The following is a 57,671-nucleotide window of genomic DNA, read 5'->3' as shown; positions in this document are numbered from 1 at the left end:
CTTGATGGGAAGCTCACAGCAAACCCATCAAGTGACATAAAAACCGCTTGTCGAAAGCGCTACTCACAAAGCTTTGTCATTTTGCCCTTGAGTTATGTTTTTGTCGTGTACCGCATGTAGAGCGCTTTCTCTATTCACAGGCCCAGTGTGGTAGCCAGTGTGATTAGGCTTATCGCCGCAATAGCAAATAGAATGAATAGGTTTATGCCAAAGCTATCGCTTTGACGACGGTTTCTTCTGGCACGCATAATTATGCTAACCAAACTCACTATCAAACATACCTGCAGCATGATAGTCATGGCCGATAAATGACTTTCAGACCAACTGGTATCGCCTTTTATTCCCCAGTACTGCTGCACGCCACTGATAAAGTCAGGGCGCGCATAGTGAAACAGTATGAGTACGACAACCATGCCAACCCAGCCAACGATGTTTAACCCAAGCATCACCTTATAAAAAGGCGTTTTAGAACGGGGCGTTGAACGTCGCTCTGCAAGTTGCTCGTAAGTCATAGAACTTCTCTCATTTTCGGCATCGCTAGAACGGTCAGCGTCACTTTGCGTAGCACTCGGTTCTTGTGCTTGCTGAGACACTGGCGTGTTCGAATCATTTTTATTTCCCATTTGTCACTCTGTTCTCTGGCATCCCGCTTTATGTTGGGTATACTAGCGTGCTATTGGATTGTATTTCATTGGTTATTTTTACATCACCAAGTCATGTTTCGATCTGTATTTTGCTTATACTTGGCACCAAGCGAATTGCGAAATGCCTTTTTGAAAAGCGAAAAGCTATTACAGATGCTAGTTAGTTATCGGCATGACAATCCAAAAACATTGACCATAAAGCAAATTTTAGTGCATTTTTTCATTCACAGTTTAATGCACTGTGTTGTTGAAAATGACTCAATAGTAAGCAACAACATAAAATTAGTAAGACGGAGAAATTAACATGACGCATGCGCCCGTAGTTGACGTACTTAAAGGTAAGTACGCCGTTGGCGAATCGGTAACCGTAAAGGGTTGGGTAAGAACACGCCGCGACTCTAAAGCGGGGTTATCATTTATTGCACTACACGACGGTAGTTGCTTCGATCCTGTACAAGTTATTGCGCTAAATTCTCTGTCAAATTATGCCGATATCCAGCGCTTAACAGCAGGCTGCTCATTATCGGTTACCGGTACAGTGAAAGAGTCTCAGGGCCAAGGCCAAGCCGTTGAAATTGACGCGACTGACGTTGAAGTTTTGGGTTGGGTAGAAAACCCTGATACCTACCCAATGGCCGCTAAACGCCACAGCATTGAGTATCTTCGCGAATATGCACACCTTCGCCCACGCACTAACGTTATCGGCGCGGTAACCCGTGTTCGCAACTGTTTGTCGCAGGCGATTCACCGCTTTTTCCATGAGAAAGGTTACTTCTGGATCTCTACGCCTATTCTAACGGCAAGCGATACAGAAGGTGCAGGTGAAATGTTCCGCGTATCAACCCTTGATATGATGAACCTTCCACGCGACGACAAAGGCAATGTTGACTACTCAGAAGATTTCTTCGGAAAAGAAACCTACCTTACGGTATCAGGACAGCTTAACGTTGAAACTTACTGTACAGCTATGTCTAAGGTGTACACCTTCGGCCCTACGTTCCGTGCAGAGAACTCAAACACATCTCGCCACCTCGCCGAGTTTTGGATGATTGAACCTGAAGTGGCGTTTGCTGAATTGAAAGATGTAGCACAGCTTGCTGAAGACATGTTGAAGTATGTATGTAAGGCCGTGCTTGAAGAACTGCCTGACGACATGGCGTTCTTTGCTCAGCGTATTAAGAAAGATGCCATTGAGCGTTTAGAAAAGTTAGTAAGCTCTGACTTTGTTCGCATGGACTACACTGACGCTATCGAAATACTGCAAAACTGCGGCAAAGAATTCGAATTCCCTGTTGAATGGGGTATCGATTTATCTTCTGAACACGAGCGCTATCTTGCAGAAGAGCACGTTGGTGCGCCAATTATCATGCAGAACTACCCGAAAGATATTAAAGCGTTCTACATGCGCATTAATGACGACGGTAAGACAGTTGCAGCAATGGATGTACTTGCGCCAGGTATCGGTGAAATCATCGGTGGTTCACAGCGTGAAGAACGCCTAGACGTTTTCGATGCACGCCTTGACGAAATGGGCCTATCGAAAGAAGACTACGCGTGGTACCGGGACCTTCGCCGCTACGGCACCGTACCTCACTCAGGTTTCGGTCTTGGTTTCGAGCGCCTTGTAGCATACGTAACTGGCATGCAAAACGTACGTGACGTGATCCCATTCCCACGTACACCGGGCAACGCTAGCTTCTAAGCAGTTGTTCGCTAGATTTAAAAGCCCGCATATAGATTGCTACATGCGGGCTTTTTTACTTCTTGAACCGTTATTATCTCAGCGCTAGTTTACGGACTCACTGAAATTCCAATTGCAGCAGAGCGACAAGGTTCAACCGTGTAAACAAATCCCTCTTCCACTTCATCTGTCTTTTCAATCTGCAAAATTTCGTAGTCGTTAAGCTCTATGACGCGGGTTCCCTCAGGATGAGCACAGCGTGAGAGTGAGTCAGCTTCAAACTCATAAATGAAATAGGCTAAGGCACGTCGTTGTGACTTTTTGTAATCAACACTCTTTTGTTTTGCGTTAGTCAGTAGCGTGGTTAAGTCCTTTTCTAACTCAGAAATATCTTCCGCTTGTTCCTTAGTAAGTTGCGCTTCACCGTTTTCAAGCTCATTTTCCGTTACGTTTTCTATGCTTATTAAAGGGTTAGCACTTTCACTACTGAATTCAGAGAGTAGCCCAACTTGCCCAGCTAAAACTCCCAGCTGCAGCGCCACGCCCAGTGTCCATGCTAGTCTTGCCAATGTGGTAGAGGTAGCAAACCGATAGTGTTTTGGATGCCAAAACCGCGCAACGCCAAACGGCTTCAATAGCAGTAAGAAAAACAGATAGAAAATAATAAGAAGCATACCACCCACGAGCCCTAACATGGTGGTAACAAAGAACCAGCTTGGCACCATAAGAATAAGCGCAAAATTGTGACTGTAGGGCAAGGCGTTTGCTGATACGCCAGTTATGCTATTCACTAACCCACTTGCAGAGGCGAGTGCAAAGTTTGCGATGATTGCATATATAAACAGAATCACAGCTTTACCTGGTAAGCTGTTCCAAAGTGTCATGAACCTGGGCCATGTCTCGCTAACAATGCCCGTAAGAGCAAAACCAAACATTATTGCTTCAAACAGTCTACTTTCTATGTTCAGAAATATTTGCAACAAAAGCATGCTGGTTGCTAAAAAATAACATCGCTGAGCGAAGGTAATACTCATCCAAAAACGCAAAAAACCAACACGCCTTTTTAGGAATAAACGACTTACCTGCTTCTTAATTTTTCCATATACACTATGAATTTCGTTTGCTATTTCCATCACTTAATCGTCAATTATTGTTGTTATACTGTTAAATACGACTGGCTATACTTCCCGACATGCCTGCAATAAGCTATGCTGTTGATACTAAAAATCAACTAGTTATACCTCTAGGCTGCTATCTATCATACAACGAGCATACAAAAAGTGGCGTGCAAAAGCATATGGCTGAATCAAATACGTTATCTATAGTTTGTGAGCAATGCCATACTCAGGTACACATTCCCGCGCTAGCACACAGGCAACGGGCCGTGTGTCCAGTATGTAACCACACACTAATATCTCATCGCGATGGCGCAAGCGAAAAGTTGCTCGCTTATACCTTCAGTGCCCTGATATTTTTATTACTTTCGTTACCTTTTAACTTTCTGACATTTAAAGCAAGCGGTCAAAAGCACAGTATTGACTTGCCCACCGGTATTACCGTACTCATCGAAAACGATTATTTATCACTAGCGATAGTAACCAGCTTAGCAACATTATTGCTGCCCGGAATGGTACTAGGCGGCCTGCTATTGTTATCGTTAGCTCAAATACAAAACCGACGCCCCTTTTACTTGCCGCGGCTTTACAAACTTGTGAAAGCCCTCTTACCGTGGAGCATGGCAGAAATTTTTCTTGTTGGTACCTTGGTTAGCCTTATCAAAATTACCGAATTGGCCGACGTTTCCATAGGCCTATCATTTTACGCATTCGTTGGCTTTTCAGCGTTCACGGCTCTTTGTATATCTCAATTTGATCCCACACGCTACGCCATGTGGATGTCTCAAGGACAACCACCACAACCTAAACCACTGTGTGAAGCACAAGCGCAAGAGAGTATTCAGCGTACGTGGGCGTTGTTGATCACCGCTTGTATCTTATATATTCCTGCTAATGTACTGCCAATTATGTATACTGAATTTTTTGGCCAAGAGACGCCCAATACCATTATTGGTGGTGTCATATCGTTGTGGGAATCGGGTTCATACCCAGTGGCGATAATTATTTTAGTTGCCAGCGTGGTAGTGCCAGTGGCAAAAATTATCATTCTTGCTTGGCTCAATTTTTCCGTACAGCGAGAGAAAACCACTTCAAAACAATTACGTATACGTTACTACCGCATCACTGAGGCGATAGGCCGCTGGTCGATGATAGACGTTTTTGTTGTAGCAGTGCTGGTATCCCTTATTCAGATGGGGAACACCATGTCTATTTATCCGGGCCAAGCGGCACTCGCCTTTTGTGCCGTTGTATTTGTAACGATGATAGCCGCGATGACGTTTGATTCGAGGCTAATTTGGCAGCAGTGGAAGCAATTACCATGACCACAAACGATCCGAACATTAATGAAGCTAAGGTCAAACCGACCTCGTCCATTTCTCGCATTTGGATTATCCCAATTCTTGTTATCGTTATTGGTGGCTGGATGGTGTACTACCAATGGAAGAATCAGGGCCCTCTCATTACGATAGAGCTGCATTCGGCAACAGGTATTGAGGTAAACAAAACACCAATAAAAGTGCGGGACCTAGATATTGGACAGGTAAAAAAGATAACGCTAAAGCCTGACTTAAACGGCGTACTTGTCACGGCCAGAATTGATGCTAGCGCGGCCCATCTACTCAATGAAAATGCAAAGTTTTGGGTTGTCGCCCCCCGTATAAGTTTTTCAGAGGTTTCAGGGCTTAACACCCTCTTGTCTGGCAGCTATATTGCCATGTCAGCCCGTGATAAAGGCAAAGAGCAACTCCATTTTACGGCACTTGAGCGCCCACCGGTTACGCCTCCTGGCACTCCAGGGCTTCATGTTATGTTAAAAAGTGACGACGAATTTGCCTACAAACCTGGCGATCCCGTTATTTATAAAGGGTTTAAAGTTGGCGAGTTTGAAGACGCTACCTTTAATATTGAAGAACGTGTGGTGTATTACGACGCATTTATTGAAGCGCCTTACCATAAACTCATAACCAACACGACACGTTTCTGGGATGTCAGCGGTGTTAAATTGTTGCTTGAATCGAACGGTGTAAGCATTGAAACAGGCAGCTTGGAAACCTTATTAGCAAACGGTATTACCTTTGGGATCCCTGACGGCGTGCCAAAAGGTGAACAAGTGCTAGATAACGCCTTTTTCACAATTTATGGGGATAGCACATCCGCCTCAGATGCACGTTATAAAGTCGCCGCTGAATACTTGCTACTTATCGATGAAAGTGTGCGAGGTCTAACCGTTGGCGCTCCGGTTGAATACCGTGGTATTGAAATTGGCAACGTGACTGCTATCAACTCCTTCCCTGCTTTGGATGGCAACATTTTGGAGCGAGATTATCCCATCCCCGTGCTTATTAATATTTACCCTGGCAAAGCAAGGCAGCCTGATACCAAAGAAGGCCTTAGTGCAATAAAGCAAACCATTCGAAACTGGCTAGAAAGAGATCTTCGCGCATCGCTACGCATGGGTAATGTATTAACAAGTGGTTTGTATGTAGATTTACAGCATGTACCTGATGCCGACACTAACAGCGGCATTGAAGTGATTAACGGCTACGAAGTAATTCCTACTGTTAGTAACGAGTTCACGCAATTGACGCAAAAGGCCGACGCAATTTTAGACAAAATCAATCAGCTTCCGCTTAAGGAAATGGTGGAAAATGTGCAGTTAGCCGTTGAAGACATGCGTTTAGCTGCTGAGTCTGTGGAAACGGCGAGCAGCGACTTTGATGTACTTATCGCTGATATTGATGCGAAAGCATTAAATAGTAATCTTAATCAGGTTCTTGTTAGCCTTGATGGCCTGCTTAAAAATTACAGCGAGGGTGGTTTTAACCAGTCTGAGATAAAAGAGACCGTTGATGCGCTGCAAGAAACCATGCGCAACATTCAGCCTTTATTGTTAAAGCTAAACCAGTCTCCGAATAGTTTAATATTTTCAAAGGATGATGAAGCGGACATTCAACCTAAAGCGAAGAATTAGCGCAGTAGAGTCAAACAAATACGCGGTTAATTTTCGAGCAACAATGGCGTAAAAAATGAATGCTCTTTATCCTTGATAATTAGCCGATATTAAGAAAGTAATACGCTACAGTGAATGTCAATTGACAGTATTGCCATAGCGAAACATCCAAAAACAAGGATGGAAGGAATAAATAGAATGATACAGCAGTTTAAGGTTTTCCCATCTCAACCTACAGGTAAAGCACTGTTTATCGGTGTATTTGCGCTTTTCACCTGCGTATTATCGGCGTGTAGTAGCGCGCCTCGTTCGCTGACATACTACTTACTTCACACCACGGGTGACAGTGCATATACCGTAAACAAAGCATCAACGGCTGTTGTAATAGATAAGATAACCCTACCGGAATATCTCAAACACCGTGGGCTTGTGTACCAAACCAGTGACACCAACTTGCATATCTCAACCAGTCACTTATGGGCCGAACCTGTAGACGAAGGGCTTACTAAGGCGCTAACCAGCGCGTTAGCATCAAAGCAAGTGTCATTGCTTCGCCCCGATCACTACGCAAGTGAAGAAGCCATTCATATGGCGTTGCACCTCAATGATTTTGTCAGCACCTATGAAGGGGAAGTTATTCTATCTGGCCAATATGTGATTACTCACGTGGAAGGCCAAACGCAAAGCTATCCATTTTTATTCAAAACGCCCCTTGAAGATGATGGATTTTCTCCAAGTATCAAAGCAATGAGAAATACTATCCAACAACTCGCAGAAGATATTAGAAAAACTGTGACAAAATCTGTTTAATCATGTTCGGCGCTCTCAAGCAATACGTATTTAGTGGCGTAAGCCGTCACTACAAGGATGAAACCAACAGACGCATTATGGTGGTGAACCTTTTTGCGGCAGTGGGTATGTCTATCACGTTCTTGCTTGGCTCTAGGGCTTTTATTGACGGTGAATATTCTCTTTCAACTACGCTCTATACTGCCAGTGTAGTATTTGCTATTTCACAGCGCTTACAAGTTCGGTTTGCGTCAGCCAAAGCTCGTACATGGTCTATAACACTTCTCATTATCTGTTTAATGGTACTGACTCTCCTGCTGCTGATTACCGGTGGAAAAGACAATACCGGTCCCCTTTGGATTTACTTGGTGCCGCCAGTCACTATGTTTTTTGCAGGCTTTGTCAGAGGCCTCATCGCACTTATTGCCTATACGCTAGTTAGCGCCATCGTGCTGTTCGCCTTCAATGACGCTTCATTTGTAGCAAACTACACCTACGCGTTTAAAACTCGTTTACTGTATTCTTTTTTAACCGTTTCATTTCTGTCGGCGTTTTATGAGTACAGTAGACAAAAGAGTTACGACACAGCACTTTATTTAAGTGAGCAGTTTGAGCGCCAGGCCAAGCATGACCACTTAACTCAGTTATTAAACCGGCGAGGTGCGCAGCAGTGTCTAGAGCGCGAGTACGCAAGAATGCTGAGAAGCAAACGTAGATTTTCAGTCGCCATTGCAGATATTGACCGCTTTAAAAGTATTAATGACACCTTAGGCCATGAACAAGGTGACGAGGTCCTTCGTCAGATTTCAAAAGTGTTTAGTTCTCGTCTGCGAGGACAAGATATTCTCGCACGGTGGGGTGGCGAAGAATTCATGTTCATCTTTACCGATACTGATGAAGCGGGTGCTGTAAATGCCTTGGAAAATATTCGAGATATTTTGAACAACGCACCGCTTAATATTAACGGTAGCGAGATCCATGTAACGAGTAGTTTCGGGGTGAGCGAAGTAAATCCCGATATAGATATTTCCTGCGCCGTTCGTCGAGCAGACCAAGCACTTTACTATGCCAAAGATAATGGTCGAGATTTCGTGTGTGAATTTTCGTCGTTGAGCTCCCCCTCTTTTTCGGAAAACTAAACCAATTTCCCTGTTTAAATCAGTACGGATAACTGACTTTACACAAAATTGACTCATGTTTAGTTACATTTGCGCTGTATTCCTGAAACACTTTAGCGCTACACTATGTAAAGTATTCGCTATAAAAGTAGATTTAGCCATGAAATGGATGAAAGTTGCACTGCCTATTGGTGTTTTATTAGTAGGCTACTTAGGTATGAAAGGAATCGAAGCCTCTGCCTCTGATAATACTATTACAGAAGAAGTTGATACCCGCCCAACGGTGACTATTGAAGCTTTATCGCCAGAAGACGTGCGCGTTCAACTTACCTCGTATGGCGAAATAACGCCCCTTGAAACCACAAACCTTGCAGCTCAGGTATCGGGAGAAGTTGAGCGCTGGAACCCTAAGTTTGTGAGCGGCGGTCTGGTTCGACGTGGCGAAACCTTATTTGAAATAGAAGCTGACGCATATGAAGCGGCATTGTTGCTGGCTGAAGCTAACCTCGCTAGCGCGCAAGCACAGCTTATCCAAGAGCAAGCCCAAGCTGATGTCGCTGCCAAAGAAGCGAAAACGATGCCTAACGCACGGGTTACTGACCTTTACCTTCGCAAACCTCAAGTGATGAGTGCGCAAGCTGGCGTAAAATCAGCTGAAGCGCAGCTTAAAATCGCAAAGCGTGACTTAGACAACTGTAAGGTAAAAGCACCATACGATGCACTTATAGTATCTAGAGATATCAGCACTGGTGACTATGTAACTCAAGGCACGCCAGTCGCTGTCATTAACAACATCGAATACGCTGAAGTAACCTTCCCTGTAGCCGGCTTTGACCGTGTTTTTCTAGCAGACAACACCATTGGTAGTGAAATCGCCATCGAAGTAGATGATGTGCAGGGCGCTACTGTAAAAGGTACCATTCACCGTGATACGGGTGTGGTAGATAACACCACGCGTATGAGCTATTTCGTTGCCCGTATTGAAGATCCTTACGCCATCAATTCGTCGAAGCCTATCGTAAAGTTTGGTTCGTATAGCACAATCGCATTTGAAGGAAAAACCCTTAGCGACGTATACCGCGTACCTCAAGAGTTGGTAACCAATCGATTGTTGTGGACGTTAGATGACGAAGACAGATTAAAATCGCAAAAGGTTAAAGTTGTTCGCGAAGAAAATGGCGACTTCCTTATTCAAGGCGATTTCAATGCCAAAAAAGTCGTGATGAGTTTGCCCGAATATCCTCAAAACGGTATGCCTGTTAAGGTCATTGAGACCACGACCGAAATTGTGACAGCAAAAGCGAACTAAGGAGCTGTCATGGAAAACCACAACGATACACAAACCGGCATTATTTCTTGGTTCGCCAGAAACTCCGTGGCCGCCAACCTACTGATGATTTTTATCATCATCATGGGGATAGCGAGCTATTTCACTATTCAGCGTCAGATGTTTCCAAACATCGAAATAAACTACATCACCGTTGAAGCCAACTACCCTGGTGCTTCACCTCAAGAGATTGAAGAGAGTATTTTCATTAAAGTTGAGGAAGCAGTAAAAGACATTACTGAGATTAAGCGTACGGTTTCACGTGCATTTCGCGGTGGCGGTGCAGTTACACTGGAAATTGACACTAAAGCTGAATTAACAGATGTACTTGATAAGGTGAAGCTTCGCGTTGACAGTATTGCCACCTTCCCCGCTGGCATGGAGCCGGTTAATGTTTCCCAAGTAGAGTTCCAGCAGCAAGTTATTGAAATGCCTATTGTCGGTGACTTGCCTTTATCAGAACTCAAAGTGCTGGCAAAAGAGGTGGAAGATGAGCTTCTACAACTTGGCTCTATCTCTTTGGTTGAAGCCAATACGCCGGACGATGAAATTGCCATTGAAATTAAACCTGATACGCTTAGGAAGTACGGCTTAACTATTGCCGATGTCACACAGGCAATTAATAGTTACTCTGCCAACATTTCCGCAGGTCAGCTTAGAACTAACTCAGGTATCGTATCGGTACGTGTTGAAAACCAGTACTACAGCGGCGATGAGTTTAAGCAAATCCCTATTAAAATTGGCACAGGCGGCGCTAAGGTAACCTTGGGCGATGTCGCTTATATCAACGATGGATTTGTTGAAGGTGAACGCTACTTTAAATACAACGGCATGAACGCTATCTACATTGCCGTTAAAGCCACTAAAACCCAAAACACCATTCCTGTAGCCGAAACCGTAAAAGCCTATATTGATCAGAAAAACGAAAGCCTTCCTCAAGGAGTAAGCCTAGAAATTCTGGTTGATATGACCTATTACCTTAACGCTCGTTTAGACATGATGTTGTCGAACCTGGTTCAAGGCTCAATTCTAGTGGCGCTAATGTTAACCCTGTTCTTGCGCTTTAGGCTTGCCGTGTGGGTTATGGTTGGTTTACCGGTATGTTTCCTTGGTGCCATGATGCTAATGCCTTTGTTTGGTGTAAGCATAAACATCCTTTCGCTGTTCGCATTTATCATGGTACTGGGTATTGTGGTTGATGATGCGATCGTTATTGGCGAGAGTGCTTACACCGAAATTGAAAGCAAAGGTGGCGGTGTTGACAATGTAATCCGCGGTGCCAAGCGCGTAGCTACGCCCGCCACATTCGGTGTTTTAACCACTATCGCCGTGTTTGCTCCGTTTACGCTAAGCAGCGGGCCTGAAGGCGCGTTCTTCTATAATATCGCTGTTGTCGTAATCTTGTGTTTAGCATTCAGTCTAGTTGAATCTAAGCTCATTCTGCCGGCCCACTTAGCCCACACTAAATTTTCCCCAGTTAAACAAAATAGCTGGCGGTCGCGTTTTAACAAGCGATTCTTTGCTTTTGTTAACGGTCCTTACAAGCGTTCTCTAGCGAAAGCGATTGAATGGCGCTGGGCTGTACTCATGATGTTCGTCGCAATGCTAATGCTAAGTATGGGGCTTATTGGTGCTAATTACGTAAGAATGGTCCCCAATCCGAAAGTACCTCATGACTTCCCAAGCGTTAAAATAGAGATGAATGAAAACGTCTCAGATTTAGCAACCATTAACGCGTTAAAAATTGTTGAGCAAACAATCTTAGACGTTGAAGAACAAATCATCGATGAGTTTGGTCAAGGCATGATAAGAGACCGCCTGGCGTTTAACGATGACAGAACTGAAGGCCGTATTTTAACGCCGTTAGTTAATGAAGAAGACCGCCCTATTGACACGTTTGAGCTTGCTCGTCGCTGGCGCGAAGCCATTCCTGAAATTACCGGCATGAAATCATTTACCGTAGTTGATGACGTAAACGGTGATGGTGATGACGGCGAATTTGGTTATTTACTCTTTGGCCCTGATATCGACACCCTAAACGCAGCAGGTCTTAAGTTTATTGAAATGCTGCAGCAGCAAGAGGGCTTGTTTGACGTTAGCTCAACTATCGACCCTCCAAGCAAAGAAGTACAAATGACATTGCTTCCAGTTGCGTACGACTTGGGTCTTACTTTATCTAATATCGCTTCTCAAGTAGGTGCAGGCTTCTACGGCGGCGAGGCACAACGTGTTATTCGAAACGGTGAAGAAGTGAAAGTAATGGTGCGCTACCCAGAACTTACCCGCGAACGCTTCGCCGACTTGAAGTACTCTTTGATCACCACGCCTAATGGTCAGGAAGTTATGCTGGGTGACGTTGTGGCCTTAGAGGAGAAACCAGGTATAAGCTACATTCGCCGTGAAGGTGGATACCGTAGCGTTTACATTTGGGGCAATATCGATGAAGAAAAGATTGAGCCAAACGAAGTGGTCACTGAAATTAGAGAGAAGCTACTTCCTCAATTAAAAGAGTCGTTCCCGTCGGTTATGACTGAACTTGGTGGTGACATTGAGGAGCAGCAAGCGCAACAGAATGAGCAGATATTGTTTTTCTTAGCTGCCATGATCATGGTGTATATCCTTCTTGCTGTACCACTTAAAAGCTATGGGCAACCACTTATTATCATGTCGGTTATCCCGTTTAGTTTTACAGGCGCAGTCTTCGGCCACTTTGTGCTGGGCTTAGACTTATCTATGATGTCTAACTTTGGCCTAATCGCTGCTGCGGGGGTTGTTATCAATGACTCACTAGTCATGACTGACTTTGTGAACCAGCGCCGTGCACAAGGCTACAGCATTAAAGAAGCGGTGACCGAAGCTGGTACCGCGCGCTTCCGAGCGATTACGTTAACCTCAATCACTACGTTTGTGGGCGTACTGCCCATTATGTTTGAAACAAGCCTACAGGCAGCGTTTGTTGTACCAATGGCTGCAGCACTCGGCTTTGCAGTACTTTACGCTACGCTTGTAACGCTTATATTGGTGCCGTGCTTGTACTTAATATTGCTTGATTTACGTGGTCCGTTTACGTTTATTAAGCGCAAGATTGTACGCAAAAAGCCTACTAAGGATAACGACGGCAATAGTACTTCACACACACATGTACCTCAGCCAAGTGCATCGATGGACTAGCTTTTATCGCTGAGAAAAGCTACAAACACCTAACTGTTTTAAAATGAGCCTTTATTGGCTCATTTTTTTTGATTATTTATGATGGGAGTCACCATGAGCAACGCCATTTCAATAAGACCCGCCACGCCTGAGGATATTTCACAAATTCGCCAGTTCATTCTGGAACTTGCTATTTATGAAAAAGCAGAGCATGAAGTAGAAGCAGATGAAGAAGCGCTATTAAAAACATTATTCGGAGAAGGCGCAACCGCGCATTGTGTAATGTGTGAAAGCGATGACGCACCTATTGGTTTCGCTGTGTATTTCTTTAATTACTCAACGTGGCAAGGACGCAATGGTCTCTACCTTGAAGATTTGTATGTTTCACCAAAATCACGTGGCCTGGGTGCAGGGAAAGCGTTATTGCAACACTTAGCTAAAACAGCGGTAGAAAACGACTGCGGGCGTTTCGAATGGAGCGTTTTAGATTGGAACAAACCAGCTATCGATTTTTACGAGTCACTTGGCGCTAAACCAAAGAGTGAATGGTTAGGCTATCGTATGGATGGACAGACACTTATCGACTTTGCAAAGCAAGGCGAATAGAGCACAAAGCCTCTAAATACAAAGTGCAAAGATAAAAAAAGCCACTCGCTTTCGCGAATGGCTTTTAAACAATATTTTAAAACTGACGGTTAATTTAGAAAGAACCAATCAGTGATAGACGCGCATTAATTGGCGCACCTACTGTTACCTGATGCGTAGAGTGTGCATTCGGGAAGTAAAGCGTATCAGTCAAGTTTTCAACGTTTAACTGAAGGCGCATTTTGTCGCTAAGCGTGTAGTAAGCAGACGCATCAACACGCGTATAGCTAGGTAGTACAGGCGATGAAGCACTTGTCGATACCTTACTTTCGTCCTGATATGTAGCACCAATGCCGAAGCCAAATACTTCATTCACTTCGTAGGTTGTCCACACAGACATCGTATTTTCAGGCAGCTCACGAAGCTCTACGCCACTTGCGTTTTCGCCGTCAAGGTTGCTGTAGTTTGCAGTAATATACCACTTGTCTGTGATATAACCTTGCAGCTGTAGCTCAAAACCAGATACATCTGAGTCAACTTCAACAAAGCTTTCAGGGTCATTCGGGTCGTTATCCAATGACGTCTGCTCGTTCTCAAAGATAGCTGCTGTAAAGCTCATGCTGTCGTTGAAGTCCCACTTAACACCAATTTCTTGGTTCGTGAACGTGTCTGGATCTAGCGCGTTTGCGTCGCCATTAATATTCGCATATTGCTCGCCGCTGCGTGGCAAGAATGACTCACTGTAGCTAGCGTATATAGAGATATTTTTCTGTGGCTTATACACTAGGCCTGCACGCGGTGACACTTCTTCGTCTTTTCTGCTGCGTGTCTCTAAAACTTCAGGGTCCGCGTTGAATACTTCAATATCGAAGCTGTCAAAACGTGCACCTAGTACAAGGTCGAAGTTGTCTGATAGTGCAATTTCATCTTGAACATAGAAAGAGTATACATCCAAGTCTACATGCGTATCGTCGTTCAAGTCAGAGAAGTCTGCTGTAACTGTTACGCCTTCAGCATTTGTACCAGTTAAACCACGGAAGCTTAACGGACGTGAAATATTAAACGTTTCTCTATCACCGTCAGTGGAATCAAACACAGGGTTGTAACGATCTTGGTTTGACTTGGTATTAATAACCTCACCACCGAAGATAACCGTGTGCCCAATGCTTCCCGTTTCAAATTCGCCAACTAGGTTAGAAGACAAGATCATGTTTTCACGCTGCGTAGTATCAACGTATCCGTCTAGCGTTACTTGCTCAGTCTCAGCGTTATAACCTGCCGCATAAAAGGTCGAGTAAACTTTGTCATAGTCACCGTAAAAAGCGTTGAAGTTACCTTTCAGGTTATCTGAGAAAGTGTGCTCAACGTTTGCACGGAACACGTCAGCGCCCAATGTTTGGTAATTGTTATCTGGATCGCCAAACACGATTTCTTCAAACGCTTCAACTGGCTCGCCGTTGGCTGTTGGCACACCGCGGTCAATAAAGCGCTCGTGGTCGATATATTCATACGACACATCAACAATTGTGTCATCGCTTAACTCAAAGCGTGCCGTTGGGTTGAAGCCGTAACGATCTCCGTAAAAGAAGTCGCGATGATTATCTAAGCTTTCGTACATGGCGTTAATGCGCAGGGCCGACTTATCGCCCGTGTCAACATTGGTGTCTAACTGTAAGTTATATGCACCAAACGTATTAGCAGATACGTTGTAGTTTACAAACTTATCGCTCGTTTTCGCTTTCTTAGATACACGATTTAAGATACCGCCCGTACCACCGCGACCGAATAGCAATGCATTTGGACCACGAAGAATTTCTACCTGTTCAACATTGTAAAGTGCACGGTAGTATTGAACGTCATCACGGTTACCATCTAAGTAGAAATCTGCAGTAGAGCGCACACCACGGAATACTACCGAGTCGCGGTGACCTTCACCTTGCGATGTATTAACACCTGGTGCGTAGTCAATAATTTGTCCAATGCTAGTAATACCGCGAGCCGTTATTTCTTCAGCCGTAATAATCGACAAGCTCTGTGGCACGTCGATAATAGGTGTAGGGCTTTTAATTGAGTTGGACTGGTTAACCGAAAGGTACTTCCCTTTCACCGTTAGTCTCTCAATATCTTCCATATCAGCAGCAAAAGTTGCTGGGCTTAGAATTATCGCAGCAGCAATACTCGTAAGTTTGAATTTCAAAATTGCTCTCCAAGTGTTCTGTAAGTGTTGTGTGTTTACTTTTAAAAATCTGTAAAACCCTATTATCACGACCCGGCTTTCTGCCGAATTTTGCAATTGCAAATAATAATAGTTGTTATTTTTGGTCGGGATATTATAAAAATTTAGAACAAATGACGAGAGCAAAAGCGACAAAATTTAAAAACTCTTTATAAATTTTCTTAATTTATTAGATGAATAAGACTCAAATTGCACCAAAATAGACTAAAGAATAAGCAGGTGAATATATTTCGTACGATTGTAGAGGAGCATATTGCAGGTGTCGGAGGACGAGCGACAGGGAGAACAAACAGCTAAGTGAAAAGGTATTTACTGGCTACATCATCTGAAGTGTAGTCCGTTTGAATCAAGAGGGATCTGTGAAGTTAGCGCGAAGACGGATAAGCGGAAAAAATGTTTGGGAAGTAAAAGTTCAATGGCCCTTCAATACTGAAAGAGCCTTGAACAAACTCATCGCTATAGCCTGCCAACTACACAACAGCATAGCGGCTTAAAATCAAAGCCACTGTGTGTTTTGCTAAGCTCTTCTTATCGTTATCGCTGAGGGAATCTTCAATTTTGAACAGCTGAGGCCAAAAGCACTGCCCTTTTACTAAGCTATCAATTTCATCGACAACCCGATCCAAGTCGTCAAACGCGAGTTTATTGTCGGCTTTGGCATCCTTTAACCAGCGGTGCATAGCCGTCTCTTGGGCTTTTAATTGCGCAACTTCATCTTTTAGCTTTTCCGGCTCGTAGAAGAAGTGGCCAATCGCAACCCGAGCTAAATCGAGGTGTGATTCACTCACCATAAACTCAATGTCTTGCAAAATAAGGTCTTCTAGCTGCTCGTCTAGCGGAAGCGTAGCATCGTACTTTTTATTAATATTTAAAATAGCCGTTTGCCACTGCTGCGTAACCAAATGCATCACCAGCTCTTCTTTTGTAGAAAAGTGATTGTACACAGTGCGCTTTGACACATTTGCCAGTTCAGCCAGCTTATCCATGCTTGTGCCGTTAACGCCAAACTCTTGGAATGCCTGTGTTGCCGCCTGAATAATGGCTTCGCGTTTGATGTCGCTACGCGTACGTGTGTTGCCTACCATATGGAAATTCTCAAAATTAGTTATCCGCTACATTAACCCGATCATTTTACACCGAACAGTTTACTTTTCAATGTGACCGCACTAAAATGCACTCACCAGTTTACTTTAGGTAATGACTATCTTTGCTGCCGTTGTGCATATCATCACTACCTTGGTTTACACATCTATACTTTAATTACCCTGACTATGGATTACATACACCTATGTCCATGATGCGATTCTCTCACATTTTATTTTTAAGCGTTTTATCGGTTTCCACTTTAAGTGCATGTTCTTCCGAAGAGCCTGCCGAGCAACAAGCAAACGTTGCACCTCGTTATGTCAAACTCGCTACGGTTAGCAACATTCCAGATTTTGACGAATTCACCTTCCCTGCCGTTGTATCGGCAGTGAAAACCGTCGATTTAAGCTTTGAAGTTTCAGGCCGCCTTATCCAGACCGACTTGGTGACAGGCAGTGATATCAATAAAGGCAAGTTACTGGCCACTATTGATCGTAAACCATTCGAAAGACGCGTGGACGAGTCTACGACACGACTTGATCAGGCTAAACGAGAGCTTGATAGAATTGAGAAAATGTTCGCTCAAAAGCTAGTTGCACAGAGCTCTCTGGATACTGCAAAAACATCTTACGAACTAGCGGTTATCGACTTAAAAAATGCAGAGCAAGATTTGAGCTACACACAGCTTTATGCTCCTTTTGATGCAAAGGTATCTCAACGACTTGTTGAAAATAACAGTTTTGTTGCCGCAGGTACGCCGATTGCTCGCCTGCAAGATGTGTCTAAAATATACTTCAACATAAATGTTCCTGAGCGCTTACTTACTGCCAATATTGGCCGTGGGATAAAACAAGCCAGCGCCACATTAGCCACCAATCGCAGCCAGTGGTACCCGGTGAACTATGTAGAGCACTCTACTCAACCCGACCCTGTGTCGCAAACTTATGAAGTGGTGTTTGCCATGGAGCCTCGCGAAGAACTACCGTTAACGCCAGGCGCCCGCGCAGTGGTAAAAGTCAGCCTACAAGGTAGTCTGTATCCAGAGGGCTTTGTTGTGCCTGTAAGATCACTTGTGGGTAACAAGGACTCTGGCTTTGCCGTATGGGTATACAACGAAGAAACGAATGCAGTAACAAAGCGAGCTGTAAATGTTAAGCATATTGAAAATGAACTAGCAATTATCGAAGGTAAAAGCCAAGGTGAAATCACTCTTGGCCAGCAAGTGGTTGCTGCTGGAGCAACACAAATGCGTGCAGACATGAAAGTACTTCCTTACCAAGGAGAGAAGTAATTTATGGATATCGCACGCTATTCAATTGATAAGCCCGTCAACATTTGGCTAATGGTAGTCATCCTGCTTTTAGGCGGCATTTTGGCTATGAGCAAAATTGGTCGCTTAGAAGACCCTGCGTTTACCATCAAACAGGTAAAGGTATACACCAACTATCCTGGAGCCAGTGCTGAAAAGGTAGAACGTGAAGTCACTGAACGCTTGGAAATTGCCATTCAGCAAATGCCGCAGTTAAAGGAAGTGACGTCAGTTTCATCGCCGGGCCTTTCCGAAATTACCGTTGAAGTTAAGAGTACTTACGACAGTAACCTCTTACCACAGATATGGGATGAGTTGAGAAAGCGACTTCGCGACACCGCAAGCTCGTTGCCAACGGGTGCACAAAACCCAGTGGTATTTGATGATTTCGGTGACGTTTACGGGCTTTATTACGCGTTAAGTGCACCTGATTTCGATACCCGGGAGCTTCGAGAATTCGCCCGAATTATTCGACGTGACCTGCTTACTACAGAAGGCGTTGCCAAAGTAAATGTCACTGGCGTTCAAAAAGAACAGATAGTGGCCTATATCAACCCTTATCAACTCGCGGGCTTAGGCATTTCATTTCCTGATCTCGCCTCTCTTTTTGAAGACAACCTGCGCCCGTTCAACGGCGGCCGTATTAAAGTTGACGAAAAAAATGTGCGCCTAATTGTAGAGCGCGCGCCAGACAGACTAGAAGAAATATCTAATCTGTCAGTGGTAGTGCCTGGCACAAACCGTTCCCTTCGGGTTGCTGATATTGCCACGCTAAAGTTAGAGCCTGCCGACATACAGCCCGTTCATGTACGCTACAACGGCGAAGAAGCACTTACGCTTTCAGTATCAGCGTTGACCGACGTTAACATTGTTGATGTGGGCGAGCGTGTTAACGCAAAAGTAGAAAAGCTGCTTCAAGAACTGCCTGTCGGTATTACGCTTACGCCTATTTACGATCAGGCCTCAGTCGTCGACGAATCGGTTACTGGCTTTATAAATAACCTCGTTATGTCGGTGGCGGTTGTTACCTTAACGCTATGTTTGTTCATGGGATGGCGCTCAGGCGTGGTAGTTGGCTCTGTGCTACTTGTCACCGTACTAGGTACTATTCTAATCATGTGGCTTATGGATATTCAGCTTCAAAGGATATCACTTGGTGCCATGGTTATCGCCATGGGTATGCTGGTAGATAACGCTATCGTAGTTGCTGAGGGGATGATGCTGCGCATGGCCACCGGCTCTACAGCCAAAGAATCAGCCAGCTTTATTGTTAAGCGTACACAGTGGCCTTTACTTGGCGCAACCGTTATCGGTATTGCGGCTTTTTCAGGCATAGGCCTTTCAAACGATGCTACAGGCGAGTTTCTTTATTCATTGTTTGCCGTAGTGTTGGTTTCCCTCATGATAAGTTGGGTATTAGCGGTAACCTTGGTGCCCGTGCTTGGCGCGTATTTTTACCGCAAAGGTATTGGGCAAACCACAGGTAACGAACTCTCTGCATCGCAACGCTGGTTTAAGCGTGCACTTTTAGGCGCACTTAAGCTTCGTTGGGTAACCATTGGTGCACTGTTTGTTATTACTATCGTGGCTTATGGAAGTTTTGGCATGGTAAAACAAGGCTTCTTCCCTCCGTCAAACGCGCCGCTGTTCTTTGTGCATTATTGGGGCCCGCAAGATAGAGATATACGTGCCACTGAAGTCATTGCAAAAGAAGCTGAAGCTCGTATTTTGGGAATGGAAAACGTCACGGCTGTAACCACCTTTATAGGGCAAGGCGCCGATCGTTTCACCCTCACTTATGCACCTAAAAGTGCTAACGAAAACTATGCCTTTTTCATGGTTCGTGCGAATGAACTTGATAATATTCCGGCTATTCAAAGCGCGCTTGCGAGTAAGCTTACCGACCTAGACTTCGACGCTAGCTTTTATATGGAGCGCATGCAGTTTGGCCCCGGCTCTGGTGCAAAACTTGAGGCCCGTTTTTCAGGCCCAGATACTGAAATACTTCGCGAACTGGCGGATGAAGCCAAAGCACTGCTTTTTGCTGACGGACAAGTGAAAGACGTTCGACATAACTGGCGTGAAAAAGGCTTTGCTATTAATACGCAATTTGACAACTACAACGCAGGGATTGCTGGCGTTTCGCATAGTGACTTTAGCCAGACTATACAGTATGCAAGTAGCGGCGTTCAGCTAGGTACGGTGCAAGACGGTGATTATGCTTACAACATTATTGCAAAGATGGGTAAGGCAGAAGATACCGAGCTTCAATCAATACGTGAATCACAAGTATGGTCTACGCAACAGCGCCAATATGTGCCTTTCACGCAGGTATCTCAGGGCTTGGAGTTAATGACCGAAGAAATGCGTATTCACCGTCGCGACCGCGTTCGCACCATTACGGTAGAAGCTGAGCCGGGTGACGATGAAACTGCTGCCAAAGCGTTAGCGAGAATCCGCCCACTTATTGAAGACATAGAACTTCCAGCTGGATATTCATTAGAATGGGGCGGCGAATTTGAAAGCTCTAGCGATGCACAAAAAGCGCTGGGCGCTGGCTTGCCTGCTGGCTTCCTAGTCATGTTTATTATCTCAGTGTTGCTATTCGGTCATGCTCGTCAGCCGCTGATTATCTGGCTTGTAGTACCTATGGCTATTGTTGGTGTAGTCTCTGGTCTATTAGGTACCGATATGCCGTTTGGCTTTATGTCGCTACTCGGCTTCTTAAGCTTGTTTGGCATGCTTATTAAGAACGCTATTGTACTTATTGAAGAAATTGACCTTCAGATAGAAGAAGGCTTAGCCATTCGCCAAGCGATTGTTGACGCTACGATCAGCCGTGTACGCCCTGTTTCACTGGCGGCGGTAACGACCATTTTAGGTATGGCGCCGCTGCTGTTCGACGCCTTCTTTGCCGATATGGCAGTGACCATTATGGGTGGCCTGGCCTTTGCGACGGTACTTACACTTATCGCTGTGCCCGTACTCTACAGTTTGCTGTTTAAAGTCAGCTACCGCAAAAGCTAACGCTTTAAAACTAACGGTCTCTTTACCGCAATTTATAAACGCAGGTAGAGAGACCACTCCCCTTTAAAGCGGTGTTCACTATTAATAACATACGAGTACCGACCTAACGCTTTGCCTCTACCCTACTTTGCATAAACTTCATCACATCGCGCCACGACACCATTCCTACTGGATGCCTTTTCGTGTCGATAATAGGAATGCAGGAAATTTTATGGGTATTAAAAAGCTCAATAGCCGAATAAACAGAGTCACTTGGGTTAAGTGTAATGACTTCACGAGTCATGATTTGGTGCGCTTTTTTATCCAATGTAGCGCGATCAAGCTTTCGTTCGCTTAGGGTATCTACAAAAGGACTAATCGATTTCATCAAGTCTCTGTCAGATATAATCCCCTGCAGCTTATTGTCATGCACCACGACCAAATGATGAAACCCCGTAGCAGCAAAGAGCTCGCGCAATGACTGTAAACTGTCATCCATGTGCACGCTAACCACCCGCGTAGACATAATTTTAGCAATGCTCATTAATACTCCTCGTTAATTCCAGCGCTTGGGCTTTAATTTAGTTATAGCAAGCACACGACAATTGTACTCAACATGGGTTTAAACATAGCGACACCTGATGAGGCGTTCACATGTTACGTGTACGGATTTTCTCCCATTGATACGGCCACACAGAACAAGCGTAAATCCAGCTCTAGTTGATGATAATCTGGCTCCATATAGCAGCAAAGTTTATAGAAGGCTTTATTGTGGTCTTTTTCTTTAAAGTGCGCCAGTTCATGCACTACAAGGGCTTTTAACAAGGCCTCTGGGGCATAGAGTAAATCGTTATTAATGGCCAAGTCGTGTTTGCGCGTTTTACCCTGCATACGGTAAGTATGCGTACCTAGCGCGTTAGTTATCATATCACCTTGCTTTTTAAACGCGGCGCGCCCAAACGGTGGCGCATTTTTTAAGTATCGCTTTTTTAATTCCGTCGCGTACTGATACAGCAATTTGTCGGTGGTTATATCATGGGCCTCTGGGTATTTTTTTAGTAAATAACGCTGTAGCCGATTGCTGGAAATGAGCTGTAAGGCTTGCTCCACAATAGTTGAAGGGTAGCCGTTAAAATACCGAGCATATTCATTCACGTTTTTTCTCCTTTACGTCAGGAATTATAAAGCAAATTGGAGCCGTAGACAGTGAAAGCCGCTTACAAACATTTCTGTTGAAAATAAAAAAACAGCAGTAACAATAAGTCATATTAGGAATCCCCCCTACAGTAACGACAAGCTAAATGATATGCTGGTCAAACAACGCTCGAAGATACCACTCGCATTTATCAAGCGCTCGGTTAAAAAAATAAAAAAAGCTGACTTTTCATACGTTTTCCTGTTTCTTTACTATTCTTACTGTAACCAGCAGCTCGAAAGTATGATTTTTAGGTGTTAGCAAAGACAAGCTTGAATTTGGATACGCATTGATGATTAAAAAGCCCTTCTCAGTTATCGCTATGGTGATGAGCTTCCTCATTGTTAATAGTGCGTTTGCTGAAAAAGAGAACGTAAAGGTTAGTGGTTTTGGCACCGTTGCAACAGCAACTTCCGATTCTGACAGGTATCAGTTTCGTTCAGACCGGTCTCAAGCTGAATCGGCGAAAAAAGGCGGCCTTGCATTCAAGCCTTTGAGTTTAGTTGGCGTACAGCTTGATTACAGCGTTTCTGATAACCTAGACTTTGTGGGTCAATTCGTTTATCGAGAGCAAGATGAGCAAAACCTGGATTCGATAACCCAGATGGCTTTTCTAAGATACGATATAACCCCATCGTGGCAAGTAAGAGCAGGAAGACTTGCGGCCGATATTTTTCACTTCAGTGATACCAGAGACGTGTCGATAGCCTATCCTTGGGTGAAAGTCCCCACCGAGGTTTACGGTATTGTTCCCGCAAGAAGCTTTGATGGAGGAGACATTAGCTACACTAAGCCTTACGACAACTTTAATTTATTGATTAAAGGCTTTTGGGGAAGCGGAGAGAGTGACTTTTCTAGTGACGATTACAACCCGATTAGGTTTAATAACTTACGTTCAATTGGTGTTGAATTTGTCTCATTCGACTGGAGCCTTGCTCTTAAACACACCCAAACCGAAGCGGACAATGACGACGAAGATTTAGCAGTTGTAGCTGCTTCCGTTGCGCAGCTACAGCCATTTTGGAGCGGCGCCATAGACTTTGCTAAAGAAGTAAGCCTTAAAGATACAACCATTCACTATACGTCCGTTTACTTCAACCGTTATTTTGATGCGTGGGAGCTTTCTGGCGAGCTATCATATATCGATTCAAATTCAATTGCGTTGAGACCCTCTTTTAATGGCTTCCTCAACCTCAGCTATCTTTATGGTGCGCATACATTCTACGGTTTATACTCATTTGCAAAAACAGACACATACTTTCTTAGCCAAGAGCAACCTGGCTTCCCAATAAACGAGAGCACTGCTCAACTAGCCGTTTTTGTAGAAGAAGTAGCGAGTAGCTTGGCACATCATCAACAAACACTTTCTCTCGGATGGCGTTGGGATTTGCAAGAAAACCTAGCCTTTAAAGTGCAGTTTGAGCGAACTGATGTTGAAGCTAGAGGAACTGGCCTACGCGCCAGAGATGGTCTTGTTGTAGATGATGAAGATGGGGTTGTTCACACTCTCTTTGTTGCGTTAAGTTTCAGCTTTTAGGGGGAGGAGATGACTTTTTATAAACACTTCTCACCCCTACTGGCTGTCGTGCTTGCCTTGTATAGCTTTTCCTCTGTAGCGCAATCACAAGAGAAAATCGTTGTTGTTACTAACTTAAACAATGATGTGCAGGTTTTAGATAAGAAAGGGATTATAGATCTCTTCATGGGCAAGTACTCGGCTTTCCCTAACGGTAGGCAGGCAACGCCCATCGATATAGAGCTTAATGACGAGCTAAAAGGTCAATTTTATAAATCGCTGGTGGGCCTTCCCCTTGCTCGCGTTAATGCGTATTGGTCTAGACTGAAGTTTTCTGGACGTGTTAAACCACCTGCGATAGAACAAACTATGGAAGATGTTAAACAACGGCTAGAAGACGATGAGTCAGCCTTAGCCTATGTATATGAGTCGTACGTCACCGACAAAATGAAGGTAGTGTACCGCTTTGATTAACATCCACGGCTTAGGGTTTCGTTTTTCACTCATATTAGTAGCTGCTGCTATGCTGGTAGTACTTACGACCGCCGAATTTTTTTATCGCGCTACGTATGAACACGAAATTAGTGAAGCGAACAACGATATTCAAGAACTTTACCAAACCGTTGCCGCAACGGCGTCTATCGCTGCTTTTTTAGAAGATGAAGATCTGGCAAAAGAGGCGATCAACGGCTTGGTTAAAAGTGAAAAAATACTCGCTGCGTCTATAAAAAGCGATGCAATGTATTATCAATTCAACGTGAACGATGCCATCAGCAAAGACGTCAAGCCTCGGGTATTTTTGGTGAGGCACCCATTCATTCCTGAAGACACCTTGGCTGAGGTCAATGTTTACCCTAACTTTGCCCACATTATTGAACAGGCGAAAAAAATAAGTACTGACAATAATTATTCATTGTATGTTGAAGCAGTGGTTGTCGGCATTGTTGCGTTGATAATTACCTACTACATCATAATCTCTCCTATGCTTCGCGTGGGTCGTTCACTGCATAAGATTACTCCAGGCACAAAAGAAAGAATTGAAATGCCGGAGTATCACTCCCGAAGTGAAATAGGCGAGCTGGTGCAGGACACCAATCAACTGTTAAACAAAGTCGAAGAGCAATTCACTCAAGAGCGTCAACTTAGGGAAGAAATCGAATTTCTGGAAAAGCGTTTCAGAATGCTTTTTGAAAACGCAAAGTCTGCCACTGTGTTAATGGCGGAAAATGGAATTATCGAGCTTAGAAATAAGGCCTTCAACGACTTGGTAGAAAAGATTGGCCTAGAGATAAAGCAAGGTTATGGCGAGCTACTTGAGGAGCTATTTGAAGCGCCTACTGCAATGAAAACTTCGCTTTCGGAGGCATTTGCACGCAATGAGTTTGCAACAGGTGAATATAAACTAAAATCAGAGAAAACTGACGACGCCACATGGGTTCAACTAATCGCAAGCCCTTTAGTCACTGATGATGGCGAACGCTACTATCAGCTGACGCTGAATGATATTTCTAGTCGAAAACACGAACTCCAGAAACTGGCCTTACAGGCAGACTTCGATGCACTCACAGGTATTTATAATCGCAATGGCGGTGAAAAGCTGATTGCGAAGTTAATGAGAAAAGACCACCACTTCGCTCTCGCGTTAATTGACCTGAACGGCTTCAAAGCGGTGAACGATATTTTCGGTCATGATGCGGGCGACGAAGTACTCATCTTTGTGGCTGAACAGTTACAGGAAAAAATTCGCAAAAACGATGTAGCGATACGTTGGGGCGGCGATGAGTTTGTATTATTACTTCAAGCTGAAGACGAAGTTTCCGTAAAACGCGCCATAGAAAAAGTGAATGACGGGGTGAAGCAACCTTTCTACTTTAACGGCGACCCAGAGCCAACCTTTATTTCAATGAGTGTCGGCGTTTCCTTTTTCCCTGCCATGAGCGATGACATGAATACGTTAATAAAACTGGCTGACATTGCCATGTACAAAGCGAAACAAAACAAGGTCTCAGCGCCCAATGACTATCTCTTCTTTGCTGACTCAGCATCACGTAATGGCAGCCAATAAATGTTGAAGAAAAAAAGCCGAGCAAAAATAGCTCGGCTTCTACGTGAAAGTTATCTACCTGTTCTCCCAAGGTGCAAACTTCAGTCAAAATACTTTTACGATGACGAAGGTATACACAAAAACTAGGATATTAAGCACTACTCCCCAATGGTTTTGCCTAGCATGCGCTTCAATGTGCCATCTTTATCAACGAAATGATGCTTAAGAGCGCCAGCAATGTGTAGCAAGAGTGCGACAATAACGGTATAACCAAGATAGAAGTGTATAGCGCCACCTGCTTTGGAAAGCTCATAATTTATCGGTAGCGTTTTCTCAGGATCTTCAACACTATAATTTGGCGCGAAAACCTCCAGACCAAAAACTGACAGCCCGTGCCCACCCAATACCGACGCCATCAAGCCTGAAATTGGCATTAAGAGCGTGGCGATAATTAACACCCAGTGCACAACTGACGCTAATTTATGCTCTATTGGCTTATAGTTAGCAGCAGCGCTAGGCCAACCATTTTTCATGCGCCATACCACACGTGCTAGTGCGACAAAGAGTACAAGAAAACCAATCGCTTTGTGCCAGGGGTATAGTGCATACACACCGTTTTCCGACATGTAAATCCCAGTGGCAAGCAAGCCAATAATGGTTAATCCAACCAACCAGTGCAAAAATACCGTAGTGGTAGCAAATTTGTTATGACTATCGTACTGCATGCGTTCCTCACTTTTATTTTCATATTAAGAACTACGTTTTCCTTAAAGCGTATCTCAATATTGTATATCTCCTCACACATTGTGAGGGATTAATTCTATTTATAAAGCAATTTTTAGACCGTAAGCAGTGCATAGACACAATGAGGGGTTAATACAGGTTCACTCTCTACCCTGCGATTTGATTGCTCCTTCAAGTGTTTTATTTAAATTTTTTGCCATGAACTAGCCGTTTCTAAAATGCTTATATCAGCGATAGATTATTTATAAAAACCATCTAGCCAGCGGGATAAATAACACTTAGACTGCAAAGACAAAAATAAAAACGACAGGTATTGCGCCAGCACAATAAAGCAGCGGCGTTCGACATCATTCTACGTTCAATTGATAGACACGTTAATTCAAAAGTACATGTGTTAGCGTTGAGCAAAAGGCGTAGGTGGTGAAGTACTTTTCATTTTAGTAACAAGGGTTCTCAATTTAATGTCACAACAAAAAGTAGGTTTAGTGGGCTGGCGCGGTATGGTTGGCTCAGTATTAATGCAGCGCATGCAAGAAGAGCAAGATTTCGCGCACATTGAGCCCACCTTTTTCACTACCTCGCAAAAAGGTAGTGCAGCACCAGATTTTGCTGGAAAGGATGCTGGTGTTCTAGAAGATGCGCACGATATCGAAGCGCTATCTAAACAGGATATCATTATTACCTGTCAGGGCGGCGACTACACAAAAGCCGTGTACAACGATTTAAGAGCCACTGGCTGGAACGGTTATTGGATTGATGCTGCGTCAGCGCTTCGTATGAAAGACGATGCCGTAATTATTCTAGATCCAGTAAACCGTAAAGAAATTGATAGTGGCATTGAAAAAGGCATTCGTACCTACGTAGGTGGAAACTGCACGGTTTCCCTTATGCTTCTGGCACTCGGTGGCCTGTTTGAGAAAGACTTGGTTGAATGGGCTTCGCCAATGACCTATCAAGCCGCTTCAGGTTCAGGTGCACAGCACATGCGTGAGCTAATTAATCAAATGGGTGCAATTCACAGTAATGTGAAAGCTAAAGTTGAAGATCCTGCTACCGCGATTTTAGAAATTGACCAGCAAGTGTCTGAGTTTATTCGAAGCGCAGACTACCCTAGTGAACAGTTCGGTGTTCCGCTTGCGGGTAGCTTAATTCCGTACATCGATTCGCAACTACCTTCAGGTCAAAGCCGCGAAGAGTGGAAAGCCCAAGCGGAAGCCAACAAGATTTTAGGCATTAAAGGCAGTGAAGTGCCGATAGACGGTATTTGTGTACGTGTTGGCGCCATGCGCTGTCATAGCCAGGCTATCACACTTAAGCTAAAGAAAGACTTGCCTCTAGCCGAAATTGAAACAATCTTGGCTAACCACAACGACTGGGTAAAAGTGATTCCTAACGATCGCGACGCGACGATGCAAGAACTTACGCCAGCGAAAGTGACCGGTACACTGTCTATTCCCGTAGGCCGTATTCGCAAGCTTAACATGGGTCCTGAATATATCTCGGCATTTACTGTCGGCGATCAGCTATTGTGGGGTGCCGCAGAGCCGCTTCGCAGAATGCTGCGCATTGTGCTTGAGCAAAAGTAACGTCAAGCTTATAGCTAATTAATCTGAATTTAGAGCGCCTTGCTGTGTCATTACACGCAAGGCGTTTTTTATCAGACTATAAAAGCCAGAATCACTAGACTTCGTTGACACGATAGCGCTATTTTGCCGACTCAGACCAAACAGCAAGCTCATTACCACCTGGCTCGACAAAATGAAAGCGACAGCCCCCCGGGAAGTCAAACAACGGTTTAGTAATTGCTCCACCTGCTTTTTCTACACATTCTTGCGATTCAGAAATGTTATTGGAATACAGCACCAATAAAGGCGCACCACTTTCTGCCTTCATCACACGTTGTGCAGAAAAAATCCCTCCGTCCATGCCAGCATTGCTAAACGCACTGTATTCACTGCCATAATCGGTAAAACACCAGCCAAACGCACTTTCAAAAAACGCTTTTGAGCGGCGAATATCTAGAGATGCAAATTCGACATAGTTGAGTTTGGTGCTTTCTTGCATGTCACTCTCCTCTTTTTAAAAAATGATGAGCTCATACTATCACCAACTTTAGACTTATTGATTAAATTCTAAACGTGCTTAATCGTTTAACATAAGACAAATAGCATTTATTCGGGTCACTTAGTTTGCAGCATTTTATTAGTTTGGCTTTATTGCTTGCCCTAACTTGGAGTATGGGAACGGTTAGTGCTCATGCATCTATCTCAGACAAGGTCAGCGAAATTAAAGTGGACGTTGAAACCTTAGTGCCTATGCCTATAGGGGCAGCAATAAAAAAGCTTGAAGCTTGGTTGTTATCTGACACATTAACGCAAGATGAAAAAAGAAAAGTGGGCGCGCTTTATGTTCAGTACCAACTCTCGATACACCAACGCCCTTCCGAAAAAATCTTAAATTCGCTGATTGCGTTGCAAGACAACTCGAGTGAAGGGCTTACAATCGCTACTGGTGTAGCAAGAATGTATGGTATTTCAGCAGACTACGACAAAGCCTACGAGCACTTTAACCGCGTTGTTGCAACGCCTGATATTCCACCAAGCGTAAAGGCATACGCGCTTATTTACCAGGTATTAACTTACAGCGAGGGGCAGGTTTTTGCGCCTAACGCTGAGCTTATCAACACGGTAAACGATATACTAACCAAACATGCGCTTACCAAGCTTCGACCGTTGTACTATGCAATTGTGGCAGACTACTATCAATCAGTCAGCGCTTATGACATTGCGCTGTCTTACTATGAGAAATCGCTTGATGGCGCCAAAGTTGAAAGCCAGCGAATTTTGGTCAGTGACAACCTTTACGCCATTGGTATTCTGTACAGAAATCTAGGAGACTATGGCAAGGCCATCGACTACTTTGAGCGCGCCATAGAATTCGATTCACAAATTGATATCAACTATTCTGAGTTCCTTGCCACTTACGGTATCGCCACCACCTACTATCGCTCAGGCAATCTCCAGAAAGCGCTGACACTGTCTGATATTGTTCTTGCTCATCCTCTCTCATCTTCTTTTTACAATAGCGAAATTTACCGTTTAAAAGCAGACGCTCACCTTAGTTTAGGAGAACTGGATAAGGCGACAAACGCGCTTAATAAAGCACGTGAACTCTACGATGAAAACCGCGACGCTGAGCAAACGACTTGGCGCGCACAGCTGGACAAAACAGAAGCCTACATTACCGCTGCGAAAGGTGATCACGCGTTGGCATTCAAACAATTTGAGGTTTTCCATGAAGCCTATTTGAATGCAAAGAAATATGAAGACTTAGAGCTAATAAAAAGCGCCAACTTAATTGATCAGATAACCCAAGAGAAAGACAGAGCAAATCAACTTGAGAATGAGAATAAAGCATTCGAGGAAGCGCTTTTGTTGAAAACAGAGGCTCAGCGCACCCAATCACTTTTTTCCACGTTGCTCGTCATACTTATCACACTCACACTAGTAACAATTGTTATCATTCTGATTTTATTGAGTAAATCAAGACAGGCTAATGCGCTTTACTTAACGGCGAAAGAAAAAGCAGAATTAAACAATCGGTTGAAGTCTGAGTTTATTTCTAATATTAGTCACGAGATTCGCACGCCTTTAAATGCCATTATTGGTTTTGGACAATCATTAGCGAGCCGCGCAGCAGACGTGCAAGCAAAGGATCTCACCAAGAAAATCGTCAATGCATCTGAAATGCTGCTTCAACTTATTAACGACCTACTCGACTTTTCGAAGATTGAAGCGGGCAAGCTAACGTTGGCTATCAGGCCTCACGACATCAATGAAAGCCTGTGTACATTAGTCGACATATTTTCAGACCAAGCGGAACGCAAAGGATTAGTGCTCCAGCTTCATATCGACAAAAACCTTAATAACGATTTGATGTTTGACGAACTTAGATTTAAGCAAATATTGGCAAACCTAATAAGCAATGCCATCAAGTTTTCTGATAAAGGAATTATAGAAATTGGATTATCCGTATCAGAGTCGAACGATAGTCATTGTGCCCTGCACTGCTGGGTAAAAGACAACGGGATTGGTATTTCGAAAGAAAACCAAGTAAAGCTGTTTACGCCTTTTACGCAAGCTGAAAGCTCCATAGCGAGAAAGTATGGCGGCACAGGCCTAGGGCTTAACACCAGTAATAATCTGCTTAAGCTAATGGGCTCTTCACTAACGCTCGAAAGCGAATTAGAACGAGGCTCTACTTTTTCTTTTGATGTCACGTTTGCTGTTGCAGCAGATATTGATATTCCGCTATCTGAGACAACTCAGCAACACGTTACGCTAGAAGGCGCTCGTGTCCTCCTTGCAGAAGACAACGACATTAATGTTGAAGTAATAAAAGCGCTTCTTGATGAATTCCATTTAGATTTAACACACGTATCAAACGGACAAAAGGCCATTGATGCATTGAAAGCGTGCACTTATGATTTGGTACTAATGGATATTCAAATGCCTGAAGTTGATGGGCTTAGCGCCACACGGCATATAAGAAATGTACTTAAGTTAAAAACCCCCATCATTGCCCTGACGGCTAACGCCATGCAGCAAGATATCGACAACTGTCACGCGGCAGGAATGGATGCCCATGTGGGCAAGCCCGTAGACAAGGCTCGCCTTGTTAACACACTAGGTGAGTTTCTTGCTCGCCCGGCGTGAGTAGTTAAAAACTGACGTCCCACTGCAGAGAGTAGATGGTCTCGTCCCCTACTTCAGCATCGAACTGATCCAGTGAAACCCTGCTTACCTCTGCGGTTAGTTTGTTTTCGTGGCCATTAAAAAAATAGTTGAATGCTACTGTCTTTTCAAAAAAGCGTTCGTCTTGTTCACTGTCTCGGGGCGAATAGGTCCCGAAGCGTGCAGCCATTTCAAGGGGCTCTGGCCACCAGCTGATTGATTCACTCAAAAAATAACCCGCCTGCACATAATAGCCGCGCAGCGTAGTTTCTCTATTGTTGTCCGCTAAATCCACAATATCTTTTTCATGATATTCCGCTTGAGCATTAAACCCTTTATAAAAATAGGCACCATCAATCACAAACTGCTGAATGTCGTACTGACCTTCGATCTCGCCCGCACTAAAGTTGGCTAAATTACCAGCGCCAGACGATGAAAAACGCGTAAACTGGCTTTTGAACTTCGCCCCTGCTATTGCTAGAGCTGCTTTGGGCGTAGCTGTTCGTTTAATGTCACTGTTTTTAAACCCGACAGACTCACCTAAGAAATTCCACTGTAATCGCCCTGTATACATATTCTCGCCATCGTGATTGCTATAATCACCACGGCCTGAGCCATTGAATACTCCTACCCAGTAATTGAAATTGGCCGCGCCTGGGCCATCAAAATTACCGTACAGGGATGCCCCCATTTGCCTATCTAGCGTAAATATTCTGTTGATGATTGAACGATCCATCATTTGCTGGCCGCCACTGCTAACACTGCGCTCTCTGGAATACTCGACTTTCCACTGACCAACCTTAAACCGAAGCGCGTCATACTTTTCAAAGGATAGTGTAGCGGTCAGGGTGCGCTGATCGACAGCATCATATTCCACACCATATTTAATCCAAGGCAAACCAATGTGACCGTCTAATTTGACCCGCGCCCTGTTAACGCCAAATTGATTACCGGCGTTATGCTCAAAGTCAGCACGCTCGGTAGGCTGGCTTATACCGGGATTGGCATAGCGAAACTGAAGTCTACCGCGCACGCGTAGTGAGAAGGTATTGCTGTCGCTTTGAAATGAAAGGCCGTTGCCATTGTATTGAGAGAACGTTGCGCTAGATTCGCGCTCGGCATCAACCTCAGACGCTACAACCGCCGTATGGAAAAGCGACGCCCATAAAGCACTCAACAGAAGACAAGAAGAAAAACGATTTTGAAAAAGCAAAGCACACTAAATATAACGGAAGTTTGCGCGCAGGATATATACTTTAGTATAAGAATCAAGTGCTCTGACATAAAAATGACACAAAACTGTAATATTTAACGTTGAAATACACCGTTAGATAGACCTGTCACTTTAACAGTAAAGCATTTGCTGGTAAGTGAGGACTTCCTTTCTGAGCAACTTCGTGTTGTTTGATCAGGTTAACAATATGCTTATTCACTGGCGTAGCTATGTGATTTTTTTCACCGAGCCTGACTATCTCGCCGTTCAAATAATCAATCTCCGTTCGTCGCCCCAGCGCCAAATCTTCATACATTGATGAACGTGCTTCGGGATCTATTTTAAGCGTAGATGAAGCCACCACATTGAATAAAAAATCAGGTAGCTTCATAATTTTTGGCATCAGTTTGGGAATGACCTTACCGGTTCTTGCTGGTGCAATTCCTTCCGCTTTTAGTACTGCTAACGCCTCGGACAACACCTTTGCCATAACTAACCTATATTGCCTATCTCCTAGCTGTGATTTCAGCGGTATACCCGACAGTGCATTGACCGCGTTATTCAAGTTCATAATGAGTTTGCCATACTGTACAGCTTTCATATCGTTATAAACCGTAACGGCCAACGACGCGTTACTAAGCGCTTTTATGACGTCACTACATTGGTTATTGGGATCTTCAAGGGCAATATTACCCTCAGTACCACGGTGAAAATGGCCGTTACCTTTATAAAAAACATTGAAAGGCACCATACCTGCAATTACGCATTGTTTTATGTGCTGGCGAAGCAGGTGTGCATTACCCACTCCGTTTTGAAGACTGACTACGACTGCTGATTGCTTTGCATGCTGATTGATTATCTCAGCAGCCTGCTCGGTATCTTGGCTTTTAACGCAAAGCAAAATGACGTCAGCATCAACTAAACTATCGTTCTCAATTGAAAATGCGATATGCTCAGGCTTTGTTAGCTGCTCACGCCCTTGCCAATCCGTTACTTTAAGACCATTGGCAGTAATATCATCATATAAACGCTGACGGCCAATGAGCGTAAGTGCATTAGCGGCGCTCAATGTGGGGTCAGAGGCTAACAGGCAGCCCGCTACATAACATCCAATACTTCCCGCACCTAACACGGCAATTTTCATTATTGACTCCCAATGAAAGTTTAGCTTTCAATACTTTGTTAGACTGCGATTAAATGATCGAAATGTAAACACAAAAATCACAATAAAATAACAAAAAGTGTTTCAGTATCAGTTATTTCCTATCAGTCCGATTTATTCTTTCAATTTTCCCCGGCGTCGTGATCTCCCTACAATTAGACCAAGTAGTCAATTTATAGTCATGGTAAAATAGAGGGTTATCATGTCGGGTCAACAATCTGCTCCTTGTCTCGCTTATTCAAAAGCACACAATGCTGAAATGTCGAACAATGGCAAAGTTGCCTTGGTTGCGGAAGGTGGTGGACAGCGAGGAATTTTCACGGCAGGCGTACTCGATACATGGTTAGACGCCGGACACGACCCTTTCGATATTCTTATCGGCACATCAGCAGGTTCACAGAACTTAACGAGCTTTGTCGCGCGTCAAAAAGGCTATGCAAAACGTCTTATTCGCGGCTTAACTCGACACAAACGCTTTTTCCAAATGGGAAGAGGTTTAATGGGAAAGCATATTGTCGATTTAGATTGGTATTTTGACAAAACCCAAGAAGCGAACCGTTTACTTGATCTTGATACTGCGAAGGCTAATGTTGCGGACAGAGAAATTTTATTTACCGCCACAAATTCCAGAGACAGACAGGCGTATTTTCTTGATCCAATGAAAAGTACTCACAACTGGGTCGATCTTATCAAGGCTTCGAGCGCCCTCCCCTTACTTTACAAACAGGGCGTACCGCTGCACATTGATGTCGAGACAAAAAAGGCAGCCAATACCGATTTCTTTCTAGACGGTGGTTTGGCTGCACCGTTGCCTGTTACCGAAGCGTACAAGCGCGGCGCGACGAAAATCGTAGTTATTCGCACCGTAGATAGAGGCTTTCAAGTACAGTCGCCTTGGCTACAAAGGTTAAGCGCGGTAATGTGCGCAACGGGCACGTGCCCAAAGACCATCGACTATCTGCTGCAGCACGAACAAGCGTATCAAAAAGAACTGGCATTTATTGAAAACCCGCCAGAAGGCGTAGAGGTTATTCAAATTTTTGCGTCAGATAAGCTTCAAAGTAAATTGTTAGGTAGTACAGACGCACAACTTCGTCATGATTATAAGCTTGGTAAGCAAGCTGGAAGTGCCTTTTTAGAAACCGAAAACAAAGTCATTGCTTACCAGCTAGAGGAAAACAGACAGCCTGTTGCTCCGCTTTTCGATGTAACTGATACACCCAAGGGCATGCATAGTAAAGACAGCGCTAATTATAGTGTGAAATCAGAACATGCTGCATTAAATGGTAAACGTCCAATTAAGTTGCCTTTCCCAGCACGTCGAACAGGCAAAATAGATAAAGTAGACAAAGAGAATAGGATCTCCGCGTAGCCCGTTTACTCATTTGATAAAGGGTGCTTGGCAGCAGGTGCCTTTTCTCTATTTTGCTACTCTTTCAGTAATATTTCTGTGTTATTTCGGTGCTATTTCGGTGCTTTGTTCGCCATGTTTACATCATGACTTAGTAAGCTCCTCTCCCGTTCTTGCCTCTATTGGCGGCAAACGGGTTGACATTGTCTGGCAGAATATTTATAACGCGCTCACCCACATAATCTTTAAATGTAACCATGTCAGAATTATCAACACCCGTAAAACAAACTGAAGCCCATAAACTTATCGACAGCCTATTGAAGTCGAACGACCCAACTGCTGATCTAGATAAGATTGCTGAAGAATTCAACATTGCGAACTGGGGACAGTCTAACGCTGTTTCTGCTGATTTATACTCAGCAGTTAGAGACTTGCTTGGCAAAGGCGTTGTGACTGGTAATGACCTAGTTTCTGGAAAAGACACCATGGACCCGATTGTACACAAAGTACAAGCGGAGACAGAAAAGCTTATTGCTAACCCAAGTGATGCAGACGCTGATCGCGTTCAAACGTTTGTACTTGGCTTCCTACGCACGTTCGTGAGCCAATTACTTCACCCAGGTACAAAGAAAGCGATTTACGCGAAAAAGCTTCCTGACCTAATCAAGCTTCACCAGCAGGTTGCGAAGTAATTAGCAGCGGCGCGACATCACAGATGAAAAGCCATTAGCTTTAGCATACCAGCGTCGCAACAATCGCGTTTAAAAAGAAACCCGCTTCATAGCGGGTTTCTTTTTACGTAAGCGAAAAGTATCCGCGCATCATCCAGCGCTGATCGGCAGGCACAAAAAAACCGGCCTAAAGCCGGTTCTCAGTATTTGGCGGAGAGAGAGGGATTCTCCGCCAGACGCTTTTTATCACATAACCTATTGATTTATAGTGCTTACAATAGCGTAGAAAGCCTAGTGTGGCAAAGTTTAGTGGTAAATAACTGAGGTTAGAAAAGGTGGCAAAACGGTCATTGATCATCCAGCGATGACCAGCATATCCAGACAAGTAGCGAACGGTACAGTTTTTACGAGTGAATTGTTGCTTGAGGCAAGCAATGACCACGCAGAATTAGAATGAACACTTTGGGCGGACAGAGCCTCACATCTCGGTTAGATGGGACATTAATAATAGAGAATTCACCATAGCCGTTTATAAAGTTTATTTATTCGCTTGCTTGATGTGTCGAAATCAAAAAAAGAGCCATTGAGCCAGCAAGATTAACAGCAAGCTCAGCGTGTCTTGCTTTTGGTTTCACGGGCAAACGTCCTTTTCCATGAGCATCCCCCAATTTATTGCGTAATGTACCTAAGCCATTTACGATGCCTGAACATCCGCCGAGTATTTGCTTAAAAATTGGCTCATTATGTTGGTCAGGTGAAAGATTGAGTTCCTTGGCAGTCAATTTATAAAGTTCAGACAGATCTATGTTTGAAGAGTTATACTCGATGAACCTTTCGTCTAAGATGTGTTTACAAACACTCTCAATGATTGTCCTAGAGATCGTTATTGCACCCTCCGGATCGGAAGATTTTCTCTCCAATGCTTTATTCCAAGCAAAATGAACACTTTCTGAATTGAAGCTTTTAAGTGTCTCTTCGATAGATTTCTGAGCAGGAAGAGAGCCTTCAGTTTCTAAATATTCGAGAATGGGATTGAATGTATCCCAAATATACTGCCTGCGCTCTTCGTAAGTGGAAAATTTCGCTTTTATAAATTGCCAAAATTGTGATAGTTCCCTGTTGTTTCGAATCCATCTAGGAGCCATGTTTCCTATGCTTGGATGACCTAATATTTCATTTCTTATGAATTGATAATGAGCATCGTTGGGTAGGCTACCCGTTGCACGGTCGATTAAAATATTTTGAAAGTATTCAACTCTATCAAGTATGGTCTCTAAGTGCTCTAGTCCTTGCAATGCTTTTTCCCCCTAAAAAAACACAATTTTAAGTAGATTTGGAGCGCTGAAGAAAACCAATCGGCTAAAGTGCGCATATTAAACCCTGCGGTCAATTTGGCCTCCAGAGATTGAAGCACGACTGTTTAATCTTTTTTGGCTTTCCATAATTTGATTAATTTCTTGTTCGGCGTACCGTCTAATACCGGGATGAACACCTTCCCGATTCAGCACTTCAGAAGCCCTAGATAACTCAGTCAAATTTCGAGTGCGTTGCTCAAGCAAACGGTTTTGATGTTCTAAGGTGTCCTGCTGCAATCGAACTTGTTCTCGTTGTTCTCGCCGCCCAGCAGAAAACAACTCGGATAAAGCACTTACTATTCCACCAATATCGAATAAAGGAGGGGAATTAACCTCCATTTTTGTGACTTTAAATTCTTCATCGCCACTTGGATCGAATACAGGTACATAGCCGTTATCAACCTTGTAGTAAACAACGGGACGTTTGTAATTCCTTAGAATCTTCCAAAACTTCTCTGTGCCTTCTCCTTTGCTCTGTATATCTAGGGCTAAATGCTCTTTAAATACACCGTAAGAAATACCTTCATCTTGAAAGACATCGATAGATTTTGCTGATATAACAAAATTAGATTGGTCTACACCCTCCGCTGTTAATTCACACATTTTGCAAATGGTAACCAGTTTGTGATAGTGCGAGGATGTCTGATCCAAATAATGGGATATATCCCAAATTGGTAAGGTTTTATCACCTTTTACTATTATCGACATTAGCTTTTCTCATAACTCCTTTGAGGTTTAACAGCATAATAAAACGCCACTTTCAGATTATGGTCCATGGTGCCACTAATAGTGCTCTTCTTAAAGCTAATATGACTGTATTGTCTCCATAGCACTGCTTCCTACTTATTACTTTTTGCTCTCACAACAAAATTTTCATCTGCTGTAATTCGTTCTAATAGTTCATTTACTGCTTCTTCCGAATACTGGTGTCGTTTAGAGAGATTGCTGTAATAATGGTACTTATTGTTGCTTTGTTTCTTCCACCCCTGTTTATTAACACATGATTGGATACAGTGTTGATTCAATGATGGGCGGCCTTGGTTGTCACGCTTTGGTAGAATCTTTTCTAGTTTTTCTATCGCAAAATCTCTAAGTAAGATCTCGTTGACTCTTTTCATCAAACCACCCTGGCTAAGGGGATGTGATTTATCTGGGTCAATTGGCTTTTCGACAACCATGGCCTGGCGCAGATTTTTCAGATCTTCAGCACTGCCGTTTGCTTTTGCAATGACGACCTGGTCTCCCCCCTCTTCCTTAGCAAAAACCAGTGACACACGCATAGGAATAGCAAACCCAATATCATCCTCTTGCTCAATCTGGTCTTGCAATGTGGTTGCCAATTCAAGGATTTCTGTGGCTGCGTCACCATAAAGCGTCTTTAACATGGACGCAGGCGGTAATTTAAAGTCGCCGACTAACGACATCATTCCTGTGTGTTGGGATGAGATAAAAGGTACGTCAGCAAACTTTTCAAATTCAGAAGAGTAATTTAATACACCAGACTGGAATATTCTTGACGCAATAGATTGTAGTTCGGGCATTAAAAGGTGAACCGCTTTATCCCGCCAATCAGCAACTTTTTCTACATTTCTGCGTATTTGGCTCTTGCCTTCATATAGGTGTTCAAGGCAAATACGTAAAGGCTTGGTTTTTCGTAGTCCCTTTTTATTGGCCTTTTCATATATAAAGTCTTCACCTTCTCGTTCAATTAACATCGATTTGCAAAGTTGTTCCCATGCCGTGCAAAACAGTAAAACAAACCCATCGAGCTTGTTTTCTAATGATGGCCGGTTATATAACTCTAACGCCAACATCATATTGTCTTTAGACTTTTTCAGCAGAGCCTTGGCCAATTGAGATTTGCACTTGTGCCCTAACTCTTGGAAATGTTTACTTTGGGATAAGCGTTTCTTAAATTCGGTGAAAGAAATATCAAGCGTATTAACAGCTTCAAACTGCCCGCCACCAACATCGGTAACGAATTGGTTTATTTGGCCTTTGCCAAAATAGGTTTTGAAAGTGGCAGGTTTCCAACCTGCAGCGGCAATGACCTGGTCTTTATTAAAGGTTTTACCGTTTCTTTCAAAACGTTGAAGAAACTCGAAAAACATTTTTTGTCCATTTTTACCCGCCATGACAACTCCTTGTTTTCATGTTTAATACTCTGTATCAATAGCATTGAAGATATTGATTAATATTCCGTACCTTTTATTTATGCAGATTCAGGATAAAACGAGTGATACAGGTCATTACAAAAAGTGAGGAGTTCTTTAATGAAGGCATCCTTTAAATAACACACATTATCTTCACTATCAGACTTGGACCAATAAAAGCCTTCACAACCTGTGCTCTGAATGGTTTCCTTGAATTTGTCTCTTCTAGTCTTCTCCCACTCTACGCCGTTATGCATCACATAGTTACGATAGCCAAACAACACTCTCATGTGTGTGGCAAAATTTATGGGTAATTTGTTGGATAAGTTTAACGCTTCGAACAGCTGCAAACTGCCACCGACTATTCCGGTCTCAATTTTTTTGGATTGGTCACACCAGTATTTACCTACATCCCAGAACTGTTTGGCCTTGGTCATTTTTAATGTACGGACATGATTGGAATCCTTGGCGCTTTCACCTTCATTATTCTTAATCGCCAACGTTTCATTTTTTATTAAACTTTCCAAAAATTGCGCCAGCGCCGCTGCAATGGAACTCGACATGAAAGCATCAAAATATGCCGAGGTAGCACAGTCATCAGCGTACGCATCACCACCTCTCTCACCAGAATAAAGGCCGGTGTGTTTACCCACTTGGATGTCGGTACTATTAGCTGAACTTTTTTCCAACAACACCTCAACCAGTTGATTCAAACCGTGCAATTGCATGTAGGGATCGTATTCGGGGAAATAGTAACTGGATGGTTCTGGCTCAATATCTGAAAGTTTATCGATTCCCCATCGAAAATCCTTGGCCTTCATGATACTTGTTCCACAATCGCGTCAGTGAGATGAAGCTGAGTGCCATTAGCATCTTTCAGACGGATTTTAAGCGTATCGCATAAAGACATTAACTCGTCGACTTTTACAACTATTCGCTGCTGTTCTTCAACAGGCGGGATCGGAACCCAAATTTCTCTAATCGTCGTCATTGACAAACTCGGTTGCGCAGTAGATTTCATTGATTTAAAGAGCTGGTTGCGACCTAGAGGACTATTTAAATATATACACAGGAAATCTAAATTCACATCCGCAAAGGGTTCTACTTTCGCTACGTTGGGCGCAAGGTGCCAACGAGTTGTTTCATTAAAAATACAAACGTCACCAATGCCCGCGCCAATAAATGTTACTAATAATGAAGGCCTATCTAGTGCACTCCGCGGTAGCATTTCTGATGTTTGTTTGTCTAGATATTTAAGGTTCTCTTTCGACGGTTTGAAAGGCCTAACATTTTGAGCCCTTATAACAGGTATTTCCCCCTTATCTTTTAAATCGAAGTACTTTGTATATTCGAAACCCGCAAGTTTCGTTACGAATACGAGGTCATTCAATAATGAAGTTTTCCATGCATCAGGGAAGTCCGCCTCAAGTTCATCAGAAACAGTGACCTTTTTGGGTTTTTGTATCTCTTTTTTACAAATTCTTTCATTTCGAGCGACTTCAATTCTATCGAACAGACTTAGCACTGGTTCGTCGCTAGGGTCTTGTTTGACGAGTTTGCCCATCACGGCGAGTTGCAGAATGGTTTGTTTTAGCTGGTCGATGCTATCTTCGGTTGTGAAAAGTACATCAAAGTGTTCGCTAATGCGCTGCCAGCTTTCATCGAGTTCATCGGCATCTTTGGCATTTGTCAGCGTTTCAAGCAGGGTTTTGACCAGGGTCTGATGCGCTTCGATACTGGCTTCGGTTTGTGACTCCAGTTGGTCACACAGGGCCATCAATTCTTTAATCTTAGAAACTATATTCTTTTGCACCTCTAGGGGTGCAAGTGGAAACTTACAATTTTTATACTCTGTTTTGTTTATTTTCGGTTGCCCAGTCCCCGTGTTAACAGAATTAAGATAAGCCCAATATTGTGGAGACTGAGAAAAATATAAAAAATAATCTTTATCTATTGTTTCTGGCAAAACTACCATAAACATATTGGGTGCAAGTGTAGCTGGCATATTCAACTCAGGAACGAGCAACGTTGTACCAACTCCTGCTCCTACATTTGCGATTACTAGTTCACCACCATGAACAGAAGATTTATTTAAAAAATTGTACCCGTGTTCATCAGTGTACTTGTAATTACTGTCGTTTGTTAGACCGTGGCGCAAATCTGTCAAGCGTACTAAAAGTGCATAATTTTTCGTATCGTAATATTTGACATTTGATTTTAAGGTAGAAAAGCTGCCATTTGCTTGAAAGTCAGTGATGTATGTAATCACCTCATCAAGAAAGCACTCTTTCCAATTTGATGGTAGTCCAGGCAACTTATACTCATCATGCAATCGTTTAAATGCTTGAATTCGAACCCCTTTGATCTTATGAAAACTCTCTTTTTGCTTCTTAAAATCACTGAGAACAGAATCAAAATCCTCTTCTAATGAATCGTTAAAAAGCTTGCCTGAATACGCCATTTGCAAAATGAGCTCTCGCAATTTTTTAATACCATACAACTCAAGCTTGTTTGAACTGCCTCGCTGCGAGGCGGATTTGGTTTTAATGGCTGATGTCCAAATATCGATATTTTCGGTAATAAGGTGTTCAACAGACATTAGGCATTACCCTCGCTGACGTCGCTTGATTGGCCTGATGATAAGGCCTCACTCAAAATCCCTTTCAATTGGTCACGTAACGCCTGAATTTCATCTTGCTGAGTCTGATACTGTTCAAGTAACTCTTCAGGGTCATGACTAACCTGCTCACCCTCGTGTGGGTTTTTTATGTCCAGGTTAAAGTTGCGCTGAATGACTTCATCTATCGATACCTTCCAAGCCTGCTCATTTTCAACACGGCTGGTAAACCCGTCTTCTTCACTGCCCCACCAATTCATTTCAGCCTGAAATTCTTCAAACTTCATTGGTTTGGTTTTCGAATAGTTTTTCACGCCTTCTGGGTATGGGTGCTCATAAAACCAGATGTCCTTAGTAGGCTTACCCTTAGTGAAAAACAGCAGGTTAGTTTTGATACTGGTATAGGGGTTAAATACACCATTGGGCAGTCGCACGATGGTGTGCAGGTTGCACTCTTCTGTCAGCAGTTTTTTGATTTTGGTTTTTACGCCTTCACCGAAGAGCGTTCCGTCAGGTAACACCACGGCTGCCCGCCCACCTTCTTTTAGGACTTCGACAATCAACTGCAAAAACAAATCAGCGGTTTCACGGGTTTGCATTTCAGACGGAAAATTTTTCTCAATACCGTCTTCTTCAGTGCCGCCAAACGGTGGATTAGTGACAATCACATCAAAGTCAACATCCCAACTTGATAGTGGCTTATTGAGCGTATTGTCATGTTTGATTTGAACCGGCACTTCAATGCCATGTAGCATCATGTTTGTGGTAGCAAGCAAGTGTGGCAATTGCTTTTTTTCCACCCCATGGATTTGCTTTTGCAGTGTTTGATGGTCGCTTCCGGTTTTAACGTAGTTGGTTTTAATGTGGTCGACACTGCATGCCAGAAACCCGCCTGTACCGCACGCTGGGTCGAAAACCTGCTCGCCTAGTTTGGGGTCTACCCGATTCACCATAAAGCGAGTCACGGCACGTGGTGTATAGAATTCACCTGCATTGCCTGCACTTTGTAAGTCACGTAAGATTTGCTCGTAAATATCCCCAAACAAGTGGCGTTCTTTGGAATCGGTAAAGTCGACCTCGTTTAGTTTGTTGATGACCTGACGCAGCAACGTGCCGTTTTTCATGTAGTTAAAGGCATCACTGAAGGCTTCACGTACTACAAACCCTCGCGGGTTCTTGTCGATAGGTGCGGTCAGGTTTTTCAGAGTGGGAAACAAATCGTCATTGATAAACTCCAGCAACTCGTCACCGGTAATGCCCTGGTCATCGGCGGCCCAGTTGCGCCACAGATACTTTTCAGGAATGGGCTCACGATAATCATCTATTTCAAGCTCAAGCTCTTCTTCCTGTGCATCAAATATTTTGAGGAAAAGCAGCCAGGACATTTGGCCTAATCGCTGGGCATCGCCATCAACTCCTGCGTCTTTTCGCATAATGTCCTGAATGGATTTAATGACTGTACTAACTGACATAAAAACTCTCTTATTCTTGTTTGGTTTAGGCCGTGAATGCGCTACGCACTTTTATCGGTTGTGCTGTATATGGCCTGTTCTAATTCTGTGATTGCCTGGTCGTATTCTTTGCGACCACCAAAGCCCTTTTTGACTATTTCGGTGACTGAGCCAATGTCGCTAAAAGGTTGTACTTTTATGGTCTGGAGGTTCTCAACTTCAAGCACGCCTGCATCGGCATACTTGTCCAAAAGCTTGTCCAACACCTGCTGAGCTTGTTCGGAATACTTGGTGAAATAGTTGCGTTTTTTGACGTTATTTGCTCGTTCTTTGCGCGTGAGTGGTGGTTGGTCAAACGCAACGTGACATATCATATCAAAGGGATCGATTCCCTCTCCCACCTCTTGTTCAAGAGCTTCCCACAAAATGCCTTCACCGGCGAGCTCGTCGATAATGGTTTGCTTGCGTTCTGTTTCGTTCCATCTGCGCACAAAATCATCTAGCGATGTGAACTGTTTTGATAAGGTTTTACGGGTGTAGTCTTTAAATGACTCGGTGACCAATTTCCCGTCTGTATCATAATACTGGACCCGCTCGGCCACTTTACTCACTGTTACGCCATTTACATGATACTTTCGGACCTCACCACCTTCATCATCACCGTCCGTTGTCCAGTCGCCTTCATCAATGGGACCAGAATCATCAGGGAACCCATCTGGTTCATCATGTCCCTGCACGTCCTCATTATCGTTATCTGTGTCAACGATAATGTCGTCAAAACCTGAATCAGGATCATTAATGTCATCCGGTTTGGTTTGGATGATTTTCTCGGGTATGCCGTCAAAGCGTTCATCAGCAAACAGCTCGGTGGCTTTTTTGAAATCTAATATGGTGAACCAGAGCTTGCCGTATTTATCGTCAATACGTGTACCACGCCCTATAATTTGCTTAAACTTGGTCATGGACTGAATATTCTGGTCGAGTACCACCAACTTACAGGTTTTGGCGTCGACACCTGTTGTCATTAGTTCAGAGGTCGTTGCAATCACCGGATAGGCTTTCTTAGGGTTAATGAAGTTATCCAGTTGCGCTTTACCCACTTCATCATCGCCGGTGATTTTCATCACGTACTTGTCGTTTTTCGCCACCTGCTCAGGATTACAGTTAACCAGTGCGCGGCGCATACGTTCTGCATGGTCGATGTCGTTACAGAACACAATGGTTTTGGCCATTGGGTCGGTACGCTTGAGGTAGTTCGTAATGGTTTGTGCAACCAGTTGGGTACGCTCATCAATGATCATTGTGCGGTCAAAGTCTTTCTGATTGTACACGCGGTCTTCGATTTGGTTGCCGTGTTTGTCTACCTGGCCTTTGGTTGGACGCCAGCCCTGTAGGTCAACATCAATGTCCACTCGCACTACTTTATATGGTGCAAGAAAACCATCTTCAATACCTTCTTTTAAGGAGTACATGTAAACCGGCTCACCGAAGTAGTCGATGTTACTCACTTCATCCGTCTCTTTTGGCGTTGCTGTTAGGCCTATTTGGGTAGCCGCATTAAAGTACTCGAGGATTTCACGCCACGCACTGTCCTCTGCCGCACTGCCACGGTGACACTCGTCAATGATGATAAGGTCAAAGAAGTCACGGTCGACTTGCTTGTACGCTTTTTGTGATTCTTCTGGCCCCGTTAACGCTTGATATAAGGCAAGGTGTACTTCATAGGCAGGGTCAATTTTTCTGCCGGTTATTTTGGTCATGGCCTGACCAAATGGCTGGAAGTCGTTAATTCGTGTTTGGTCAACGAGTACATTACGGTCTGCCAAAAACAAGATGCGTTTTTTGGCCTTGGCCTTCCACAACCGCCAGATGATTTGAAATGCGGTGTAGGTTTTCCCCGTCCCCGTTGCCATAACAAGCAACACGCGATCTTGACCAGATGATACTGCCTCAACCGTTTTATTAATGGCCTGCAATTGATAGTAGCGAGGTGACTTTCCGCTGCCATCGTCATAATAATCCTGTGTTACGATAGGCAACTGGGTTTCCGTAAACCCTTTATACGCTGAATACTTTGACCACAACTCGGTTGGTGAAGGGAAATCATCGAGTGAAATCTCCGACTCAAGCTGATTTAGATTGGTTTTGTCATGAAAAATGAAGCCGTCGCCGTTGCTGGCGAACACAAACGGTACGTCAAGCAATCGGGCATAGTCCAGCCCTTGCTGTATACCTTTTCCCACCTCATGCTTATTGGCTTTTGCTTCTATCACTGCTAGCGGTATTGATGGCTTGTGATAAAGAACAATGTCGGCTGATTTAACCGTTTTTCGCGCTGCCGCCATCCCGCGCACAATGACCTTACCATCGCGCAATTTCACTTCCTGACGAATTTGCGTCATGTCATCCCAACCAGCGGATTTTACTGCTGGCATGATAAACTTCGTAATAATGTCTGTTTCGCTGAGAACTTTTTTGTTTACCGTGTCCACAATCAGATCCCTCTAATTTTTACAAATAACACTTGCAAGTAATTGTCAAATAGCGCTCAGAGCATGACTTGCAACGTATAACAGTAATTTAAGTCAATTCAGAGCCTTTAAGTCGTTTGATAGAGCTTATTCTAAACAAAGTGGAGTATGCCACAAAAGCCCATATCTTTATCCATTGTACGACCTAAATTTTCTTAGTCTTATTAAATTTGTCTACTCTGATAACAATTTAGCTCGGAGCTCGGGGTTGCCAACGTCATGAAATCCACAGCGATATCTTTATTATTTTTTGTAATCACCTGCTCAATATTCTTTGACAATATTTGTCTATTCTCTATTGGCCCTAAAGGTATTCTCATGTTGCCCCAAACAACCCATATATCGCGCCAATCAAACTCTACTCTATCTGCGAAATCAATATTGCCTGAATGTTTGACACAAAACATGAGACGAACTTGACTCATCGCATGGGCTGTATCACCATTATATCTCTCGAGATTACTTAAAGCTCCTTTGCAAGAGTGAAAAGCAACTTCTAAGTTCGAGTTATTGTAAAAGGTCGTATCCGCACCTTGATAATGATTAGTGAAAGACTCTCTTTCTAACCAAGTGCTCATTTCATTTTTCTGTGCTCTATTTAAAACAGGGATTACGACATAGTGATGTTCACCGCTGAATTTTGATGGCTTAACTGGCTCCAAGGAAGGGTATTCATAGAAGGATTGCATATTAAGCTCCTTTTCACTATCTTTGTTATATTGCATACAAAAAAGCTATTTTTGTTACTGTTAAGGTTAAACGATGTGTACGGAAAAAAAGCACTATCCGTAATAAAAAACAAACACATCCGTACTCATAATAAGTACGACTAAAACCATAAATATAGCCATTAGCTATTGATAAAACTAAGTTTATTCAAATATACCATCTTTTTCCGCCTACTGTTCTTTCGCCATTAAGCGCTTTTTCTTTAGTCTTGAAGAGAATGTTCTCTTGTTTTCATTTACTTTACTAATGAGGCCACAAAAAACGACATTCGGTGATAACTGCTCCTTACTTTCTTTGACTTGCACGAGAAACCCTTTCTTCCTTAATTGAGTTAAAGAGTTTTTGATCGACTGATTAGAAATCCCTAGAGCCTCTCTCGCTTCAGCTCTAACAAAAGTTGAAATATCTGCTTCGTTGTTCGCGTCAACAAAACTCATTTTTGATGCTAAAAACAGCAAAAGCTTTAACTCGCTTCCAGACAGCTTGAAGAGCTCGTGGAGCTCTTCTGTGAGAATTGTGAAATATTTGTTTCTATCTCTCACAACTTTACTTGTTTTAGTATATGAACGTTCTTGATGAGTAATCACCTCACCATCAACCACCTCTTTTTCTTCAAAAACTATTTGTGTTGCCATTGCCTCGGTCTCATTTAGCTGTACAAATTTGCTACTTCCTGACTGTATACCATGAAAGCGAGATAATCAACAAAACCCTATAAAAACAATAACTTAAAACAATATAACCAAGTAAAGTTAAGTATTGCCAACGGTATTCATCATTTATATCCACAATATAACCAATTTACTTACACTCTTTCCCACGCATGTCACCTGAACGCTGCCCTCATATAGAGAGGCTATCAATTTTGTTGATGCTAGGCGCTAAGTATGATGTTGCTAGACGACTACATCGCTCTCGACTCATGTGAGCAGCAAGATTATTAATTTTACTTGTATGCTCATTCTTCACATACGAAGACTTGATTGACGATTTAGTATCAATATCTTGTTCGTTTACAAAAATTGTTGCTTTTTTCTTGTGCCGAGATAAAGCTACATAAGTATTCGCGCGATCCATTCCTGTCGTATAGTAAACGAAGCTTTCACCATTCACTGTTTGCCCCTGGCTGCTATATACAGTTTGAGCATAAGCAGGTGTTAAATATGTGCGTTTCTTGCTATCGCAGTAAATGCTCGTGTTTATTTCGATATCGCGTCCGTTATCGAGCCGCACTTGTATGAGCAACTCTCCATGTTTATTCTCCCCAATGACGTGCACAGTTCCAATATCGCCATTTGTGAAGCCAAGTGACGCATGATTTTTCGTTAAACGTAATCTATCCCCTTTTGAAACATTAAATGCATTGGATTTCCCATTCACGAGGCCCTTTACTTCTATATTTTGTTGACCAACACGTCCTATACTTTGTAGGTATTCACGAGCAATGTTGTTTAGTTCATTCACGACTTCCCAGCGTTGCGCCAAAAGAAGGTAAGGTGTACCGGGGTTATCTTGTACATAACTTTTCCAACTATCGACAAGTAGCCGAAGCGTTTGATGATGATCTTTGCCAAGTTTTAACTGCTCCCGCTTTATATATTGCGCTATCGCTTTATCTGCATTACCATCGCGAAAGTCACACACAGCTTGCCTGTCCCACGGCTGCTTTTGCCTAAAAATAGTTTCTATTCTCTTTGTACCTATCACCTCAGGTGATGATAAATACTTGAGCATACCACCGTGTCGAATGGCATCGAGCTGTTTGTCTTCTCCCACTAAAATTACTTTGAACTGATATTGTTCAGCGTGACGAAGAATATTGCGCAATTGAAATGTTCCAACCTGCCCTGCTTCGTCAATGATAAGTACATCATTTTTCTGAAGTGGTGAGTTTCCTCTATCAAGAAGCATCTGTAACCGAGTGAGTGTAAAGCATTCTATGTTTGTTGAGTCTTGCAGCTGATTTGCCGCAGCTTTTGTTACAGACGCTCCTATAACTCGACGCCTGTTTGCATGGCAAACATCGACTACAGCGCTCATCGATGTCGTTTTACCCGCGCCGGCAGAGCCTTGGATTATACTGAGATGCTCGGGCATACATGCTTCTAGAGTAGCTTCCTTCTGCTCATCACTCATACACACCGGCTGCATCTCACAAATGTTTAAGATTTCTTTCTGTGACAATGCTGTCGACTTTGTCTCTCTGAGACGTTTTGCTAACACAATCACTTCTCGTTCAGCATCAAGAACTTGAGAGGTAGAAAATACTTTTGTCATCTCATTTTCATGCGATAAGTTAATGACAGCGCCTGTAGTGATGGCTTTCTGCGCTAAGAGTTGCGCGTGAAGTCCTGATTGGTTTGTCTCTAACGCTAGAATTGCTGCCGCTTTATAGATAACACATTCTTTAAATACCGCTTGTGACTCAGCCAGTCGAGCTACTAGCGTCTGTACCGTAAATTCTGGAGCCTCAGCAACTTCCTGCTTTGACAATCGCTTGAGAGCATCAATTTCAACACCATGCTCCGAAATCTCTTTCTGCCATTGTTCGAAGAGCGCTGGGCGGTCGACATGAGCTTTTTTTGAGCGCGTCATCTTGCTTATTCTATCGCCTGCTTTTGAGGCTCTTGATGTTATTTTACTGCTGGCTATCGCTGAGGCGATGTCATTAGAACGTTTCGAAAAGTGTTTACAAAGTGTTTCTGGTACACCGACAATATCAAAAGCCTTACCACTCTTTGTAGTGACTATTTGATAACCTAACCGTTGTAGTGCGGCGGCAAGATGGGCTTGATATACCGCGGCGGAGGCAGTGCGCCACGCATAGAGCTGGCGACCAATAATAGTCCCCCAACCTCCATCTTCAGCTTGTGTAAGGTTTAAAATTATCGCGTGTGTGTGAAGATGTGGATCTTGAGCACGTGTCGTTGAGTGGTTGTAGCAAGCAATAAGAAAGCCATTTGAACGAACTACCGTCTTCCCTCCCTTTTCTTTTCGTGTGAACGCTGCACTTTCTTCTAGAAGTAGAAGAGCTTGCTCGACAGCTTCATCGTGCGCACGCTCAATTAATGCTCTATCTTCTTTTGACGCTGCCGCCCACAAAACTGATACACTTTTTGATGGGCTGAACACGTTGTCGTACCCCGGTACTCTGCCAACACTATCGGCATTTTGAACCATTTTTTCCTTTCCGTTTTTGCTTAGCCCTCTCATTAAATAGCTGAACTGTGCTTTTTGAATTATGCCATCTAAGCCTAATATCGCAGCCAATGTCCCCTTCCAATGACCAGGTGGCTCTCCTCCATTCAAATAGTAATCTTCTGCTGCCAAGTCTTCGTAGTAACTGACGCTTAGGACGGGCGCTATAGCGTGCATTTGTGCCACCTACTTCTTCATAAACGGGTTATCATGTTTCTTGCGCTCAGAACATTGATTCATTGAAGCATCGACTTCACGATATTTGTTGATAGGGACGGATGCTGGCGCGATGGCTTTAAGTGAGGGGTAAGGCCACTTCAATTTATAAATCGCGCGACTCCCGGGAAGAGTAAGATAACCACTCACCCCTTTCTTATCCGGCGCGTCTAAATGAATAAGTGACTCTTTTTGTACAAGCGGGACATCTTTCTCACTGCGCGTCACAGACTTCCCACCTCGCTCATCTACTGTTGTAGACTCGCTGTAAACAGCACGCTGTCCCAACAATTTACTGCATGTTTCTGCCGCACCGCCTGCTGCCCCTAACTTCAACGCGTAGACCGTGGAGAACAAGGATAGGATAGTCTCTGCTTGTCTTTCACCATATATCTGTTGCACTTGAGACAATATTTGCGTGCCAGCAATAGTACGCGCCCCTTTTGAACGACAGCGTGATAGCCATACCTCTAACGCGGTATTCTTACTAATAGCCGCAAGTTCATCGAGTACCACCCAAATTTCACGCGTCTGTGAATCCGGCATGGACAAAACTTTGTTGGTCATCATTGAAAAGAGTGCTAAGAATAGCGACGCACTCATTGAAGCATTTGCATGATTGGTTTTTACAATGACTTTTTGCTTTTTACTTTCAGAAAACCAGTCCTTTAGTGAAAAGATTTGTGCATTATCTGGCTTCGCGTCTTCAATATAACGCAACCAAGACAACTGTGTTGCCACTACGGCTTGCACGCTCGCCGTCGCTTTTTGATCTGACTCAGTGAAAAATGTCGCCTCCGGGAAGTGCTCAATTAACGCACTTCGAAGTTTTTCTGACTCCTCAAAAAGGCGTTTATGAAAATCTGCCCAGCCCCAAGAGGGCGTGGTTTCAATTAGACTGACGAGCGCCCCGGTGACCAATATTTTTGCGGCATCCGTCCAGAATGGCTCGTTTGTGGCGGGTGAAATAATTGCATCAGCAAATGTTCTCGCATCGTGGTGCGTTGTAATATCCTTGGACAGCTCCCAATAGACGCTTCGCACATCGCCGGGAGAAAGCACACAGGTTTCGCCATCAAGAAACAGCTCTGTGTACTCGCCTTTTTCATCATAGATGAGCGCAGTACACTGGCGTCGAAAAACCTGACGTAATAACCCTTTTATAATTGTCGACTTACCCGAGCCTTGCATACCAAAGAGAAAAAAGTTACCTAACTCTGAAGCTCGGGGAAGCGCAAATCCAGGGTGCGGCATAAGACCACAAGTTGATATCTTTGATTTAAATACATGATTTGCGTGCCTGATGGCCCTAGCGCCCTCCAACAGTATAGGACCATCAATGTGTAAATAGCGCCGATTTTGTCTTTCTTGCACTGTAATGAGGACAGCAGATACTGCCCCAGCACAAACCAACGCGTTAATAAGCGGATACCGCCAGAAGAAGTCCCACGCCACGTAGATAATATGGGCGACGTGAAATGGCTCTGCGAAAGCGAGAGAAATGGTGTAAAACACCCCGAAAGTCACCGCAACATAGAATATAAGCAGCAGCCCGGTTTTCATCATGTTCACGACTCAAACAGACGCAACGAAGTGGCTTTATCACAGAATGATTTCGCCTCATTTTCGTCGTAATTAGCGACCACAATAAACATCGCCAAGATACGTTTCAGCAGATACTTTTCATGCACCTTCAATATTCGCTCTACTTTCTTGTCGAGTGTTTTTCCTTGTGAGGCAAGAAGCCCATCTGTGAGCAATTTAGTCGCCGTCGCTGTGACGCTATCCCCTGTGCTTTCTGCGAGGGCCAATAAAGCATCATATTCAGCGCGACTTAATCGAACATGGACGCCTTTCTTTTGTTGTAACGTCATTATCAATTTCTCCTATCTTTAGCTATCACGGCTAACTTCAGTCATTTTGCGTCACACCCAAAAGTGAACGCTAATAGTGATATCACGGTGGATAGCACGCATCACTCTTTGCTGCTGCTTGATACAAGCGCTCGCAACGCTCTATTGCTAGCACCGCAGGTGCCAAGTGTGTCAACAAAAAACGCTTTTTGAATAAAAGCTCGGATTTTAGTGCTTAGTAGCTTTATTACGAGCTCACATCATCATACCTTGCGAATTCTTCATTTTATCACAATTTAAAATTACCAAAGCTAATTTAGCCAATAATTTCATATACTTAATTGACAATAAAACAAAGAAAAAATTAGATAAGGCCCTCATTGCTGCAAAACTATTAGCGCTATGATTACAAATGCGTTGACGCACATAAATGTGCTACACATGTTATACAATTTCTTGATTTCACAATGCCATGGCATAATTAGCATAGAAAGTAGTGTAGAGAAGATAAGGAAGTGTCTATGTCTGTGTTCATAAATCGTCTACCAATAGGAGCATTGCTTTCCTTTATTTTCTTCAGTACATCACTAACAGCATATGCCGAGTCTGAGTTGGAAAAGCTTGAGCGCTACGATAGGGTCAGCGCTAGGATTATATGGGAATGGGGAAAAGGAGGAGATGTAACCGAAAATGGCCATTTAGTTCAGCTTTATCATGAATCCGGTCTAGCAAACGATACGTCCTTTCTCGGAGTAATTTACCGAAACCTGCTTTGGGCATCAGACCCATGGCCAGAAACATGGCTTATAGGCAAAAAGCCAAAACCAATCACAGAAAAAAACTGGTTGCATTTCAAACAAACAGACCCTTTTCAATACGCAGTTGTTAAAGCCACCATAATTTTTGAGATATGGAACTACAGCTCAAAGATGCCCTCATCAGCATTCGCATTAACTACTCAACAAGCAGTAAATCAGCTTGAAGCGTTAGAACACGAAATGGTAATACAAGGAAGCGTCTCGTCGGCGGCATGGGTAAGCGCACAACTTGGACGAATATACGACGATATAGACCCCATCAAAGCGATAGAAAAGTATGAATATGCTATACCGTATCTGAAAAATATTGGCTCAAAAGATAAGCGCAAAGTGTCCGATAGCCTCACAAAAGACGCAGCCTTAAGGAGCGTAGCTCGCGTTTATAATAGCCTCAACATGCATCATCATGCTCTCGTTAAGATTCGCCAAGCAATTTCCGAAACGCCGTTGGAATGGCGTGAAGTAACGGACTACTATTCAGAAATATTAGCGCTTGCCAGACTAGGGCGATTCGAAGAGGCCTTAGACAAGACTGATATGCTAATCGAAATGGCTGAAACAAAAAAGTTGGCAAATTCACAAGAGGGCGTGAATGAAAATTTTTTAGCTCGCCTGCTAAAATTAAGTGTGTATACACATCGAATGGCACCTGGCGATAAAGAACAGATGCGCGTATTGCTCAGTCAATTAAGTGAATTATTACCGGAGATAGGCCTTTACAATAATGATATCTTGATTGAGACCGTCAATCTTTTTAGCGTTGCTGTAAATGGGACGGGTGATGAACTCAAGGATGCAGAAAAACAGTATTTGAATACAGTGTCTAACTCGGACTTTTCTAATACTGATTGGAAAGTAGTGGCATACCATAACTTTCGTAGAGCCAATGAAATTCAAGGTAATTTTGTAAGGGCCCTCGAAAATGAAAGACTTTCACGTCAAGCGCAGTTAGAGCTTAATGCGCAACATTTTGAGACGCTTGGCGATTTAAATGCATCGGATGCATTATTACGCGATATCGAAATGGTTAATTTGCGCCAAGTAAAAGTTGAACAAGAGCGGCAGCGCTTGGCATTAAAAGCACAACAGCAACAAGGTATTATTCTGATACTCGTTGCCATATTGCTAGCAATCACCACTTTTTGGTTCTGGCAGCGACAACGAATTGTCACAAAACTCGCTGGCGTAGACTCCCTCACAGGCGCTATGACTCGCCGTTCGCTTTACTCGTGGTATGCCAATACTACTTTCAATCGTTCAACAAGCTGTGCTGTGCTCATCGACCTTGACCACTTCAAACTTATTAATGACCAGCATGGACATTTAACCGGCGACGAAGTCTTGACGTGCTTTTCAAGCATAGTTCAAGACAGAATAAGAAAAACCGATAAGCTGTGCCGATATGGCGGCGAAGAGTTTCTTTTGATGTTGAAAGACAGTAAAAAAGAGGAAGCTGAATTGCTCATTGATGATATTCGAGAACGACTCAGAGCCCATTCAAAATGGAATACCACAGACGCATCTCTTGTAGTCAATTTTTCAGCAGGTATAGTTGAAACTAATACAAATGCTGAACTCGATACACTTATTGACCAATGCGATAGGCTACTATACACCGCAAAAAGTAACGGACGGGCACAAACCGTCGTTGGCTCTTTGCGCTGCTCGAGTTGAAATATTGCTGATCAGCGCAAAGTATTTGCATAAACGTTAAAATTGAGTGACAACTATTACTGCCATTTGCTCAGTTAATAGCTAAGAGTCTCTATCGCCTCTTTCAATTTCGATAACTTAGTACTCTCTCGCCCAGCATAAATGCCCCACGTGATCTCAAAATTCTGGTCATGCCCTAAAATTTGTTTGGCAATATAACCATCTACGCCGTTGTTTTTAAACCATGACGCAACGGTATGTCGACAGCAGTGAAAATCAATTAACAGACGCATGTCGACTTCACTCGATTTATCCATACCGAGATTTTTCAAAACATTTCGATTAAACCATTTACTCACCGGTGTTCCACGCCCATCTCGAATGGCACTTTTTGTATCAGCAGGAAGTTCAGGAAAGAGGTCTGTCTCTCCCCGTTGAATGAGCTGCTCGATGTAGCTAAACAAACCCATTTCAGCCAACTTACTATGAACCGGAATGTGTCGTTTAGCGCTTTCCGTCTTTCCTTGTTTTTCTGTTAAATCAAAATACCAAATGCCATCAGCTTCTTTAACATCGCGAAGCCTAAGCCCAGCAATTTCACTTACCCGCATGCCTGAATAAAGCGCAATAGGTATGAACCATCTTGCAGCATCACGAAAAAGACGCGCTTCTTTCATACTCATTGGTACATAGCTTAATAATTTGTCTATCTCTAAAGGTGTGAACTGTCGACGTTGCATTTGGTGCCTTTTTTTCATCCTCAGCGCCATGCCCTGGAAAGGGTTTTGTTCGATATACTTAAGCTCTTTCCTCACCGATTCAAAAAAGACACTTATGTTCGACAGATATTTATTGATCGTCTTAACGGACAAGGTGTCCTGATTTGATCGACCTGACTTTGTATTAATAACAGTATTTTTGTATTTTAGTGCATCTTCAACAGTAAACTCTGTGACAAGTTTATCTCCACCAACTAATTTCGTAAGCACAGCAAAAGATTTTTTATACTGAGCTTGAGCGCTTTCGCCGACCGTTTTAAATTGACTCAAGCAGAAGTTGTGAATACACGTATCTAAACGCTTATGCGTATTATCTTCCGCTTTTTGTTTACGCTCGATACGACGCGCGAAGGCAGTGTATTTCTTGAGCGATAAAAGCAGATTTATGAAATCAGCGTCTTTAGAGAGAGCTACCTCAGGTTCATTATTTACAAGTTCAGGAGAATAATTCTTATATTCCTTCCCGAGCTTTTGTAACTCGGCGATCAGCCGATTTAACATAAGTGCATCTTCGGCACGAGGATCGACGTTGAACCCAAGCGATTGCGCTGCCTCACATAAATCCTGCACCCTTGACGCATTGGGGGTTGGATGCATATCTGCCATTTCACCCAACCCATAATGCTTTTGTAACACACTGGGTCTAACCGTTCTCAAGATTTGTAACTGCTCTGGTTCAAAAAGCCCAACTTGAAGCATCTTCTTACCTAGTGCTAGCCAATACGTAAAGCGGGCCTTTAAAAAGGATTTCGTTTTTAGTGCAAACATACGCTCGTCAACGCCAAGCTTGTCCATCAATGCGCCTAAACGTTTGCCGTTTAGGGGGTGGGATCCAAATGCATACTGTTCTGCGTTTTCCATGTTCATTTCTTCCTTTAATCGTTTCACTATGAATTGTGCTAACCACATTGCCTCATCAAACTTAGAGGTCTTAAGCGATGCGACAAAATGTGACGAGTCGAGGGTAAGGTAGCTTAATTTTTGAAAAACGAGATTTTTTCTTATACGAAAATAATAATTTTTAGAGTTTTTAATGCGGTATAGATATAAAGGAGTGCGCGACATAATTCACCTTTTGTGTGGCAAAGTTATGTGGCAAAAAAGAAAACCCCATTTTTAAAATCAGATAAACTTTTTTAAATCATGGGGTTATTGTATTTGGCGGAGAGAGAGGGATTCGAACCCTCGATACGCTATAAACGTATACACACTTTCCAGGCGTGCGCCTTCAGCCACTCAGCCATCTCTCCAAATTTTGTATCAAGAAGATTTCAACGACGAAAACCCTTGAGCGCGCGTATAGTAGGTAAAGCCGCGCGCTTAATCAAGAACTTGCTGGAAAATATTCAGCAAGTGCTTATAAAACGTGCGCTTATAGCCCGCCCTTCGCTTTTAACTCGGCTGAGAAGTTAAGCATGCGATCAAGTGGAATAAGTGCACCTTTACGCAATTCATCATCAACAAAGATTTCATGCCCATCAGTTTCGCCCGTTAAAGACGCCTTAATCGCTTCTAAGCCGTTCATTGCCATCCAAGGACAGTGAGCACAGCTTTTACACGTAGCGCCGTTACCGCCCGTTGGAGCCTCTATAAACGTCTTCTCTGGAGTAAGTTGTTGCATCTTGTAAAAGATGCCTTTATCGGTAGCAACAATAAAGGTGTCGTTATCCATGGTTTGCGAGGCTTTTATCAATTGACTGGTTGAGCCAACTGCATCTGCCATTTCTACCACGCTTGCGGGTGATTCAGGGTGAACCAGTATCGCGGCATTTGGGTACAGTGTTTTCATGTCTGCTAGTTTCTGTGCAGAGAACTCGTCGTGAACGATACACTCGCCCTGCCACATTAGCATGTCGGCACCCGTTTGCTTGGCAATGTACGAGCCTAAGTGTCGGTCAGGGCCCCAAATGATTTTCTTGCCCTGGCTGTCTAAGTGCTCAACGATTTCAAGCGCGATGCTTGACGTTACTACCCAGTCGGCGCGTGCTTTTACTGCCGCTGATGTATTCGCGTAAACCACGACGGTGTGGTCAGGGTGCTGATCACAGAATTCGCTAAACTCTTTTACCGGGCAACCAATATCAAGCGAACACGTTGCTTCAAGTGTTGGCATTAGTACGGTTTTTTCAGGGCTAAGAATTTTTGCCGTTTCACCCATGAAGCGAACGCCAGCAACAATTAAGGTTTGTTCTTGTGCATCTCTACCGAAACGCGCCATTTCCAATGAGTCTGCCACGCAGCCACCAGTCTCTTCAGCGAGTGCCTGAATTTCATGGTCGGTGTAATAGTGTGCGACAAGCACAGCGTTACGGGCTTTAAGTAAAGCTTTGATCTCAGCCTTTAATTCAGCTTTACGTGCTTCTGACAATGGCTGTGGTTTTGCTGGGAACGGGTACTCTACCTGATCCACTCGAAATGCTACTGACATTAACCTACATCTCTGTTGCGACAAGGGTGCGGATTATACCCAACTGTCATAAAAATTACACACTACCTAATCAACATAAGGGTAATTAAATAGTCGTAGTTATGCTTACCTGTTCTACTACATGGGGTTAGGTAAACCAGATCAAAGTGCAAATGAGACGAGTAGCGTTTTAAAACGCAATAAGCAGGCTCTTCATCATTAACGGGGGACATCCGCATTCATTAAACTGATTTTGCGAAGAATCATTTAATGGAGAGTACAG

The 57,671-nt window shown here is 43.5% G+C and carries 42 protein-coding genes and 1 tRNA gene; 18 read left to right on the top strand and 25 right to left on the bottom strand.

All coding sequences use genetic code 11. The annotated features are described in order from the left end of the window. Window positions 1–134: 134 nt before the first annotated feature. On the bottom strand, window positions 135–623 hold the full coding sequence (locus tag AC0J2X_RS19240) for a hypothetical protein (protein WP_014976053.1): 489 nt from the start codon (window positions 621–623) through the stop codon (window positions 135–137). Between the two features lie 325 nt (window positions 624–948). On the opposite strand from AC0J2X_RS19240, the gene asnS reads away from it, so the two are divergent. Further along, the gene (gene asnS / locus AC0J2X_RS19235; RefSeq protein WP_014948897.1) at window positions 949–2,346 is read left to right on the top strand and encodes an asparagine--tRNA ligase; all 1,398 of its coding nucleotides are present in this window, start codon (window positions 949–951) and stop codon (window positions 2,344–2,346) included. 89 nt (window positions 2,347–2,435) lie between these two features. Here asnS and AC0J2X_RS19230 read toward each other — a convergent pair whose 3' ends face one another. Next, window positions 2,436–3,209, bottom strand: coding sequence for a hypothetical protein (locus AC0J2X_RS19230; protein ID WP_239301546.1), 774 nt, complete (start codon window positions 3,207–3,209; stop codon window positions 2,436–2,438). 413 nt (window positions 3,210–3,622) lie between these two features. On the opposite strand from AC0J2X_RS19230, the gene AC0J2X_RS19225 reads away from it, so the two are divergent. The 7 genes from AC0J2X_RS19225 to AC0J2X_RS19195 all read left to right on the top strand — a co-directional run bounded on the left by AC0J2X_RS19225 (window position 3,623) and on the right by AC0J2X_RS19195 (window position 13,383). Then, complete coding sequence (locus tag AC0J2X_RS19225; protein ID WP_202940856.1) at window positions 3,623–4,765, top strand: paraquat-inducible protein A; 1,143 nt, start codon at window positions 3,623–3,625, stop codon at window positions 4,763–4,765. Continuing rightward, the gene (gene pqiB / locus AC0J2X_RS19220; protein ID WP_472996338.1) at window positions 4,762–6,414 is read left to right on the top strand and encodes an intermembrane transport protein PqiB; all 1,653 of its coding nucleotides are present in this window, start codon (window positions 4,762–4,764) and stop codon (window positions 6,412–6,414) included. Before AC0J2X_RS19225 ends, pqiB begins: the two co-directional genes overlap by 4 nt. 177 nt (window positions 6,415–6,591) lie before the next feature. Beyond that, a complete protein-coding gene (locus AC0J2X_RS19215) occupies window positions 6,592–7,203 on the top strand; it encodes a PqiC family protein (protein WP_069943996.1) in 612 nt (203 codons plus the stop codon). A 2-nt stretch (window positions 7,204–7,205) separates the two neighbouring features. After that, entirely contained in the window at window positions 7,206–8,321 is a 1,116-nt protein-coding gene (locus tag AC0J2X_RS19210; protein WP_472996337.1) for a GGDEF domain-containing protein, read from the top strand. 139 nt (window positions 8,322–8,460) lie between these two features. After that, a complete protein-coding gene (locus AC0J2X_RS19205; RefSeq protein WP_014948891.1) occupies window positions 8,461–9,609 on the top strand; it encodes an efflux RND transporter periplasmic adaptor subunit in 1,149 nt (382 codons plus the stop codon). 9 nt (window positions 9,610–9,618) lie between these two features. Beyond that, window positions 9,619–12,798 carry an efflux RND transporter permease subunit gene (locus AC0J2X_RS19200; RefSeq protein ID WP_156086138.1) on the top strand — a complete coding sequence of 1,060 codons (3,180 nt, stop codon included), beginning with the start codon at window positions 9,619–9,621 and terminating at the stop codon, window positions 12,796–12,798. A 93-nt stretch (window positions 12,799–12,891) separates the two neighbouring features. Next, window positions 12,892–13,383, top strand: a complete 492-nt coding sequence (locus AC0J2X_RS19195) for a GNAT family N-acetyltransferase (RefSeq protein ID WP_049585890.1) — start codon at window positions 12,892–12,894, stop codon at window positions 13,381–13,383. Between the two features lie 94 nt (window positions 13,384–13,477). Here the strand turns inward: AC0J2X_RS19195 and AC0J2X_RS19190 are convergent, their stop codons facing one another. Then, window positions 13,478–15,559, bottom strand: a complete 2,082-nt coding sequence (locus tag AC0J2X_RS19190) for a TonB-dependent receptor (protein WP_049585922.1) — start codon at window positions 15,557–15,559, stop codon at window positions 13,478–13,480. Window positions 15,560–16,068: 509 nt separating this feature from the next. Then, window positions 16,069–16,683, bottom strand: coding sequence for a TetR/AcrR family transcriptional regulator (locus AC0J2X_RS19185; RefSeq protein WP_014976048.1), 615 nt, complete (start codon window positions 16,681–16,683; stop codon window positions 16,069–16,071). 209 nt (window positions 16,684–16,892) lie between these two features. Here AC0J2X_RS19185 and AC0J2X_RS19180 point away from each other — a divergent pair, with 209 nt between their 5' ends. Next, complete coding sequence (locus AC0J2X_RS19180; protein ID WP_061485276.1) at window positions 16,893–17,975, top strand: efflux RND transporter periplasmic adaptor subunit; 1,083 nt, start codon at window positions 16,893–16,895, stop codon at window positions 17,973–17,975. A gap of 3 nt (window positions 17,976–17,978) precedes the next feature. After that, window positions 17,979–21,020, top strand: coding sequence for an efflux RND transporter permease subunit (locus tag AC0J2X_RS19175; protein ID WP_069943992.1), 3,042 nt, complete (start codon window positions 17,979–17,981; stop codon window positions 21,018–21,020). 103 nt (window positions 21,021–21,123) lie between these two features. Here the strand turns inward: AC0J2X_RS19175 and AC0J2X_RS19170 are convergent, their stop codons facing one another. Beyond that, on the bottom strand, window positions 21,124–21,543 hold the full coding sequence (locus AC0J2X_RS19170) for a CBS domain-containing protein (RefSeq protein ID WP_014948884.1): 420 nt from the start codon (window positions 21,541–21,543) through the stop codon (window positions 21,124–21,126). Between the two features lie 113 nt (window positions 21,544–21,656). Further along, window positions 21,657–22,154: a M48 metallopeptidase family protein gene (locus AC0J2X_RS19165; RefSeq protein WP_014976045.1), complete on the bottom strand. Its 498-nt coding sequence runs from the start codon at window positions 22,152–22,154 to the stop codon at window positions 21,657–21,659. A 332-nt stretch (window positions 22,155–22,486) separates the two neighbouring features. On the opposite strand from AC0J2X_RS19165, the gene AC0J2X_RS19160 reads away from it, so the two are divergent. The 3 genes from AC0J2X_RS19160 to AC0J2X_RS19150 are packed head-to-tail and all read left to right on the top strand — an operon-like array spanning window position 22,487 to window position 25,775. Next, the gene (locus AC0J2X_RS19160; RefSeq protein ID WP_069943991.1) at window positions 22,487–23,731 is read left to right on the top strand and encodes a hypothetical protein; all 1,245 of its coding nucleotides are present in this window, start codon (window positions 22,487–22,489) and stop codon (window positions 23,729–23,731) included. Window positions 23,732–23,740: 9 nt separating this feature from the next. Continuing rightward, window positions 23,741–24,184: a hypothetical protein gene (locus AC0J2X_RS19155; protein WP_069943990.1), complete on the top strand. Its 444-nt coding sequence runs from the start codon at window positions 23,741–23,743 to the stop codon at window positions 24,182–24,184. Beyond that, on the top strand, window positions 24,177–25,775 hold the full coding sequence (locus tag AC0J2X_RS19150; RefSeq protein WP_069943989.1) for a sensor domain-containing diguanylate cyclase: 1,599 nt from the start codon (window positions 24,177–24,179) through the stop codon (window positions 25,773–25,775). Before AC0J2X_RS19155 ends, AC0J2X_RS19150 begins: the two co-directional genes overlap by 8 nt. 137 nt (window positions 25,776–25,912) lie before the next feature. On the opposite strand, the gene AC0J2X_RS19145 is transcribed toward AC0J2X_RS19150, so the two are convergent. Continuing rightward, window positions 25,913–26,479 (bottom strand): cytochrome b, encoded by a 567-nt coding sequence (locus AC0J2X_RS19145; RefSeq protein ID WP_014948879.1) that lies wholly within the window; start codon window positions 26,477–26,479, stop codon window positions 25,913–25,915. Window positions 26,480–26,959: 480 nt separating this feature from the next. Here AC0J2X_RS19145 and asd point away from each other — a divergent pair, with 480 nt between their 5' ends. Beyond that, the gene (gene asd, locus AC0J2X_RS19140; protein ID WP_014948878.1) at window positions 26,960–28,084 is read left to right on the top strand and encodes an aspartate-semialdehyde dehydrogenase; all 1,125 of its coding nucleotides are present in this window, start codon (window positions 26,960–26,962) and stop codon (window positions 28,082–28,084) included. A gap of 118 nt (window positions 28,085–28,202) precedes the next feature. On the opposite strand, the gene AC0J2X_RS19135 is transcribed toward asd, so the two are convergent. After that, window positions 28,203–28,562 carry a VOC family protein gene (locus AC0J2X_RS19135; protein WP_014948877.1) on the bottom strand — a complete coding sequence of 120 codons (360 nt, stop codon included), beginning with the start codon at window positions 28,560–28,562 and terminating at the stop codon, window positions 28,203–28,205. A 125-nt stretch (window positions 28,563–28,687) separates the two neighbouring features. Between AC0J2X_RS19135 and AC0J2X_RS19130 the strand changes: the two genes are divergently transcribed. Further along, a complete protein-coding gene (locus tag AC0J2X_RS19130; protein WP_472996336.1) occupies window positions 28,688–31,213 on the top strand; it encodes a hybrid sensor histidine kinase/response regulator in 2,526 nt (841 codons plus the stop codon). Between the two features lie 4 nt (window positions 31,214–31,217). Here AC0J2X_RS19130 and AC0J2X_RS19125 read toward each other — a convergent pair whose 3' ends face one another. Further along, entirely contained in the window at window positions 31,218–32,408 is a 1,191-nt protein-coding gene (locus AC0J2X_RS19125; RefSeq protein WP_472996335.1) for an OprO/OprP family phosphate-selective porin, read from the bottom strand. Window positions 32,409–32,571: 163 nt separating this feature from the next. Beyond that, window positions 32,572–33,588, bottom strand: coding sequence for a 2-dehydropantoate 2-reductase (locus tag AC0J2X_RS19120; protein ID WP_061485264.1), 1,017 nt, complete (start codon window positions 33,586–33,588; stop codon window positions 32,572–32,574). Between the two features lie 220 nt (window positions 33,589–33,808). On the opposite strand from AC0J2X_RS19120, the gene AC0J2X_RS19115 reads away from it, so the two are divergent. Next, window positions 33,809–34,978: a patatin-like phospholipase family protein gene (locus AC0J2X_RS19115; protein WP_061485262.1), complete on the top strand. Its 1,170-nt coding sequence runs from the start codon at window positions 33,809–33,811 to the stop codon at window positions 34,976–34,978. Between the two features lie 236 nt (window positions 34,979–35,214). Continuing rightward, complete coding sequence (locus tag AC0J2X_RS19110; protein ID WP_039233464.1) at window positions 35,215–35,649, top strand: hypothetical protein; 435 nt, start codon at window positions 35,215–35,217, stop codon at window positions 35,647–35,649. Between the two features lie 521 nt (window positions 35,650–36,170). Here the strand turns inward: AC0J2X_RS19110 and AC0J2X_RS19105 are convergent. The 12 genes from AC0J2X_RS19105 to AC0J2X_RS19050 all read right to left on the bottom strand — a co-directional run bounded on the left by AC0J2X_RS19105 (window position 36,171) and on the right by AC0J2X_RS19050 (window position 51,752). Continuing rightward, on the bottom strand, window positions 36,171–36,923 hold the full coding sequence (locus AC0J2X_RS19105) for an abortive infection family protein (RefSeq protein ID WP_472996334.1): 753 nt from the start codon (window positions 36,921–36,923) through the stop codon (window positions 36,171–36,173). A gap of 78 nt (window positions 36,924–37,001) precedes the next feature. Beyond that, complete coding sequence (locus tag AC0J2X_RS19100; protein WP_472996333.1) at window positions 37,002–37,691, bottom strand: hypothetical protein; 690 nt, start codon at window positions 37,689–37,691, stop codon at window positions 37,002–37,004. 131 nt (window positions 37,692–37,822) lie between these two features. Next, on the bottom strand, window positions 37,823–39,118 hold the full coding sequence (locus AC0J2X_RS19095; RefSeq protein ID WP_472996332.1) for a DUF3644 domain-containing protein: 1,296 nt from the start codon (window positions 39,116–39,118) through the stop codon (window positions 37,823–37,825). Between the two features lie 77 nt (window positions 39,119–39,195). Continuing rightward, window positions 39,196–39,957, bottom strand: coding sequence for a hypothetical protein (locus tag AC0J2X_RS19090; RefSeq protein WP_472996331.1), 762 nt, complete (start codon window positions 39,955–39,957; stop codon window positions 39,196–39,198). Then, window positions 39,954–41,735: a restriction endonuclease subunit S gene (locus AC0J2X_RS19085; RefSeq protein WP_472996330.1), complete on the bottom strand. Its 1,782-nt coding sequence runs from the start codon at window positions 41,733–41,735 to the stop codon at window positions 39,954–39,956. Before AC0J2X_RS19085 ends, AC0J2X_RS19090 begins: the two co-directional genes overlap by 4 nt. Further along, window positions 41,735–43,225: an N-6 DNA methylase gene (locus AC0J2X_RS19080; protein WP_472996329.1), complete on the bottom strand. Its 1,491-nt coding sequence runs from the start codon at window positions 43,223–43,225 to the stop codon at window positions 41,735–41,737. The genes AC0J2X_RS19085 and AC0J2X_RS19080 overlap by 1 nt, the downstream gene beginning before the upstream one ends. Window positions 43,226–43,266: 41 nt before the next feature. Beyond that, the gene (hsdR, locus tag AC0J2X_RS19075) at window positions 43,267–45,639 is read right to left on the bottom strand and encodes an EcoAI/FtnUII family type I restriction enzme subunit R (RefSeq protein ID WP_472996347.1); all 2,373 of its coding nucleotides are present in this window, start codon (window positions 45,637–45,639) and stop codon (window positions 43,267–43,269) included. A gap of 260 nt (window positions 45,640–45,899) precedes the next feature. After that, window positions 45,900–46,424: a hypothetical protein gene (locus AC0J2X_RS19070; RefSeq protein WP_472996328.1), complete on the bottom strand. Its 525-nt coding sequence runs from the start codon at window positions 46,422–46,424 to the stop codon at window positions 45,900–45,902. A gap of 210 nt (window positions 46,425–46,634) precedes the next feature. After that, entirely contained in the window at window positions 46,635–47,099 is a 465-nt protein-coding gene (locus AC0J2X_RS19065) for a hypothetical protein (RefSeq protein ID WP_472996327.1), read from the bottom strand. Between the two features lie 208 nt (window positions 47,100–47,307). Continuing rightward, on the bottom strand, window positions 47,308–49,839 hold the full coding sequence (mobF, locus tag AC0J2X_RS19060; RefSeq protein WP_472996326.1) for a MobF family relaxase: 2,532 nt from the start codon (window positions 49,837–49,839) through the stop codon (window positions 47,308–47,310). Window positions 49,840–49,848: 9 nt separating this feature from the next. Next, on the bottom strand, window positions 49,849–51,444 hold the full coding sequence (locus AC0J2X_RS19055; RefSeq protein WP_472996325.1) for a type IV secretion system DNA-binding domain-containing protein: 1,596 nt from the start codon (window positions 51,442–51,444) through the stop codon (window positions 49,849–49,851). Between the two features lie 2 nt (window positions 51,445–51,446). Next, window positions 51,447–51,752, bottom strand: coding sequence for a hypothetical protein (locus AC0J2X_RS19050; protein WP_472996324.1), 306 nt, complete (start codon window positions 51,750–51,752; stop codon window positions 51,447–51,449). 590 nt (window positions 51,753–52,342) lie between these two features. Here AC0J2X_RS19050 and AC0J2X_RS19045 point away from each other — a divergent pair. Beyond that, window positions 52,343–54,223 carry a GGDEF domain-containing protein gene (locus tag AC0J2X_RS19045; protein WP_472996323.1) on the top strand — a complete coding sequence of 627 codons (1,881 nt, stop codon included), beginning with the start codon at window positions 52,343–52,345 and terminating at the stop codon, window positions 54,221–54,223. Between the two features lie 74 nt (window positions 54,224–54,297). Here AC0J2X_RS19045 and AC0J2X_RS19040 read toward each other — a convergent pair whose 3' ends face one another. The 3 genes from AC0J2X_RS19040 to nadA all read right to left on the bottom strand — a co-directional run bounded on the left by AC0J2X_RS19040 (window position 54,298) and on the right by nadA (window position 57,409). Beyond that, window positions 54,298–56,046 (bottom strand): site-specific integrase, encoded by a 1,749-nt coding sequence (locus tag AC0J2X_RS19040; protein ID WP_472996322.1) that lies wholly within the window; start codon window positions 56,044–56,046, stop codon window positions 54,298–54,300. 94 nt (window positions 56,047–56,140) lie between these two features. After that, window positions 56,141–56,231 (bottom strand) — tRNA-Ser (locus AC0J2X_RS19035). Between the two features lie 122 nt (window positions 56,232–56,353). Then, entirely contained in the window at window positions 56,354–57,409 is a 1,056-nt protein-coding gene (gene nadA, locus AC0J2X_RS19030; protein ID WP_061485250.1) for a quinolinate synthase NadA, read from the bottom strand. Window positions 57,410–57,671: the final 262 nt, after the last annotated feature.

This window comes from Alteromonas sp. R7, assembly GCF_055755235.1.
The sequence above is the reverse complement of the archived record's forward strand: the minus strand, read 5'-3'. Positions and strand labels throughout refer to the sequence as shown.

Bases quoted from the DNA above. Each gene is read 5' to 3' on its own strand.
- AC0J2X_RS19115 (WP_061485262.1), top strand. From the start codon at position 33,809: ATGTCGGGTCAACAATCTGCTCCTTGTCTCGCTTATTCAAAAGCACAC.
- AC0J2X_RS19180 (WP_061485276.1), top strand. From the start codon at position 16,893: ATGATGCGATTCTCTCACATTTTATTTTTAAGCGTTTTATCGGTTTCC.
- AC0J2X_RS19095 (WP_472996332.1), bottom strand. From the start codon at position 39,118: ATGGCGGGTAAAAATGGACAAAAAATGTTTTTCGAGTTTCTTCAACGT.
- AC0J2X_RS19085 (WP_472996330.1), bottom strand. From the start codon at position 41,735: ATGTCTGTTGAACACCTTATTACCGAAAATATCGATATTTGGACATCA.
- AC0J2X_RS19080 (WP_472996329.1), bottom strand. From the start codon at position 43,225: ATGTCAGTTAGTACAGTCATTAAATCCATTCAGGACATTATGCGAAAA.
- AC0J2X_RS19215 (WP_069943996.1), top strand. From the start codon at position 6,592: ATGATACAGCAGTTTAAGGTTTTCCCATCTCAACCTACAGGTAAAGCA.
- AC0J2X_RS19145 (WP_014948879.1), bottom strand. From the start codon at position 26,479: ATGCAGTACGATAGTCATAACAAATTTGCTACCACTACGGTATTTTTG.
- AC0J2X_RS19155 (WP_069943990.1), top strand. From the start codon at position 23,741: ATGACTTTTTATAAACACTTCTCACCCCTACTGGCTGTCGTGCTTGCC.
- pqiB (WP_472996338.1), top strand. From the start codon at position 4,762: ATGACCACAAACGATCCGAACATTAATGAAGCTAAGGTCAAACCGACC.
- AC0J2X_RS19055 (WP_472996325.1), bottom strand. From the start codon at position 51,444: ATGATGAAAACCGGGCTGCTGCTTATATTCTATGTTGCGGTGACTTTC.
- AC0J2X_RS19210 (WP_472996337.1), top strand. From the start codon at position 7,206: ATGTTCGGCGCTCTCAAGCAATACGTATTTAGTGGCGTAAGCCGTCAC.
- AC0J2X_RS19110 (WP_039233464.1), top strand. From the start codon at position 35,215: ATGTCAGAATTATCAACACCCGTAAAACAAACTGAAGCCCATAAACTT.
- nadA (WP_061485250.1), bottom strand. From the start codon at position 57,409: ATGTCAGTAGCATTTCGAGTGGATCAGGTAGAGTACCCGTTCCCAGCA.
- AC0J2X_RS19070 (WP_472996328.1), bottom strand. From the start codon at position 46,424: ATGCAATCCTTCTATGAATACCCTTCCTTGGAGCCAGTTAAGCCATCA.
- AC0J2X_RS19040 (WP_472996322.1), bottom strand. From the start codon at position 56,046: ATGTCGCGCACTCCTTTATATCTATACCGCATTAAAAACTCTAAAAAT.
- AC0J2X_RS19050 (WP_472996324.1), bottom strand. From the start codon at position 51,752: ATGACGTTACAACAAAAGAAAGGCGTCCATGTTCGATTAAGTCGCGCT.
- mobF (WP_472996326.1), bottom strand. From the start codon at position 49,839: ATGCACGCTATAGCGCCCGTCCTAAGCGTCAGTTACTACGAAGACTTG.
- AC0J2X_RS19225 (WP_202940856.1), top strand. From the start codon at position 3,623: ATGGCTGAATCAAATACGTTATCTATAGTTTGTGAGCAATGCCATACT.
- asnS (WP_014948897.1), top strand. From the start codon at position 949: ATGACGCATGCGCCCGTAGTTGACGTACTTAAAGGTAAGTACGCCGTT.
- asd (WP_014948878.1), top strand. From the start codon at position 26,960: ATGTCACAACAAAAAGTAGGTTTAGTGGGCTGGCGCGGTATGGTTGGC.
- AC0J2X_RS19205 (WP_014948891.1), top strand. From the start codon at position 8,461: ATGAAATGGATGAAAGTTGCACTGCCTATTGGTGTTTTATTAGTAGGC.
- AC0J2X_RS19135 (WP_014948877.1), bottom strand. From the start codon at position 28,562: ATGCAAGAAAGCACCAAACTCAACTATGTCGAATTTGCATCTCTAGAT.
- AC0J2X_RS19090 (WP_472996331.1), bottom strand. From the start codon at position 39,957: ATGAAGGCCAAGGATTTTCGATGGGGAATCGATAAACTTTCAGATATT.
- AC0J2X_RS19195 (WP_049585890.1), top strand. From the start codon at position 12,892: ATGAGCAACGCCATTTCAATAAGACCCGCCACGCCTGAGGATATTTCA.
- AC0J2X_RS19065 (WP_472996327.1), bottom strand. From the start codon at position 47,099: ATGGCAACACAAATAGTTTTTGAAGAAAAAGAGGTGGTTGATGGTGAG.
- AC0J2X_RS19230 (WP_239301546.1), bottom strand. From the start codon at position 3,209: ATGACACTTTGGAACAGCTTACCAGGTAAAGCTGTGATTCTGTTTATA.
- AC0J2X_RS19185 (WP_014976048.1), bottom strand. From the start codon at position 16,683: ATGGTAGGCAACACACGTACGCGTAGCGACATCAAACGCGAAGCCATT.
- AC0J2X_RS19240 (WP_014976053.1), bottom strand. From the start codon at position 623: ATGGGAAATAAAAATGATTCGAACACGCCAGTGTCTCAGCAAGCACAA.
- hsdR (WP_472996347.1), bottom strand. From the start codon at position 45,639: ATGCCAGCAGTAAAATCCGCTGGTTGGGATGACATGACGCAAATTCGT.
- AC0J2X_RS19200 (WP_156086138.1), top strand. From the start codon at position 9,619: ATGGAAAACCACAACGATACACAAACCGGCATTATTTCTTGGTTCGCC.
- AC0J2X_RS19160 (WP_069943991.1), top strand. From the start codon at position 22,487: ATGATTAAAAAGCCCTTCTCAGTTATCGCTATGGTGATGAGCTTCCTC.
- AC0J2X_RS19170 (WP_014948884.1), bottom strand. From the start codon at position 21,543: ATGAGCATTGCTAAAATTATGTCTACGCGGGTGGTTAGCGTGCACATG.
- AC0J2X_RS19120 (WP_061485264.1), bottom strand. From the start codon at position 33,588: ATGAAAATTGCCGTGTTAGGTGCGGGAAGTATTGGATGTTATGTAGCG.
- AC0J2X_RS19100 (WP_472996333.1), bottom strand. From the start codon at position 37,691: ATGTCGATAATAGTAAAAGGTGATAAAACCTTACCAATTTGGGATATA.
- AC0J2X_RS19175 (WP_069943992.1), top strand. From the start codon at position 17,979: ATGGATATCGCACGCTATTCAATTGATAAGCCCGTCAACATTTGGCTA.